Origin of the sequence: Solidesulfovibrio sp. DCME (assembly GCF_049995385.1) — a bacterium.
Taxonomy (GTDB): Bacteria; Desulfobacterota; Desulfovibrionia; order Desulfovibrionales; family Desulfovibrionaceae; genus Solidesulfovibrio.
In genome coordinates this window covers 1,262,159-1,317,308 of the sequence record NZ_CP188261.1, presented here as the reverse complement: position 1 = coordinate 1,317,308, position 55,150 = coordinate 1,262,159, and the positions used below count along the sequence as shown (strand labels likewise).

Sequence of the window (55,150 nt, the reverse complement as noted above, 5' to 3'; positions counted from 1 at the left end):
TGCCTACCCGTCCAACTGCTGGATGGCGTCCAGGCGCCAGTTGTCGCCGGGCGTGTCGTCGCGGCGCACGAAATGCCAGACCTCGCGGACCTGTTCCGGCTGGCCGGCCTTGGGGTCCTCGCGCAGCAGCGTATCGAAGTAGGCCGAGGCGATGGTCACGCCGCCTTGCTTGCGCACTTCCAGCAGCTTGGCGTCCACGAGCAGCACGTCGGTGGGCGTGGGCGTGGGGTCCTCGGCCGCCTGCCTGCGCACGTCGGTCATGAAGGCCGGGGTGGAAAAGGCCTCGATGTCCTTGAGGTCCCGGGCGCTCCAGGAGCGTTGCAGCCGGGTGTAGAGGGTCTTGGCCCCGGCCAGGAACTCGTCGGCGTCAAAGCCCGGGGGAACCCGGGACCCGGACGATGCCTGGGGCGCGGCCTCCAGGTTGGACCAGCCGCTTGCCGCCGCCTCGCGCAGGGGCGGCACCTCGCGCACCGGCTCGGCCGTGTAGGTCCGGGCCGTGCCCGGTCCGGACTGGGTGGCCGCGCGTCGGGCGCTTAAGAAACGGAACAGCAGGAACAGCCCGCCGCCGATGAGCAGGATATCGAGCAGGCTCGGGCCGCCCCAGCCGCCGCCGTGGCCGCCGCCGAAAAGCATCGAACCGACCAGCCCGCCCACCAGCAGCCCGCCGAGCATGCCGCCGATGCCCGGCCGGGAGAACATGCCGCCGCCGGGGTTGGCCGCGCCCATGGGGTTCGTCGGCCGCGACGCCTGGCCGGCCCCGAAGGACCCCGACGGCGCGCCCATGTCCGGGCGGGTGGTGGTGGAAAAGGACTGGCGGTTGCCGATGGAACCGCCGCCGCCCAGGCGCTTGGCCCAGGCGTCATGCAGGGACAAGGTGAGAAGTACGAAAACAGCCATCAGTAAACCGGTGGCCTTGCGCACGAGCGTCCTCCTTGGGAGCCGATCCGGCGAGCGGGAGCCCGGCCGGGGAAACCGGAAGCCTTGTTACGCCACAATGTCGCGCGGCCCCATGCACGGCCGAGACGGACGTTCCGCCGGCCCGGACTGGCCGCGCGGCAGCGTTCCCCATGGAACGTTCCGCACACAACAGGCTCCGGTAACTGTAAACTATCAGCACGAAAGGGGGAGGCGTCAAGGAAAACCGGCCTACATGGAACATTGTTTAGGCGTGAGCGGCACGGCAAAGGCGGACACGAAAGGCCGGGCCGCAAAGGCCGTCGTGGCCCGGGCCAGCACGGCCATGGGGCGGCCGTGGCGGCCGTGGCGGGCGATGACGGTGTCCTGGCCGATCTCCAGCACCAGGGGGGTGATCTCCCGGTCGCCGTCGCCGCAGATGCTGTCGCGCACGGCCGGGGCCAGTTCCAGGCGCGTCCCGTCCGCAAGCCGGGCGGCAAGGCTCGTGCGCACCGTGGCGATGCGCGTCACTTCGCCGGCCGGCGAAAAGCCCAGGGAATTCTCGTCGCCGCTGATACCCACGGCGTCGGGGTCGAAGGCCCAGATGGGGCCGAGGGGCGTGGGCGTCTCCAGGGGGCGGGCCGGCTCCACCGAACGCAAGGCGCCACCGGGATGGAAGCTTACGCCCAGGCGCACCGGCGCGTTGCCGGCCGGCGTCCTGACCGTCACCTCCTCGCCCGGCCACAAGGTCAGGCTGCGCAGCGCACCGCCGGCATCGAAGGCTATGGCCACGAATTTGGCCGCAATCGGACCGAGGGGCGTCTCCAGGCGCAGCACCTCGGCCAGGTTCGCCTCGTCGGCCTCGGTCCAATAGCCCGAGAGCTTGCCGTTTAAGGGAAACACCCGGGCCACCGCCCCGTTGTCGTGGAAGGTCACCAGTTCCGCCGGCAAGGGGCCGACGGGCGTTTCCACCACGGTGCGCGATTCCAGCGGCAGGGAGCGCACCTGGCCGTTTTCGTGAAAGGTCAGGGGCGGCTGGTGCATGCGCCGGCTGTCGTCGATGCTGTACTGGGGCACCAGGCGGCCGATGGAAGTCTCCAGGGCGGCCGGGCCGGCCAGGGACAGGGCCCGCACGCCGCCGTCCGGATGGCGGTCCGGCCGGCCGGCCACGGGCAGGGGGCCATAGGCAGTGGTCACGGTATCCATGGACCGGGATTAGCAAAAATCGGGCCAACGGCCAACAGCCCGGCATCATGGCGTATCCCGAAAAGGCTCGCCAGGGTTTCTACAAAACTGTCCCCCGGCCCGACAAAAACGTGATCCGTCAGGCCGCTCGGCGCGTCACACGGCCGTAACCCGTCCCTCCCATACTGGACCCGTCTTCCCCTCCAAAACCGCGAGGCGCCATGCTGACCTTCGCCCATTCCACCTATTTTCACGACCTGCTGGCCGGCTTTTCGGCCGGCGTGGTCATTGCCAACAGCAAGGGGCGGGTCTACGCCTCCAACCCGGCCGCCGCGGCATTGCTAGGCGAAACGCCCGAGCACCTGGCCGCCCCGGCCACGGCCCGGGCCATCGTCGGGCGCACCGACGCGCCCCGGCGCCTGGCCCGGTTTTTGGCCGCGCCCATCAAGCACGGCCGCAAGCCCGAGCCCCTGACCTGCCTCTACCGCCACCCCGACGGCCGGGACCGGCACCTGCGCCTGTCGGCCTCGCTGCTTCTGGAAAACGAGAAAATTTTCGGCATCCTCTTCGAGATCGACGACATGACGGAGATCTTCGACCTGCACGCCCGGGAACGGGCCATGCTGCTCGGCATCCAGGCCGCCCAGCACGAGCGCATCGAGGGCCTGGGGCGCTTTTCCCTGGCCGTGGCCCATCAGATCCGCAACCCGCTCATGGTCATCGGCGGCTTTACCGGCCGGCTGTTGCGCCGCCATCCCGAGGGCGATCCCGACGCGGCCGCCCTGTCCATGATCCTCGACGGCGCCAGGCGGCTGGAAGACGTGGTGCGGGCCGTGTCGCGCTACGCCACCCGGCGCGCCCCCGCGCCGATCATGGCCGACCCGGCCGACCTGGCCATTCGGGCCATGGCGGCGGCCCGCACGCGCACGGGGCTGGCCGCGCCCCTGGTCCTGGACGCGGACACGGGCCTTGTCCGGCTGGACGCGCCCCTGCTCGAGGAGTTGCTCACGGAACTGCTCGCCAACGCCCTGGAGGCCGTGGCCGGCCGGCCGTCGCCTGGCGTCATTACCGTGCGCTGGCGCCGCCGGGACCCGGGCCTGTGCCTGGAGGTGACGGACCAGGGGCCGGGGTTGCCCGAGGACATCCGGCCCTTTGCCTTCGATCCGTTTTTCACCACCAAGGCGGTGGGGGTGGGCATGGGGCTGCCCATCGCCCGGAGAAACGCCGAGGAACTCGGCGGCGACCTGGAACTGTCGTCCGGCCCGGACGGCGGCTGCCTGGCCGTGGTGCGCCTTGGCGGCCGGTGACGCGCCCTTGAAGAGGATACGGGGCACTTCAAGGGCAACACCTGAGAATGATTAATTATTCTTCAAAAAATACTCGCGTATTTTTAAAGGGGCACCGCACTAGGCTTCCAGGAACGGCACCTCGAAGCGGCTGGCGGCCAGATGCGGCCGGCCCATGTCTTCGAGCATGGACTTGCAGTGCACGCACAGGGTGGCGGTGGGCTGGGCGCGCAGCCTGGCCAGGCCGATCTCCTCGCCGCATTCCTGGCAGATGCCGTACTCGCCGTCCTTGACCCGGCCCAGGGCCTCGTGGATCTCCGCGATGAGCTGGCGGTCCCGTTCGCGCATGATGATGCCCAGGTGGCGGTCGGACTCGGCCGTGGCCCGGTCCGTGACATCGGCGAAACTGGCCACTTCCTGCGACATGACGTCCATGGCGTCGCGGGTCTGGCCGAGGAGGGTTTCGAGCATGTCGCGCAATACCTGGTGGAAGCGATCCACTTCAAGCTGTCCCATGGCGTGTCTCCACTTGGCGAAGGGTTGACGGGAACCCGGCCCGGGGCTTTCCCGGGAACCGAACGTTACCCCTTTGCCTCATGGATTCGAAGCGACGATGACGGGAAGGTGGAGAGTGGGTGACGACGCCCGGGGAGCGCCGGTCGGGGGCGGCCCGGTTGGCCTGCTCGCCTGGCCGACGGGTGACGCGGCGCGGGCGGGGCTGGAGACGCGGCCCGGTTGGCCGCAACACCTGGCCCAACGGGTGACACGGCGGGGTGTGCGGGGGGACGCGACGCGGGTGCGTCAGGGGACGCGGCCCAGGCCCGTCGGTTTCGCCCCCCGGCAAAATCTGCCTGCCCGGCTTTGGTAGCGGCCAGACATTTCAAGCTGTTACGGACAGCGTCTTGTGGCAGCCTTCTTGCTCTCCTTGCAGGCGAGCCCTCCTCCCCTGCCGGGAAGAGGCCGAACTTGCCGCCCGGAGGCGCGTATGGCCACGAGTATAAGCACGGATAGCGTCGTCAATTGGGCCTACCAGTACAGCCTGGCCTGCGCCAAGCTTTCGTCCGCCGAAAGCGCGGCCAGTTCCTCGGCCACGCGCAGCGAGGATATCGCCGCGGCCAAGGCCAGCTTCAACGCCACCATGAAGAGCCTGGTGCCCACGGAAGTCCAGGACAGCGTCCAATTCCAGTACATGGACGCCCTGACGGCCTACAATACCGAGATGGCCGCCGCCGACACCCAGGCCGAGCGCCAGGCGGCCATGACCAATCTGTATTCGACGCTCGAGGGGATCACCATGCCCACGGCCACCGCCTCGACGCTCGATTCCCTGGCCAGCAATGCCGCGGCCCAGATCTCAGCGGCCATCGCCAGCAACAGCGCCATGGTGTCCAACGCGTCGAGCGCCTGGCTTTCGGCCGTGACCAGCGGCGCCAACAGCTTAAACAGCGCCGCCACAAGCCTTTATACGCAGCTCGGCCTCGATACTGCGACCATGCCGACCATCACCACCAAGGCGTCCTCGGCCTTCGCCGCCGCCTCGGGCTCGGCCGCAGCCGGCGGCACGACCGGCTCCATCCTCAACGCGGCGCTCATCGGCTACCTGGTGGCCGAACAGGCCGCCACGGCCACGGACAGCGGATGAGCCGTGGCGGAACCGGACGGTTCCGCGGCCCGCGGTAAAAAAAATCCAGGGGCCGGGCTGGCAGGCGGCGCGGCCCTATTCGCCGGGCTCGCCGGCTTCGGGGCCGGTGCCCAGGTCGTCGGTGACGGCCTTGCGCTTGACGGCGATGACCGCCTCCAGGCGGCTTAAGCGGTCGATGGCCCGGTAGAGGTGGCTGGAGTTGCGCACTTCCACGCGGAAAAGGAGCTGGCTTGTGCCGTCCACGTTGGAGTGGATGGCGCCGGAGTCGATGTTGACCCCCTCCTCGGCCAGGACGTGGGAGATCTTGCCGAGCACGCCCTTCTGGTTCTTGGCCAGGATGGAAAGGCCGGCCGGATAGGGCTGTTCCTTTTCGCCCTCCCAGTTGACCTGAATGAGGCGCTCGGATTCGAGGTTGGGGATGTTGGGGCAGTCGTGGGTGTGCACCACCACGCCCCGGCCCCGGGAAATGTAGCCGACGATGGGATCGCCGGGCACGGGGTTGCAGCACTGGGCCAGGCGCACCAGCACGTTGTCCACGCCCTGGATGCGCACGCCCTCCCCGCCCTTGCCCTTGGGCATGGTGGCCACGCCCTCGGCCGGCGAGGGGGCGGCCTCCACCTTGAGGTGGGTTTCGGCCTCCTCGCCCTCCTTTTTGGGCACAAGCCGGCCGATGATCTTTTTGGGCGTGATGCGCGAATAGCCCACGGCCGAGAGCACATCCTCCACGCCGGCCAGGGACAACTCCCGGGCCACGCCCAGCATGGTGCCGTCCTTGATGGCCTTTTGGATGTTGACCCCGTCCTTGCGGCCCTGCTTTTCGAGCATCTCCCGCCCGAGCAGGATGGAACGGGCCCGCTCCTCGGTGCGGATGAAATGCTTGATGCGGGTGCGGGCCTTGGCCGTCTTGACGAACTTGAGCCAGTCCCGGTTGGGATGGCGGTTCTTGTCGGTGATGATCTCGACGGTGTCGCCGTTTTTGAGCGGCGTTTCCAGCGGCACCAGCCGGCCGTTGACCTTCGCCCCGGCGCAGTGCTCGCCGATGTGGGTGTGGATGAGGAAGGCCAGGTCCACGGCCGTGGCCCCCTCGGGCAGCTCCTTGACCTCGCCCTTGGGCGTGAAGACGTAGACCTCGTCCTGGAACAGGTCGAAACGCAGGTTGGCCACGAATTCGCGCGAGTCCTTGAGTTCCCGCTGCCAGTCCATGATCTGTCGCAGCCAGGAAAAGCGCTCCACGTCTTTCGGGTTGAACTTGCCCTTCTCGCGCTCCTTGTACTTCCAGTGGGCGGCCACGCCCTCCTCGGCCAGCCGGTTCATCTCCACGGTGCGGATCTGGATCTCGATGCGCTCGCCGTCCGGGCCCACCACCGTCGTGTGCAGGCTCTGGTACATGTTGGCCTTGGGCATCGAGATGTAGTCCTTGAAACGCCCGGGCACGGGCTTCCAGATGGAATGCACCAGCCCCAAGGCCGAGTAGCACTCGCGGATGGTCTCGACGATGACCCGGAAGGCCACCAGGTCGTGGACCTGGTCGATGGTCAGCCCCTGGACGCGCATCTTGTTGAACACGCTCCACAGGTGCTTGCGCCGGCCGAAAATGCGGGCCCGGATGCTGTTTTCGCCGAGCATCTCCTTGATCTGGCTGATGACCCGGTCGATGTAGGCCTCGTCCAGGGTGTGGTGGCGGTCCACCCCGGCCTTGATCTGGCTGTAGACGTCGGGTTTCAAGTACTTGAAGCTCAGGTCCTCGAGCTCGGTCTTGATGCGGTGCAGGCCCAGGCGGTTGGCCAGGGGCGCGTAGATGTCCATGGTCTCCTGGGCGATGACCGGCTGCTTGTGGGGCTTTTGGTATTCCAGGGTGCGCATGTTGTGCAGGCGGTCGGCCAGCTTGACCAGGACCACGCGGATGTCGTTGGCCATGGCCAGGATCATCTTGCGGATGTTCTCGGCCTGGGCCTCTTCCTTGGATTCGAAGGGGATGAGGCTGATCTTGGTCACGCCGTCGACGATGTCGGCCACCTCGTCGCCGAAAAGCTCCTCGACCTCGTCCACCGTGGCCTTGGTGTCCTCCACGGTGTCGTGCAAAAGCCCCGAGGCGATGCTGGCCGCGTCCAGGCGCATGTCGGCCAGGATGCCGGCCACCTCCAGGGGGTGGGACAGATAGGGCTCGCCGGACAGGCGCACCTGCCCGGCATGGGCCGTGGCGGAAAAGACGTAGGCCTTGGTTAAAAGCGCCTGTTCCTGATCGGTCAGGTAGACGGCGGTCTTGTCCAGGATTTCGTTGATGCGGATCATGGCCGACCCGGCCTCTTCACCGGGGGGGTTGTGCGTGGGCGCGCGTTGGCCGCCTTGTACGGGGGAGGGGCGGGCCTATTTTTCCAGCCGGAATTTCTGCCTGTCCCGGGGCACCCACCACTTGGTGAAGTTGTAGCTGATGCCGGCCGGGGCCACGGCCACGTCCTGGAATCGCGCCGACAGGATGGGCAGGGCGTACGGCGCGTAGAGGAACAGGTAGGGCTGCTCCTGGTGCAAGATCTCCTGGAAGGCGTCGTAGATCTTCTTGCGCGCGGCCTGGTCCACGGTATGGCGGCCCCGGTTAAGCAGGGCGTCGGCCGCGGCGTTTTGAAAGCCCACGAAATTGAGCCCCCCGGGCACGGCCCGGCTGGAATGCCAGACATCGAAGACATCCGGGTCCTGGGTGATGTTCCAGCCGAGAATCAGCGCGTCGAAATTGCCCTTGTCCACGAATTCCTTGATGAAAGACGCCCACTCCACGGTGCGGATCTCGGCCCGCACGCCAATGGCCGCCAGCTGGCTCTGGATGATGGTGGCGGTTTTGACCCGCTGCTCGTTGCCCTGGTTGGTCAGGATGGTGAAGGCGAAGGGCCGGCCCGAGGCGTCCTCGAGGACGCCGTCGCCGTTGCGGTCCTCCCAGCCGGCCTCGGCCAGGAGCTTTTTGGCCAGGGCCGGGTCGTAGGCGTAATCCTTGATGGCCTCGTCGTACATCCAGGTGCCGGGCTTGTAGGGGCCGATGGTGGGCAGCCCCAGGCCCAAAAGCGCCCCCTTGATCACGTCCTCCTTGTTGACGGCGTGGGCAAAGGCCTGACGCACCCGGACGTCCCGGAAAAAGGGGCTTTTGAGGTTGTAGCCGAGGTAGGTGTAGGCAAACGACAGGTACTTGAACTTCTGCCAGTCGGCCGCCCAGGCCGGGCCGTTTGTCTGGTAGAGGTACTGTTGCGGGGTGAGCCCCATCATGTCGATGCCGCCGGCCTTAAGCTCCAAAAACATGGTCGATTGGTCCGGGATGATGCGGTAGACGACCTGGTCGATGTAGGCCCGGCCCTCGAAGTAGTCGGGGTTGACGTCGAGCACGAGCTTGCGGCCGGGCTCCCAGGACGTCAGCGTATACGGCCCGGCGCCCACGGGCTCCCGGGCGTACCTGGTGTTCATGAGGTCCTGGCCCGCAAGCAGGTGCTTGGGCAGGATGGCCCCGGCCCAGGTCACCAGCGACCGGGCGAAGGGCTCGGCGTAGCGCACCTCGAAGGAATACTTCCCCGTGACGGTGAAACTCGCGACGGCCTTGTAGTCCTCGGCGTAGGCCGTGGGCGTTTTCGGGTCGATCATGAGCTTGTAGGTGAATTCCACGTCCTCGGCCGTCAGTTCCACCCCGTCGGTCCAGCGGATGCCGGGCCGCAGCCAGAACTTGAGGAGCTTGCCGTCGTCGGCCACCTCGTAGCGCTCGGCGGCGAAGCATTCGAGCTGGATGTCCTTGTCGTAGCGCAGCGGCGAGACGTAGAGCAGGTCGGCCACCTCGTGGGAGGCGCTGTCCGAGGAAAGCGGCGGAATGAGGTTGCTCGGCTCGCCGATGACGGCCATGACGATGCGCCCGCCGGGCACGGGCTGGCCAGGCGTCGCCGAGGGGCCGGCCGGCGCGGCGTTTACGGCCGCTTCGGGCCGGTTTTGCGCCTCCCCCGCCGGCTTCGGCGGGCCTTCGCAGCCCGACAAGGCCAAAACACACGCCACCATCCCGAAAATCACCGCGCGCCAAGCCAGCATAGTTCCCCTTTTCGCTTGCCTCATCCGCCCGATTCGACATATTGAAGCGGATGCGCAAGGTTCCCTGCCCTTGTGGATATACGGGGAGCGCGTAAATTAAAAGCCCTTTCTCCCGCGCCCCGGCCTCGGGGCGCGATGTTCGGGAGAAGGGCGGCTCGGCAATATTTCCGTTCCAAAACGGTCCGAAATCCGCTATGGGGGCTTGATAGCCCATCCCGCCCCGCGCCCGCTTTGTGGCGGACGTGTGGCATACGCTGCGTGCTGGAAGGAGTTTGTGGCCCATGGCCTCCGGAAACGAAGAAACGAAAATCAAATCGCTGCTCTCGGAGTTCGTCCGGGAGACGATTCCCGAATACATCCTGGACGGCTCCCACGCCATCGTGGCCGCCGGCGGCATCCAGAAATTGTCCGTCAACAAGCACGACCATTTCTGGGACGCCGAGGGCCAGGTCCAGGGTGACGATTTCCAGGTGTATTCCTCGGAGCTTTCCGTCAACCTCAAGGAAGGCACCATCAATTATTTCTGCAACTGCCCGGATTCCTTTTCGGGCATCTGCCGCCACGTCGGAGCCACGGCGCTCAAGTGCATCCGGACCCTGGACGAGGCCCAGGGCGGCGCCTCCGACAGCCCGGCCGCGCCGCGCGGCGAATGGCGCCAGACCTTCCGCACCTATTTCTCTTCCGAGCCCGAGCCCGAACCCGGCCGCCACTACCTCATATTCCGCTTCCACCCCGAGCCCGGGCGGTTGCAGGTGGCCTTTTTCCGGGCGCGCCAGAACAAGTCCGGCATCTCCCAGGTCCATTCGGAAATCACCCTGGAGCAGATCATCAAGAACCCGGACTGGTCGGAGCTTTCGCCCACCTTGCCGGTGGTGGCCGAGATGCTCTCCCACCACCTGGACTACGCCGGCCACCGGGTGGAGCTGCCGCCGGGCTTTCTGGCCTGGTTTTTCTGGGCCGTCGGCAAGGAATACTACCTCTACTGGCGCGACAGCGAACAGCCTGTGCGCATCGAGTCCAAGACCATGCGCCTGCAGCTGGCGCCGAAACTGTCCGAGGAGGGCCTGTCCTTCGACATTCTGCTCGGCAGCCCGGGCAAGTCGCCCTTTTCCATCCTCGGCCAGGAGGTCTATTTCTACGGCCAGATGCCCATCTGGGTCTGCTGGAAAAACGCCTTCTACCCGGTCCAGACGGGCCTGCCGCCCCAGCTCGTCTCGGACATCGTGCAGAACCCGCCGTTTATCCCCACCGCCGACGTTTCGGAGTTCCTGGACCGGGTCTGGACCCACCTGCCCATGGCCGACCTCTACGGCCAGGAGGAATTCCTGGTCAAAATGCAGCCCTTCTTCGTGCCGGCCACCTACGACCCGAAAATCTTCCTGGACGAGGAAGGCAGCCTGCTGACGCTGCAGATCCAGAACATCTACCAGACCGAGCACGGCGAGATCACGGTCACCGGGCCAAACCCCGACCTCATGACCGCCTCCTACCTCTACGAGGGCAAGTCCTACCTCATCGCCCGGGACTGCAACCACGAGCAGACGCTGATCAACATGCTCACGGACATGCGCTTCCAGGCCCGCAACAACGCCAACTGGTTCCTGGAGACCGAGGAGGCCATCGTCTTCCTCCTCGACGCCTATCCCAAGCTGGTGGAGAAGTACCGGGTCTACGGCGAGAAGAACCTGACCCGCTACAAGGTGCGCCTGTCCACGCCCGTCATCGTGGCCGAGGTGGAGTCCAAGGAAGAGGAGAAGTGGTTCAACCTCGACCTGCAGGTCCAGTACGACGACCAGAAGGTGCCCATCGAGAAGATCTGGAAGGCCTGGACCCAGGGCAAGCGCTACGTGCAGTTAAAAGACGGCTCCTACACCAGCCTGCCGGAATCGTGGCTGGAGAAGCTGTCGCACAAGCTGCGGGCGCTGGGCTACGACACGGACAAGCCGCCCCAGACGAAATTCAAGCAGTTCGAGGCGCCGGTCCTGGACAAGATCCTGGAGGACCTGCCCGAGGCCCGCACGGATTCCTTCTGGAACACGCTGCGCCAGAAGATCCACAGCTTTCGCGAGATCGTGCAGCTGCGCCCGCCCAAGGGGCTGCACGCCAACCTGCGCCCGTACCAGGTCCAGGGCCTGTCCTACCTCAACTTCCTGCGGGAATACGGCTTCGGCGGCATCCTGGCCGACGAGATGGGCCTGGGCAAGACGGTGCAGACCCTGTCTTTCATCCAGCATAATGTGGAGCGCGGCGCCAAGGGGCCAAACCTCATCATCGTGCCCACCTCGGTGCTGCCCAACTGGGAGCGCGAGGCCGAGAAATTCGTCCCGGAGCTCAAGCAGCTGATCATCTACGGCGCGCGCCGCGAGAACATGTTCAAGCGCATCGGCGAGTCCGACCTGGTCATCACCACCTATGCCCTGCTGCGCCGCGACCTCGACGAACTGCTCAAGTTCGAGTTCGCGGCCATCATCCTCGACGAAGCACAGAACATCAAAAACCCCAATACCATCACCGCCCGCTCGGTGCGGCGCTTAAACGGCAAGACGCGCCTTTGCCTGTCCGGTACGCCCATCGAGAACAACCTGTTCGAACTGTGGTCGCTGTTCGAATTCCTCATGCCGGGTTTCCTCGGCGGCCAGAACTCCTTCCAGCGCGGCATCGTCAAGCCCATCAAGGACGGCGACGAGGAGACCCTCGAATACCTGCGCGGCCGGGTGCGGCCCTTCATCCTGCGCCGCACCAAGTCCGAGGTGGCCAAGGACCTGCCGCCCAAGGTGGAGAACATCTACTACTGCAACCTCCTCGACGAGCAGCTCGACCTCTACGCCGCCCTGGCCAAGAAGCTCAAGGAACAGGTGCTGGCCACGGTGGACGAAAAGGGCCTGGCCAAGTCGCAGATGTCGATCCTCGACGCCCTGCTCAAACTGCGCCAGATCTGCTGCCACCCCAGGCTCCTCAAGCTCGACCTGCCCGGCGTCAACACCAACCTGCCCTCGGGCAAGTTCGACGCCTTCAAGGACCTCATCACCGACTGCATCGAGGAAGGCCACAAGGTGCTGGTCTTCTCGCAGTTCGTGCAGATGCTCCACATCATCCGCTCCTGGATGACCATCAGCCAGATGCCCTTCGCCTACCTCGACGGCTCCAGCAAGGACCGCTTCGACCAGGTGGACCGCTTCAACGACGACACGGAAATCAAGGTCTTCCTCATTTCGCTCAAGGCCGGCGGCACGGGGCTCAACCTCACCAGCGCCGACTACGTCATCCACTACGACCCCTGGTGGAACCCGGCCGTGGAAAACCAGGCCACGGACCGCACCCACCGCATCGGCCAGCAGCGGCAGGTCTTCTCCTACAAGATGATCTGCCAGAATACGGTCGAGGAAAAGATCCTCAAGCTCCAGGAACAGAAAAAGGATGTGGCCGAGGCCATCATCCCCGGTCAGGACGCCTTCAAGTCGCTCACGCGCACCGACCTGGAGTCGCTTTTCGAGGTCTAGCCGCCGGCCGGCCGCGCACGCGCCAGGGCGAAGCCTCCCACAGGGATAATCGAAGCCTGGCGCCCGCACCGACCGAAAACCGGCCGTTTCGCCCCCCCCGGTCCCCGCCCCGCGGGGGCCTTGGCGGCCTGGCCATGCCCACCTCCGCCCCTACACCCAGTCCCCGCCCGCGCGGGGACTTTTTTTGCCCCAGCCAGCCCCGGTTGGGCCGCGACAGCCACCGCGCGGATGCAATCGGCCCCGGCTTCGATTATGGCGGGCAATATTGCCCGGCCTCTCCCGTCTTATCCCGTAAGGCCAGGCCCGGCGAAGCCAGGCAGGGCGTTCGGTCCGGCCGGACGGACGCGGCCAGGGAAAGCGCCGGGGCCGATACAAAGAGAGGCGTGATGAAAACGATTGCCGCAACCCACCGCAAGCCGGCCAGGCCATGAGCGGGAATACCTCCCGCCTGGCCGAGGCCGTGGCCCGCGAACGGGCCCGGTTCGCCGACTTCGTGCGGCGCCGCCTGCGGCGCATCTCGGCCATGGACGTGGAAGACATCGTCGCCGACGTGACCTACGGCCTGCTGCGCCGGGCCAATGTCTCCGGCGAGGTGGAAAACCTCCTGGCCTATGCCTACCGGGCCCTGGAAAACCGGATCATCGACTTTCGGCGTGGGACCCGGGACACCGTCGCCTTGGACGAGGCCGAACAACAAGGCGCCACGGCCGGCTTTCTCCAATCCCCAAGCCCCACGCCCGAAAGCGACGTGGCCCGGCTGGAGCTTCGGGAGCGCCTGCTGTGGGCGCTGGGGAGCCTGTCCGCCGCGGAACGGGCCGTATGGATCGCCACGGAGATCGAGGGCAGAAGCTTTCGCGAACTGGCCGAGGACTGGGAGGAACCCCTCGGCACGCTGCTGTCCCGCAAAAGCCGGGCCACGGCCCGGCTGCGCCAACTGCTCAAGGACCACAACCCGCTCTAACCAAAGGAGCCGTCATGCACCTGTCGCCCCGAAACGGAAACCGGAGCGGCCGATCCCGCGCCGCCCTGCTGACGATTCATATACTCGGCGGCCTGCTGTTGGCCGCAACCCTGGCCCTGGCCTTCGGCTTCGTGGTCCTGTGGCTGTGGAACGGGCTTATGCCGCAACTGTTCGGCCTGCCGCCGGTTGGCTACTGGCAAGCCGTCGGCCTGCTCCTGCTCGGGCGTATCCTCACCGGCGGCTTTGGCCACGGTCACGGCAAGCCCACCAAGGGCGGCCCGGCCTGGAAGGAATACGACGCCTGGTGGCGCGAGGTGGGCGAAGCGTCCTTTGCCCGGCACCGGACCCGCGAGGCCGGCCCGGCCGACGAAAAATAACCCGGCGGCACGGGGCGGCCGGCAATAAACCGGCCGCCAGTCCGTCTCACCTCGGGTAGGGCCGTGCATCGAACGGCCAAGGAGGACCCTGAATATGGTTTCGCAACACGTCCTGGAGGCCTTCCAGTCCATGTGGGGGCCGTTTCCCGAACCGGTGATGCTCCTGCACAAAAGCCGGGAGATCCTGGCCGTCAACGAGGCCGGCCGCGCCGCCGGCATCCCGGTCGGGGCCAAATGCTCGAGCCTCAATCCTGAAAACACCACCGACGGCCATTGCCGCCAATGCCAGGCCCTCAAGGCCCTGCGCGCGGGTGAGCCGATCACGACGTCGTCGGTGACCGGCGCGCGCCGCCTGAAAGGCTACTGGCTGCCGCTAAAGGATGTGGACGACGTCTACATCCACTTCGGCGTCAGCATCGGCGAAGAAATCGACGCCGCCCTGGCCGCGGCCAAAACCGCCTGAAGCAGCCCTTGCGCCGCGGCCGGGAACGGTTTCCCGGCCGCGGCCCGGCGCGGCAAACCCGGCAGGCGCCTGCCCCGGGGCAGGCCGCGTCCCCGACGCGACGGTGCGCCCCGTCCCCTCCCAAAAAAAATCTCCAGGCCGCGCACCCCGTTCGCCCCTGCGGCCGGACTTTGACCCGGCCCGGCCCGCCGGCCCCCTTGCGCGGTTGCCGCGCCTCGCGCATAAGGCCGCGATGGACATTCGCGAAGACATGGAACTGGAGTTGGCCGTCGATCGGCTGGCATATGGCGGCAAGGGCGTGGCCCGGGTGGAAGGGCTGGTGGTGTTCGTTTCCGGGGGCCTGCCCGGGGCCACGGTGCGGGCGAAAGTGACGAAGTGCAAAAAGGGCTTTGCCGAGGCCGTGGCCGTGGAGACGCTCTCCCCGGCGCCCGAGGCCGTCGCGCCGCCCTGCCCGCATTTCGGCGTCTGCGGCGGCTGCCTGTGGCAGGACTTGGGCTATGCGGCCCAGCTTTTCTGGAAACGCGAGCAGGTCGTGGAGACGCTTGCCCGCCTGGGCGGCCTGACGGGCCTGGAGGTCGCCCCGACCGTGGCCTCGCCGCGCCAATACGCCTACCGCAACAAGATGGAATTCGCCTTTGCCGGCCGGCTGCACCTGGGGCTGCACGAACGCCTTCGCCCGGGCCGGGTGCTCGACATCGGGGCCTGCTTGCTCATGGAGCCCTGGGCCGGCGAGGTGCTGGGCTTTGTGCGCGACACCTGCCGGGAAACCGGCCTGGCCGCCTACGATGGCCGCACGAACAAGGGCGTGTGGCGCCATCTGGTGCTGCGGGCAAGCGAGCAAACGGGCGAACGGCTGGCCCACATCATCACCGGCCCGGCCCGTGGCGCCGGCGACGCCGCCCACCGCCTGGGCGAGGCGCTCCTGGCCCGGTTCCCCTTCCTCACCGGCTTCGTCCATTCGGTGCGCCGGGTGCCCACGGCCGTGGCCCAGGGCGAACGCCAGGTGCTGGCCCTTGGCGCGGACCACATCGAGGAACGTTTCGGCGCGGCCCGGCTGCATGTTTCGGCCGATGCCTTCGCCCAGACCAATACGCAAGCGGCCACGGCCCTTTATGAGGTCGTGGCCCAGGCGGCCGGATCGGATGCCACCGGCGCGGCCGTGGACTGCTACTGCGGCTGCGGCGGCATCGCGCTGCACCTGGCCCCCCGTTTCGAGACGGTCTACGGCCTGGAGGCGGACAAGCGGGCGGTGGCCGACGCGGTCCGCTCCGCCGCATTGTCGGGCATCGGCAATGCGGTGTTCAAGGCCCAGGACGCAGCCAAGGGGCTGTCGGAGCTGTCGGAGGTTTCGCCGTCGGTGGTGGTGCTCGACCCGCCGCGCGCCGGGGCGACGCCGGAGATGCTGGCGGCCGTGCTCGCCGCCGGGCCGAAAAAGGTGGTCTACGTTTCCTGCAACCCGGCCACCCTGGCCCGGGACCTCAAGGCGCTCGGCGATCTCTACGCCGTTTCGCGCGTGACCCCGGTGGACCAGTTCCCGCACACGGCCCACATCGAGGCCGTGGCGGAACTGGCGTTGCGCTAACAGCGAAACCAGGCCAGCCAGGCCTCCCAGTCGGCCACGCGTTTGGCAAAAGCGGCGTAGCCGGCGGCCTCGGGATGGTAGCCGTCGCCGGCCGCCACCAGGCTGTCCAGATAGGCGGCCTCGCGGGAAAGCGGCCGGCACATCTCCAGGTAGGCCACGCCCATGTCGTCGCAGGTACGGGAAAAAACGTCGGAAAGCTCCTCGATGCGCGTGCGGTGGGCATCGTCGAGGACCGGCGCCGGCCCCACCACCAGCATCGGGCACAGCTTGGAGACATGCGTCACGATGGCGAACAGGTTGTCCACGGACTCGGACAACTCCACCTTGCGCCGGCCGTTTTCCACCTTGGCGTCGTTGATCCCAAACGACAGCACCGCCCGGGCCTCGTCGCGCGGCAGCAGGCGCGGCGGCAGCTCGCGGGCCAGGCGCCCCTTGATGTGCCGGCTGGTCTCCGAACGCACGCCCAGGTTGTAGGCGGTCAGCTCCTGGCCGGCCAGGGACGAGGCCGCGCACAACCGGCCCACCCAGCCCAGGTACTGGGGATCCCCCACGCCAACGGTCAACGAATCGCCGACAAAGACCACGCGCATGGCCGACTCCATATGCCGCGCCCCGATACCGGCCGGGCCGGGTCAGGGACATGCGGCGCAACAGCGTTTTCAGGAAGACGCGATCAGTTCCACTCGTCGTAAGGGGGGTTGGCCTTGCCGGTCATGCGCTCGATGTCGATGCGCACCACGGCCGTCACCGGCACCACCTCGGGCCGAAACCCCTCCACCGGGCCGCCGTGGCGGCGCATGATGATGCGCAGGGCCTCGATTTTTTCGGCCTCGTCCTCGACGAGCACGGCCGTGCCGAAACCGATGATCGACTTGTAGTAGGTGGTGTAGTCGCAGGGCCGCTCGCCGGTGACGATCTCCACGTCGCTGTCGAGCTCGAAGCACACGCGCGGGTTGTCGCGCAGGATTTCCATCTTCTTGCCCTTGCGCGACGAATGAAAAAAGATGCGCCCGGCCGCGTAGCCCATGTTGACCGGCACCACATAGGGCCACTGGCCGTCGTACAGCCCGATCCGGCAGACCCGCGCCCGCATGAGCAGTTCATCCAATACGGCCTTGTCCTTGATTTCCCGCTCTTTCTTGCGCATCGCCACTCCCCCCTCGCCTGTTTGGTACGTCCTACAATCCCCCTCTCGGGGAGGTCCAGGCGGGGGTCACCCCCGCCTGGCCGCCGGAGGCATCTTCCTTCTTCCCCTTCGTGCGCCCGCTGCTAGGCCGTCAGCGCGTCGCACAGACGCCCCATGAGCGCCTGGATGTCCTTGAAGGCTTCGCGGCCGGCGTGCATCTGCTTGGGATGGTGCACGGTCGGCCCGGGCTGGGCCACGTCGGCGGCGCAGTGCTTGATGAGGTTTTGCATGCCGATGGGCTGGGTCTCCAGGTGGAATTGCAGGCCGACGACCTTGTGGCCGTAGACGAAGGCCTGGTTGGCGCAGGCGGCCGAACTGGCGGCATGCACCGCGCCGGGCGGCAGGGAAAAGGTGTCGCCGTGCCAGTGGAAGGCGTAGTAGGACTGGGGGAAGCCGGCGAAAACCGGCTCGGCCAGGCCCTCGGGCGTCATGTCCACCTTGAACCAGCCGATTTCCGGCACCGGATTTCGCGTCACCGAGCCGCCGAGCACCACGGAGAGGAGCTGGGCGCCGAGGCAAATGCCGAGGACCGGCTTGCCGGCGCCAACGGCCGCCTCGATGGCCTTTTTCTCGCCGGCCAGCCACGGATGGTCCTTTTCGTCGTACACGCCCATGGGGCCGCCCATGACCACGAGCATGTCGTAGTCGGACACGGGCGGCGGCGTCTCGTCGGCGAAAAAGCTCGTGGTGCCGATGGCATACCCCTTGGCCGCGGCCCAGGGCTTGATGGAGCCCACATCCTCGAAGGGGACGTGGTAGAAGGCGTGCAGGCGCATGCAGAAGACCCTCCCGATGCTGGCGGTGATGACGGGACGCGACATGCGCGTCGGCCACGGTTGTCGGTTCCGGGCAGGCGCTTGTCAAGGCCGAACCGGCCGCGCGAGACCCTTTCCCAGCTTCCGGGTTTGGCATATACGGGCATCATGTCGCCTGATGCTCGCGCCGACAATCCCACCTGATTAAGGAGGAAATGCCATGCCCACTCCCCCGTGGCATGCCCAGACCCTGGCCCTGCACGCCGGCCATGCGCCGGATGCCGACACCCTGTCCCGGGCCGTGCCCATCCACCAGACCACGAGCTTTCTGTTCCGCGACCCGGAACACGCCGCCAACCTGTTTGCCCTCAAGGAAGCCGGCTACATCTACACGCGCCTGGGCAACCCGACCACGGACGTGCTGGAGAAGCGGCTGGCCGCCCTACACGGGGCCTCGGCCTGCGTGGCCACCGCCTCGGGCATGGCCGCCATCTTCTACGCCGTGGCCGCCATCACCAAGGCCGGCCAGAACATCGTCACGGGCAGCAACCTCTACGGCGGCACCCACACCCTTTTCGCCCACACCCTGGCCCGCTTCGGCATCGAGGTCCGGTTCGTGGACTCGTCCGACCCGGCCAATTTCGCCCGGGCCATCGACGCCGACACCCGGCTCGTTTACACCGAATCCATCGGCAACCCGCGCTGCAACGTGGATGACCTGCCGGCCATCGCCAAGGTCGCCCACGAGGCCGGCCTGCCGTTTATCCTGGACAACACCGTGGCCGCGCCGCCGATATTGAACCCCTTCGACGTGGGCGCGGACATCGCCGTGTATTCGCTGACCAAGATCATCGGCGGCCACGGCACCTGCATCGGCGGGGCCATCGTCGAGGCCGGCGGCTTCGACTGGTCGGCCGGCGGCAAGTTCCCGGAGATCACCGCCCCGGACCCGACCTACCACGGGGCCAATTTCTGGGAGATGCTGTGCACGCTGGAAGGCACGCCCTGCTCGGCTTTTTGCACGAAGATCCGCACCGGGCTCATGCGCGACATCGGGGCCACGCCCGCGCCCCTCAACAGCTTCCTGGTCATCCAGGGCCTGGAGACGCTGCCGCTTCGGGCCAAGGCCCACTGCGCCAACGCCCAGCGGGTGGCGGAGTTCCTGGAGGCCCATCCCAAGGTGGCCTGGGTCAACTACGCCGGCCTGCCCAGCCACAAGGACCATGCCCGGGCCAAGGCGCTTTTCCCCATCGGCCCCGGGGCGGTCTTCGGCTTTGGGCTGACGGGGGGCATCGAGGCCGGCAAGGCCTTCATCAAGTCGGTGAAGCTGTGTTCGCACCTGGCCAACATCCTGGACGCCAAGACGCTGGTCATCCACCCGGCCTCGACCACGCATTCGCAGCTCACGCCCGAGGAACTGGCGGAGGCCGGCGTGCCGGCCGACATGGTGCGCATCTCGGTCGGCATCGAGGATATCGAGGACATCATCGCGGATTTGGAGCAGGCGCTGGCGCAGGCCTGAGGCCGGACGGCGAACGCAAGGGGGGAAGCGGCCGGATGCGCCGCTTCCCTGTCCAACCGGGCGCATCAGCACGGCAGCGCGTCAACGAGTCAGCGGGTCAGCGGGCCAGCGGGTCAGGGTGCCTCTTCCAGCAGCCGGCGCAGGAGCAGGCGCTGCATGTCCCGCCGGCCATGGGCGATGACATGGACGTAAACGGTCGCGTCCCTGAGCTGGTAGATGAGCCGATAGACTCCGATCCGAATTTCGAGGAATTCCCGCAGGCCCAGAGCGCGCAGCTCCGGCGGGACATGGCCCCGGGCTGGCTGGCGGGCCAGGGAGGCGAGCCTGTCTTCGATGGCGCCAAGCACCTGCTCCGCCGCTTCCGGGCCGTCGCGCCAAAGGAGAGAGGTGTCGATCTCCTCCAGGTCCCGAACGGCTGCCGCGGTGAGCAAGACGTCCACGGTCGCCGTCAGCCCGCTCGCTTGCCGCGGATGGCCGCCATGGCCTCGCCGGCCGCAACCACCTTGCCGGCTTCGACCTGCCGTTGCCCCAAGGCCAGGATTTTCAACAGGGCCAATGTCTCTTGCGTCTGCTCATAGGAGTCGACATCCTGCAAGACGGCTTTGGCCTCGCCGTTTTGGGTGATCACGAGCGGCTCGGCGCCTTCGCCGAGTTCGCGCACGATTTCGGCGGCGTGGGCTTTCAGATAGCTGATGGGTTTGACGCGCTGGGACAGCTTCATGGCCTCCTCCTGCTGCGGTCGGACCAGATATAGTCCGTAAAAAGACCGCAGGCAACCGCCTCCCGGACAGCCGGTTCGAACGGAAAGACCGAAAACGCCCTCGGCGCGCCGGCAGGAGCGCAGGCGCGTCGCCCTACGGCCCGTCCTGGGACCGCTCGGAGGGGCGCATGTCGGGGCTGGTGTAGAAGAACTCGATGCGGCGGTTGCGGGCCTTGTTCTCGGCCGAGGTCGGCGGCACCAGCGGCTGGCTGTCGGCCAGGCCCACGGCCCGCAGGCGCGTGGTCGCAATGCCCGCCTTCTCGGCCAGATACCGCGTGGCCGCCGCCGCCCGGGCGGCCGAAAGCTCCCACTTGGACGGGTACAACCCGCCCTTCTCGTCGTCGTCGGCATGGCCGCGAACGGTCAGGTTGATCTTGAAATCGCGCAGGATCTTGGCCACGCCGTCGAGCATCTTGACGGCCGTCGGCGTCAGCTCGGCCGAGCCCGGCTTGAACATGACCGCATTGTTGACCTGCATCATCACGCCCGAGGAATCGTTGCTCACCCCGGAATTGCTTTTCACCGTCATGTCCGAGGTGATGAGCTCTTTTATAAGCAGCGCGATCTCGTACTTGAGCTTGTTTTCCTGGGACAGCTTGAACTCGGGGCTGCCCTTGATGGCGTCGGGGCTGATAAACGTCGGCACCTTCTCCAGGTTTTGCACCTTCTCCTTGGACGGCACGTTCTTGTCCTGGAACACCAGGGAGAGTTCCTGCTTGCGCTGGGGCTTGAGCGACACGACCAGCCACAGCAGCAGGAAAAAGGCCATCATGGCCGTGACGAAGTCGGCGTAGGCCACCTTCCAGGAGCCGCCGTGATGGCCGCCGTGCCCCTCGTCGGACTCGCGGTAGATGACGACCGTTTTGCCGTGATCGCTATTTTTTGCCACGCAGCGCCCCTTCCATGTCCTCCATGGTCGGCCGCACGTCGTCGGGGATGGCCCGCCGGCCCATCTCCACGGACAGCATGGGCGAAAATCCCGAGTTGAACGCCGCCAGCACCTCCTTGACCACGTGCAGCATGTGCTGCTGGGCCTTGGCCTGGTGCTCCAGGTTGGTGGCCATGGGGCCGACGAACCCGTAGCTGAGGAGAATGCCCAGGAAGGTGCCGACCAGGGCCGCGCCGATACTGTGGCCGAGCACTTCCGGCGGCTCGTTGATCTTGCCCATGGTCAGCACGATGCCGAGCACGGCGGCCACGATGCCAAGGCCGGGCAGGGAGTCGGCCACCTTGGTCACGGACGTGGGCGCGAGCATGGCGTGGTGGTGCATGGTGGCGATGTCCGTGCGCATGAGGTCGTCGTAGCGGTGGGCGTCGATGCCTTCGGAGAGCAGGGCCTTGATGTTGTCGCAGATGAAATAGGCCAGTTGCTTGTTCTTGGCGATGGCGGGATAGCGGTTGATGGTGGAGGACTGCTCGGGCTTGGACACGTGGGGTTCCAGGGCCACGATGCCGTCGCGCCGGGCGATGTTGATGAGTTCGAAAAGCAGCGTCAGCAGGTCCTGGTAATCCGAGGCCGTGGGCTCCTTGCCCGTGAACACGTGCATGGCGTGCTTGATGGTGCCGATGGCGATGGATTTCGGCGCGGAGATGAAAAAAGAACCCAGGGCCGCGCCGCCGATGATGAGCAGCTCGATGGGTTGGAACAGCACGCCCATGTGCCCGCCTTCGAGGAGAAACCCCCCGAAAACACAGCCCAGGACCACCACGATGCCAATGATGACGAACATGACCCACCATGCGGGCGCACGCGCGGGCCGCCCAGGATGACCGGAAGGGGGTTTGCCGCCCCCTTCCGGGCTATGTCAACGACACGCGCCCATGGCGCCAAGCGCTACCTGTAAAAAAAACCGGGCCGCCGGGCAAGGGGCGGACGCGAACCGCTTATTTCGCCCCGTGGCACTTCTTGTATTTCTTGCCGCTGCCGCAGGGGCAGGGATCGTTGCGGCCGACCTTGGGCTCGGCCCGGCGCTTGGGCTCCTTTTTGGCCTCCTCCGCGGAGGCGCCGGAATAGCGCAGGTTGGCCGAATCGTCCTTGTGCTGGAACTCCTGCTCCCTGACCTCGTTGCGGATGCGCACCCGGCAAAGCGACCGGATGGCCGCGTCGCGCATGCTGTCGATGAGCTGCTGGAAAAGCTCGAAGCCCTCGCGCTTGTACTCCTGCTTGGGGTCCTTCTGGCCGTAGCCGCGAAGCCCGATGCCGTCGCGCAGGTGGTCCATGGACAGCAGGTGTTCCTTCCAGTGCCGATCCAGGCTGTCGAGCAGGAAATAGCGGGCGATCTCCCGGTAATGGTCGCCGGCCGCCTCGGCCAGGGACTGCTGGCGGGTGAGCACCGCCTCCAGCACGGCATCCCGTTCCGCGGCGTCGCCCTTGACCAGTTCGGCCTTGACGTCGAGCAGGTCCTCGAGCTGGGCGGCGGCCACCTCCAACGCCTCGGCGTCGGGCTCGCCCTTGTGGGCCTCCAGGGGGGCGAAAACCTCGCCCACGATCTCCTGCAGGTACTGGGCGACAAAGGCCTCGGGCTCGGCCGTTTCCATGAGTTCGCGGCGGCGCGAGTAGATGACCTCGCGCTGCTGGTTCATGACGTTGTCGTATTCGAGCAGTTGCTTGCGGATTTCGAAGTTGTGGGCCTCCACCCGCTTCTGGGCGTTCTCGATGGCCCGCGAGACCATGCGGTTCTCGATGGGTTCGCCGTCCTCCATGCCGAGCTTGTCCATGAGGCCCTTGAGGCGGTCCGAACCGAAAAGCCGCATGAGGTCGTCGTCCAGGGCCAGGTAGAAGCGCGAGGAGCCCGGGTCGCCCTGGCGGCCGGAGCGGCCGCGCAACTGGTTGTCGATGCGCCGGGATTCGTGGCGCTCGGTGCCGAGGATGTGCAGGCCGCCGAGGTCGGTCACCCCGGGGCCGAGCACGATGTCCGTGCCGCGGCCGGCCATGTTGGTGGCGATGGTCACCCGGCCGGCGTGGCCGGCCTGGGCCACGATCTCGGCTTCCTTCTCGTGGTTCTTGGCGTTGAGGACGTCGTGGGGCACGCCGGTCTTTTTGAGCATGCCCGAGAGCAGCTCGGATTTTTCGATGGACACCGTGCCGACCAGCACCGGCTGGCCGCGCTGGTGCAGCTCCTTGACGTCGGCGGCGATGGCCTCGAACTTCTCCCGCTGGGTCTTGTAGACGAGGTCCGGGAAGTCCTTGCGGATCATGGGCTTGTGCGTCGGGATGGACAGGACTTCCAGGTCGTAGATCTCGCGGAACTCCACGGCCTCGGTGTCGGCCGTACCGGTCATGCCGGCGAGTTTTTTGTACATGCGGAAATAGTTCTGGAAGGTGATGGTGGCCAGGGTCTGGTTTTCCGCCTCGACCTGGACGTGCTCCTTGGCTTCCAGGGCCTGGTGCAGGCCGTCGGAGTAGCGCCGGCCGGGCATGAGGCGGCCGGTGAACTCGTCGACGATGATGACCTGGTCGTCCTTGACCACGTAGTCCACGTCGCGCTGGAAGATGTGGTGGGCCTTTAAAGCCTGGAGCACGTGGTGCTGGAAGGTGATGTTGGCGGCGTCGTAGAGGTTGTCGATTTTTAAGACCTGCTCCATGCGGGCCACGCCCTCTTCGGAGAGCAGGACGGTGCGGGCCTTCTCGTCCACGGTGAAGTCGATTTCCCTGCGCAGCATGGGAATGAAGGCGTCGATGCGGGCATAGAGGGCCGAGGAGTCCTCGGCCTGGCCGGAGATGATCAGCGGCGTTCTGGCTTCGTCGATGAGGATGGAGTCGACTTCGTCGACGATGGAGAAGTTGAGTTCGCGCTGGACGAGCTGTTCCTTGTAGAACTTCATGTTGTCGCGCAGGTAGTCGAAGCCGAACTCGTTGTTGGTGCCGTAGGTGATGTCCGCGCCGTAGGCGGCCTGGCGCTCGGCGTCGTCGAGGCCGTGGACGATGGTGCCCACGGAAAGCCCCAGGAAGTTGTAGAGCTTGCCCATCCAGGCGGCGTCGCGCTTGGCCAGGTAGTCGTTGACGGTAATGAGGTGCACGCCCTTGCCGGACAGGGCGTTTAGGACGATGGGCAGGGTGGCGACCAGGGTCTTGCCCTCGCCGGTCTTCATCTCGGCGATCTTGCCGCGGTGGAGCGTCACGCCGCCGATGAGCTGCACGTCGAAGTGGCGCATGCCAAGCGAGCGCACCGAGCCTTCGCGCACCAGGGCGAAGGCCTCGGGCAGGATGTCGTCCAGGGAGCGGCCGCCGGCCGCCTCCTGGCGCAGTTCGGCCACGCGGGCGCGCATGGCGTCGTCGGACAGGGCCTTGACCTGCGGTTCGAAGGCGTTGATGGCCTCGACAATGGGGCGCAGGCTTTTGAGGTAGCGTTCGTTTCGCGACCCGACGATCTTTCGGGCAATGGCCTTGAGCATGGGTGGACTCCTTTCTATGCGGGGGGGCGCGGTCAAGCGGTTGCGGCCCGCGGCTTCGCGGGCGGTCGCCCTCCATGGGATGCGTGGAAATCGGCGGCGCGGCGGCTTGCCTGCCGTGGCCGGGGGGCAATGGCCTCGTGTCGCGTCCTGGCAAAGGCTATAGGCTAATAGGGAAACGACACCATAACTAAATAATTTCGCTTAAAAAAATATCACCGCGTCATTCAAGGGGCGCACCCCTAGCCCAGCAGTTCCAGCCAGTGGCCCACGGTGATGTCCCCGGGAGCGGCGGCCCGCAACTGGGTGACGCAGCCGGCGCAGCCCGTGACGATCTGCTCGCCCGGGCGCGGGGCGTAGACGGCCAGGGCCTGGGCCGCCACCTTTTCGGACAATTCCGGCGACGTGAGCTTGGTCAGCCCCCCGAAGCCGCAACACGGCGTTTCGTCCTCGCGAAAGACCAGCCGGTCGCCCATGATCCGGCGCAAAAAGGCCAGGTCCTGGTTGCCGCCGGCGCCGTGGCAGGGCCGGTGGTAGCGCACGGACGGCGGCGCGGCCGGGTGCGTGCGAAACGTCGTCTCCCCCATGAGCTCGGCCAGGGAGACCAAATTTTCCCGCCAAAGGGGCAGCTCGTCCATGGTCAGGCCCAGGTCCTTGCGGGCGTAGGCCCGCAGCCCGCAGCGGCAGGTGGCGCAAAAAACGACCATGAGCGGCCGTCCGGCTTTGCGCCAGGCCTCGATATTTTGTTGCTGCATGGCGGCCTGGGCGTCGGGCGCGCCGGCATGGCCCAGGGTGCAGCCGCAGCAGGTGAACCCCGGGTCGGGCGCCACCTCGAGGCCGAGGCCGGCCAGCAGCCGCCTGGCGGCCTCCTTCCAGCGCGGGTTGGCGTACTCGGCCACGCAGCCGGCGAAAATCACGGCCTTTTTCCCGGCATGGCGCCGGTCGAAGGTCTCGGGCGTCAGCCACGGCTCGGGCGCCCGGCCCGAACCCATGGCCTCGATGGCGGCCTTGGCCCGGGAAACGGCCTCGATGGGGATGCCCCCGGGCAACAGTTTCGTGAGCGTCTGGGCCAGCGGCCACATGAGCCCGGCTCGCTCCACCCACAGCTTCCAGAGAAAGCCGGCGAACCCCGGATGGGCGGCCCGCAGCTCGGCCACGAGATCGGGGCCGCACAGGCCCAGCGGACAGGCGTTTTCGCACTTGCCGCAGGACAGGCAGACCGTGGCCAGGAGGTCGGCGGCTTTTTGGGACAGGTCGGCCCGGCCCTCAGCCACGGCCCGGGCCAGGAAGAACTTGGCGCGCGGCGAGAGCTCCTCGCGGCCGGTGGCGGTGAAAAGCGGGCAGGCCGGCAGGCAGCGGCCGCACAGGATGCACTCGGGCCGGCGGCCCTGGCCGTGCAGGCAATGGACGGGGGAAAGTTCCGTGGACACGTCTAGTACGCCTTTTGCGGGTTCATGATGCCGTCGGGGTCGAAGGCGGCCTTGACGCGGCGCATGAGTTCGCGCTCCTCGGGCGACAGTTGGCGGTCGAGGAAGGGCAGCTTGGACAGCCCCACGCCGTGTTCGCCGGAAAGGGTGCCGCGCAGCTTCAGGCACGTCTCGAGGATGCGCTCCCGGGCGGCCTGGGCGCGGCTGCGCTCGTCGGCGCTCGCCGCGTCGTGCATGATGTTGACGTGGAGGTTGCCGTCGCCGATGTGGCCGAAAAGCAGGATGCGCACGCGCTCGTCCTCGCCGATGGCCGCGATGGCGGCGGCGGCCTGGCGCAAGGCCCCGCGCGGCACGGTCACGTCGTCGCTGATCTTGTCCGGCGCGGCCTTGAACGAGGCCGGGTTCAAAAGCCGGCGCAGCTCCCACAAGGCCTCCTCGGCCTCGGGTGCGACGGCGCACTCGCGCCAGACCGGGCCGGCCTTGGCCGTGACGGCCTCGAGCAGGGCGATGTCGGCGGCCACGGCCTCGGGCGAGCCGTCCAGGCGCACGAACAGGGCCGCGCCGGCCTCGCGCGGCCAGGGCACGGCGTTGATGGCGGCCACGGCGTCCATGGCCGCCTTGGCCATGAGTTCCAGGGCCACGGGCAGGATGCCGGCCCGAAAGACATCCCCGGCGGCGGCCAGGGCGGCGTCGACGCTCGGATAGGCCAGGGCCAGGGTGGCCGTGGCCGCCGGCTTGGGCAGGAGCTTGAGGGTCAGTTTGGTGAAGACCCCGAGCGTGCCCTCGGAACCGACGAGAAGGCGGGTGAGGTCGAGGCCGACCACGTTCTTGTGGGTGCGCCCGCCGGCCCGGATGACGCTGCCGCCGGGCAGCACGGCCTCGATGCCGAGGATGTGGTCGCGGGTGACGCCGTACTTGACGGCCCGCATGCCGCCGGCGCAGGTGGCGGCGTTGCCGCCCACGGTGGAAAATTTCACGCTGGCCGGGTCCGGGGCGTAGAAAAGCCCCTGCTTGGCCAGGGCGGCCTGGAGGTCGCCGGTGACCACCCCGGGTTCGACCACGGCCACGAAATCGTCGGGGTCGATTTCGAGGATACGGTGCATGCGGGCCGTTGAAACCACGATGCCGCCGGTGACGGGCACGCAGTCGCCCACGGTGTTGGTGGCCCGGCCGCGCGGCAGGACGGGCAGGCGCCGGGGCTGGGCGAAGGCCAGCAGTTCGCGGACCTGCTCGAGGCTCTCCGGGCGCACCACGGCCCCGGCCGGGGCGAAGCGGCGCGAGGCGTCGGTGCCGTAGACGAAGGTTTCCTCTGGGGAAAACACGGCGGCGTCGCCGGGGAAAAGGCCTTCCAGGAAGCGCCGGTCGGCGGCGGTGAGCGGGGATGGGGGCGTCATGGCGTCAGTCGGCCTCGGCGGTCCAGGTCATGGAATCGACCTGTCCCTTGGCGTCGAAGGTAAACGACAGTTCGTTGTAGCCGCTGGCGTCGGAGTAGCGCCAGGCGTCATCCTCGACCTCCTCGGGCTGGCCGAGAATGGCGGCCAGGCGCTCCCGGGGCAGGCCCAGGCAGACCTTGCGGGCGAAGCAGGTGGCGCCGGCGGTGACGCGGATCTGGTGGAAGAACTGCCGGGCGCCGCCGTCCATGCTGTAAAGCGACACGGTCATGCCGTCGTAGGTCAGGGTGACGATCTCGTAGGGCGCGTCGTCGTGGGGACTGGAAAAGGGCACGGCCTGGCGTTCGCGGGGGGCGCCGAGGACCCGGGTGACATCGGCCTCGGTGGGGCCGAAAAGGGCCGCCGTCTCGTCCAGGAAGGCGTCCACGCGCTCGTCGGCCTCGGTGGCCCGGGCGGTACCGGGCGCTGCGGCCAAGGCCACGGCCAGGCCGAGCACAAGCGCCAGCATCCATCGCAGTGCAGCCATCAAACGACTCCTCGTCCCGCGGCCAAACCGGGAACCTCGCGCGCCGATCCGGGGACGGTCAATGCCTGGCCAGTTCCCGGGCCGCGTCGCGGGCGAGGTCCCGGTCCTTGAGGTCGTCGCGGCGGTCGAAGACCTTCTTGCCCCGGGCCAGGGCGATTTCCACCTTGGCCCGACCGTTTTTGAAAAACACCCGCACCGGCACCACGGTCAGCCCCTTTTGCTCCACCTTGGCCCGCAACAGCCTGATCTCGGCGGCGTGCAGCAACAGTTTTCGCGGCCGTTCGGGCTCGTGGCCGGCATAGCCGGCGTTTTCATACGGCGCGATATGCACGCCCGTCAAAAAGGCCTCGTCGCCCGTGATGCGCACGTAGCCGTCCTTGAAGCTGATGCGCCCGGCCCGAAGGGATTTGACCTCGGAGCCCATGAGCACCATCCCGGCCTCGTACTTTTCCAGGAACTCGTAGAGGTGACGGGCTTTTTTATTCTGTGCGACGAGCTTTTCGCCCGATTCCTTGGCTGCCATGTCGTCCTTTCACGCCAGGGCCCATCGTGGCCCGCCGGTTGCGCCCGCTGCAAACCGCCCGCCCCCGGCCGCCCGCATACGGGCACCGGCCCCGCCGGTCAATGGGTCGGGGTTTCCTCGCGGTCGAGCAGGGAGGAATAAAACATCAGCTCGTCGGGGAACTGCCGGAAGATGGTCTCCTGGACCAGGGCGTTGGTCCGGCTGACCGACGGGCTTTCGAGGACCAATTTAAGCAGTTTTTTGCAATCGTCCATGGTGGCCTGGCGGATGATGCGCTTTATTCCCGGGATGGCCTGGGGGGTGAGGCTGATGCAATCGATTTGCATGCCCATGAGGATGGGCACGCAGAAGGGGTCGGAGGCCATCTCGCCGCACAGGCTCACCTCGATGCCGGCCTGGTGGGCGGCGTCGACCACGTGCTTGATGCTGCGCACTACCGCCGGGTGCAGGGGCTGGTACATGTGGGAAACGTAGCGGTTGGTCCGGTCGATGCCCAGCGAATACTGGATGAGGTCGTTGGTGCCGATGCTGAAAAAATCCACTTCCCGGGCCAGCACCTCGGCGATCATCACGGCCGAGGGCAGCTCCATCATGATGCCGATGGGCATGTCGGCCTCGAAGCGCTGGCCTTCCTGGCGCAGCTCGGCCTTGGCCTCGGACAGCAGGGCCTTGGCCTGGCGGATCTCGCGCAGGCCCGAGATCATGGGGAACATGACCGAGATGTTGCCGGCCAGCGACGCCCGCAGCATGGCCCGCAACTGGGTCTTGAAGATGTCGCGGTGGCGCATGCACAGCCGGATGGCCCGAAGCCCCAGCGCCGGGTTGCGCTCGTCGAGGGCCCCCAGCGTCGAGACGAACTTGTCCGCGCCGGCGTCCAGGGTGCGCAGCGTCACGCGCCGCGGCGACATGATGGAGGCCAGGTCGAGGTATTCCTCGTACAGCTCGTCCTCGGTGGGGAGTTTTTGCCGGTTCATGTAGGAATATTCGGTGCGGTACAGCCCCACGCCCTCGCCGCCGTTGTTGACCACGGTGGGCACTTCCTCGAGCAGCTCGATGTTGGCCTTGACCTTGACCCGGTAGCCGTCGATGGTTTCGCCCGGCAGGTGGCAGCCGCGCATGATGCCGGCCTGGTAGGCCTCGAACTGGTACTTGAGGTCGGACAGGCGCTCGAGTTCCTCGTCGGAGGGCGACAGCACCACCACGCCGCGCAGCCCGTCCACCACCACCAGGTCGCCGTCGCGCACCGCCTCTTCCAGTTCCGTCAGGCCGACCACGGCCGGAATGCCCAAGGTGCGGGCCAGGATGCCGGTATGGGAGGTCTTGCCGCCCTGGACCGTGACCAGGGCCATGATCTTGTCGGTTTGCAAGGTGGCGGTGTCGGCCGGGGAGACGTCGTGGGCCATGAGCACCACCCGGTTCTCGATGGCCCGGATCTCGGCGGACTGGCCGGCGAGCCGGGCCTGGACGCGGCCGGCCACGGTGCGCACGTCCTGGATGCGGTCGCGGAAATAGGGGTCGTCCAGGGCGGAAAAGGCCTTCTCCAGGTCGTCCACGGCCTTGTCCAGGGCCCATTCGGCGTTGATGCGCAGGGACTGGATGTACTTGCGGGCCACGCCGGCCAGCTTGGGGTCTTTGAGAATCATCAGGTGGGAATCGAGGATCAGGGCGTGTTCCTTGAGTTCGGCCGGGATGCGGTCGCGCACCTGCTCGATTTCCAGCCGGAACTGTTCCAGGGCCTTGTCCAGGCGCGCGACCTCGGCCCCGGTCAGGGACTCGGCCAGGGTCTGGCGCGGCAGGGGGCCGACGCCGGAACGGTTGAGGAAAAAGGCCCGCCCGATGGAAATGCCGGCCGAGACCGGTATGCCTCTAAGGGTTCGCATGTCCGGATCGATCCTTGGCGCGCGCCGATGACGCGACCGCGCCTGGTGGCGTCCTCGAAACGCCGCGTCCCGCCTGGCCCGGCCCCAAGGCCGGTGCGGGACATTGCCCGGCCAAAACGCGGCCCCGTGCCCGCCGCGGCGCGGCGGCGCGGGCCACGCCCCTGGCCGGTCAGCGGAACCGGTTGCGGATCAGCGAGCCCAGATGCGTCAGGGCATCCCTGGCCTCCGGCCCCGAGGCCCGCAATTCCAGTTCGCTGCCCTGGCCGGCGGCCAGGGTCAGGATATCGAGGATGCTTTTGGCGTCCACGACCTCCCCGCCCAGGGCCAGGGAGATGTCGCAGCCGAATTTCTGGGCTTCCTGAGCCAGCCTGGCCGCCGGCCGGGCGTGCAGGCCCTGGTCGTTTAGGACCCGCACCCGAAGCGCCAGGCCGTCCTCGCCGACCGCCAGGCCCTCCAGGGCCGCCTCGTCCGCGTCGTTCGTCTCGTTGCTCATTGTCCACCGCGTCGGCGGAGGTTGGCCCGGCCGCTTGGCCGGGCAAAACGCCGGCCCGCTTAGGCCGGCCACATGGAACGCGCCACCACCCAGCCGGCGGCCAGGGCCAGCAGCGCGATCTCCCGGGACACCGACGGCCGCGTCGCGGCCCAGGCCGCCAAAACCGCCACCAGCACCAAGTCGGCCAGGATCGGCCCCTCGCTACGGGGCTTGATCGCGATCCAAAAAATCGTCAGCAGCGCCGCGTTGGCCAGCTTGACCTTGCGGCCGAGGTTGACCAGGTCCCAGCGCTTGAGCCGCCGCAGCACGGAAAACCCCTCCCGGTAACCGGCCCGGAAGGTCACGGCCTTGAACACCTGGGCCCCCAGGAAAAGCCCCCCGGCCAAGCCGATCAAGGCCTCGTACCGGCCCGCCGCCAGCAGGCAGGCGGCCGACAGTCCCCACAGGCCCATGATGCTGGCGGAAAAAAACGTATCGCCGATGGCGGACAGGGTGAATGCCGTCGTGGTCTTGACGTTGTCAAGCACTTCCGCCGGCACGATTCCCCGGGCGATCTTGGCCTCCAGGGACAAAAAAAGGCCCACCAACAGGGGCGTCCAGAAAAAATGGGTGTTGTACAGGTCCAGGTAGCGGGCGAAGACCCTGTCCCGGGCCGCCGGGTCGGGATAGAGCACCACCAGCCCGGGCTCCATGGCGAAGGCCAAGCCCACGTGCTGCAGCCCCCGGGTGTTGTAGGCGGCGCCGACCAGATAGCAACGCAAAAAACAGGACACCAGGGTCCCGACGCCAAGCTCTTCGCGAGTTTCCCCCAAGGACGCACCGCCTTCCGCGCGCGCCGGATTTCTGCCCGCCGGCCGCGCCCCTTACGCGTTCAGGGTACGGATAAACGATTGTCGGGGTCGCGGTCAAACGTATCGCCGGCCGTCGCCGCCAGAAACCGGCCAAAGGGCGTGCCGGCGAGCCGACCCCGCCAGGGTTCGCCCCGCAGCCGTTGCAAGTCCGCCGCCGTGTCGCAGTCGGGCAGCCGGGGCAACAGCCCCACCCGCCGGCCGCATCGCCGCAACCGCCCCAAGGTGCGGGCGAAAACCTCCGGCCCGCTCCAGGCCATGTCCGTGAACACCTCCGGGCAAAAGCCCGCCCGGGTGAAGCCGATGGCATAGTAGCCCCCGTCCAGGGCCGGGCCAAGCACCGCGTCGCGGCGCGAAAGCAGGCCAGCCGCCCCGGCCAGCAAGCTCCCGTCCAGCAGCGGCAGGTCGGCCCCGACCAACAGCGCCGCCCCGGCGCCACCCGCCAAAACCCCGGCCAGGGCGGCGGCCATGCGCGCGCCGAGGTCCCCCGGCGCCTGGGGCACGAGGGCCAGCCCCGGCCCGCACAGTTCCCGCAGGCTCGCCCCGGCCCCGGCCGGCGCGTGGGCCACCAGCGTGGGCAGGCCCGAGGCGGCGGCAGCGGCCAGGACATTGGCCAGCATGGCCCGGTAGGCGGCCAGGGCGAAATCGTCGCCGGCCACAGCGGCCAGGCGCGTCTTGACCAGCCCGCGCAGCGGCGCCTTGGCCAAAACGATCAGGGTGACCGGGCCGCCGGCCGCCGTCGCCTTCCCGCCCCCGGCCGCCACAAGCTTCCCGCCGCCGGCAGCCGCTGTCATCCCGCCGCCGGCAGCCTCAGTCATGCCGCCCCCGGCAGCCTCAGTCATGCCGCCCCCGGCCGCCACAGGCTTCCCGCCGTCGGCTGCCGTGGCCTTTCCGCCTTTGGCCGCTTCAGTCATCCCGCCCCCGGCCGGCCCGGGACAGGGGCGGATAGTGGCGGGCCAGGCGCCCCGGCGAAACGCCCAGGCCGTAGAGCGCCAGCAGGCAGAGGTTGCGGGCCGTGGCCCGATAGACCCCCTCGGCCTCGTACCGCCTGGCCGAAGTGACGACCCGGCCGGGCAGGATGGCCACCCGGCCGCCGGCCCGCCGCACCCGGCGCACCAGGGCCACGTCCTCCATGAGGGGAATGTCGGGAAAGCCGCCCAGGGCGCAAAACACCTCGCGGCGCAAGAAAAAGGCCTGGTCGCCGTAGGGCAGGGAAAAAAGCCTGGAGCGCAGGCTGGCCCCGGCCGCCACCAGCCGCAGCCAGGGATGGCCCGAGCGGATGGCCAGGGAAAAGGCGCCCAGGGCCGCGCCGCCGTCCAGCGCCGCCGCGGCGGCCTCAAAAGCTCCGGCCGGCAGCCGGGTGTCGGCATGGAGGAACAGGAGGATTTCCCCCCCGGCCGCCGCCGCGCCGGCATTTTGCTGGCTGGCCCGGCCGGCGGGGGCCACGAGCCCCGTCACGCCCGGGCGTGAAAGCGCGCCAAGGGTCGCCCCGGCCGGGTCGCCGTCCACCACCACGATCTCCACATCCTGGCCGTAGCCCACCACCCGGGCGTGATCGACCACGGCGTCGATGCCCGCCTCCTCGGAAAGAACGGGAATCACGACGGAAAAGCGGGGGCGCAGGCAACGCGGCATGTCCATGACGGCCTCGACGGGCATGGCCCGGTTGCCGTTGCAATAGATTTTTTTCGCCAAAACCGCTATGCTGGCGCCTCATGCATATCTTGTGTAACTATCTCTCGCGCCGACGCGTCGCCAATCCGACGCAAGGGGGCGTAACGATCCATGCTTGAAGCCGAATACGCGACCATGTTCGCGGCCGAGGAGGGCCACTGGTGGTACCGGGGCCTGCACGACCAGGCCCGCCGCGCCGTCGGGCTGTGCCGCGAGGCCGCCAAGGGGCCGCTTCGCGTCCTCGATGCCGGCTGCGGCACGGGCAAGGTCCTGGACACGCTGGCCCGCGACGGCGACGTCAAGGCCTTCGGCCTGGACCTTTCGGCCACGGCCCTCGACCTGGCCCGCCGGCGCGGCCCCCTGGCCCTGACCCGGGCCTCGGCCGCCGCCCTGCCCTTCGCCGACGCCTCCTTCGACGCGGTGCTGTCCCTGGACGTGCTGGCCAACCTGCCGCCGCGCCTTTTGCCCACGGCCCTGGCCGACTGCCGCCGGGTGCTGGTCCCGGGGGGGCGGCTTATCTGCAACATCGTCGCCTTCCAGGCCCTTTACAGCGAACACGACCGGGCCGTGGGCGTGGTGCGCCGCTACACCCGGGGCCAGCTCGCCCGGCTGCTGGCCGGGGCGGGCTTTGTCACCGAGCGGCTGACCTACGCCAACACGCTGCTTTTCCCGGCCGCCGCCCTGGTGCGCCTGGCCCGCCGGCGCCCGCGCCCCGGCCAGGCGCCCCGCTCGGACCTCGCCCCGCCGCCGGCGGCCGTCAACACGGTGCTTGCCGCCGTGCGCCGGCTGGAGAACATCCTGACCGTGGACTTGGGCATTCCCCTGCCCGTGGGCCTTTCCATTTTCGCCGTGGCCCGAAATCCCCCCCAACGCAAAACGGGGCGCGCCCCCCGATGAGTGCACGCATGTCGCCTTCGCTTTCCATCGTCATTCCCGTCTACAACGCCCAAGCCTCCATCGGGCGCCTGGTGGAAACGCTGCTGGCCTCGCCGCCAACGGCCCAAACCGACGTGGTGCTGGTCAACGACGGCAGCCGCGACGGCAGCCACGCCGTCTGCGTCGCCCTGTGCCAGCGTTTCCCGGGCCGGGTCACCTACCTGCGCCTGGCCCGCAATTTCGGCGAGCACAACGCCGTCATGGCGGGCCTGGCCCACTGCCGCGGCGATTACGCCATCACCATGGACGACGACTTCCAAAACCCGCCCGAGGAGGTGGCCCGGCTGCTCGATGCCGCCATTTCCGGCGGCTACGACGTGGTCTACGCCTCGTTTCGGGAAAAGCGCCACGGCCGGCTGCGCAACTGGGGCAGCCGGTTCAACGACCGGGTGGCCACCTTCCTTTTGGGCAAGCCGCCCCAGCTCTACCTGTCGACGTTTCGCTGCCTCAGCCGGTTCCTCATCGACGAGGTCACCCGCTACACCGGCCCGGGCCCCTACGTGGACGGATTGGTCCTGCGCTCCACGGACAACATCGGCCAGGTGGCGGTGGAGCACCGCGACCGCCAGGCCGGCCAGTCGGGCTACACGCTGTGGAAGCTCATGCGCCTGTGGCTGACCATGTTCGTCAACTTCTCCATCGCCCCCTTGCGCTTCGCCGCCCTGCTCGGGCTTGGCATCGGCGGCTTCGGCCTGGTCATGGCCGTCTGGAGCCTGCTCGAGAAGCTCTTCGGCGTGGACGTGCCGGCCGGCTGGACCACGCTGTACATCACGGGCATCATCTTTTCCGGCATCCAGCTCGTCATGCTGGGCCTGCTTGGCGAATACGTCGGCCGCAGCCTCATGGAGGCCAACCGCTCGCCCCAGTACGTGGTGCGCGAAACCCACGGCGGCCCCGACCGGCCGCACGGGGAGCCCGGGGCATGAAGCCGAGGCTTGGCGCCGTGCGCCCCGTGGGCATCCCCACCGTGCGCGACCCCCGCGGCTGCCTGTCCGTCATCGAGGGCGGCCGGCACATCCCCTTCCAGGTGGCCCGGGTCTTCTACATGCACGGCATGACCGCCGACCGGGGCGGCCACGCCCACCCCGACACCGAGCAGCTGGTCATCGCCGCGGCCGGCTCGTTGCGCCTGGACCTGACCGACGGCCTGGAAAATGCCTCCCATGTCCTTGATGACCCGGCGCGCGGCCTTTATATTCCGCCCATGGTCTTCATCGACATCCGCGACTTAAGCCCGGGCGCCGTCTGCCTGGTCCTGGCCAGCACCCACTACGAACCGGGCCGGGTCATCCGCACGCTTGCCGCCTACCTGGAGGCCGCCGCCGCCCCATGAGCACGCCCGCCGTCCGCTTGGCCTTTTCCCGATCCTGCCGGGCGCTTTCGGGCGTTTTCCCCGACATGGAGGCCGTGCTGGCCTGGTTTGCGGCCAAGGACCGCCGGGACCGCTTTACCGTGCGCCGCGTGCCGCTTTGCGCCCTGAGCCAGTGGGCCTACCTCCCCGGCCCCCTGCGCCTGGGCCACTGCTCGGGAAAGTTCTTCACCATCGAGGGCATTGGCGTGGAAAGCTCCTGCGGCCCGGTGCGCTCCTGGGACCAGCCCATCATCAACCAGCCCGAGATCGGCATCCTGGGGCTTCTGGCCCGGGAAATCGACGGGGTGCTCCATTTCCTCATGCAGGCCAAGATGGAGCCCGGCAACGTCAACATCCTCCAGCTCTCGCCCACGGTCCAGGCCACGCGCAGCAACTACTCCCGGGTCCACGGCGGCCACGCCCCCCGCTACCTGGAATATTTCACCGAACCCGGGCTGGCCACCGTGCTGCTCGACCAGCTCCAGCCCGAACAGGGCGCCCGCTTCCTTTTCAAGCGCAACCGCAACATGGTGGTGGCCGTGGACCACGAGGTGCCCGTCCACGAGGACTTCTGCTGGCTGACGCTCGGCCAGATCAAGGCCCTTTTGACCCGCGACAACATCGTCAACATGGACGCCCGCACCGTGGTCTCGCTCATCCCCATGGCCGACCCCGACGAGCCGCCGGATTACGGCCAGCTCGACGGCGTCGGCGGCTTTCGCCGCGACGCCTACCTCTCCTACTGCCGTTCGGACCGGGAACGTCATTCCATGGACGCCATCATGACCTGGCTGACCGTTGGCAAGGCCCGCCACGCCATGCGCCTGACCCCCCTGCCCCTCGATGGCCTGCGCGGCTGGAAGGTCACCGACGAGGCCATCTTCCACGAATCCGGGCTCTATTTTTCCGTCATCGGCGTGGACGTGGCCGCCTGCACCCGCGAGGCCACCCGCTGGTCCCAGCCGCTGCTGCACCACCACGGCGAGGGCCTGGTCGGCTTTTTGTGCCAGAGCCATGGCGGCGTGCTCCATTTCCTGGCCCGGGGCACCCTCGAACCCGGCAACCGCGACGGCGTGCTCATCGGCCCCACGGTGGCCTGCTCCGAGGTGGCCGCCCGGGCCAGCCGCTTTTGCGCCCCGCGCTTTTTGGAGCGCTTCCTCGACCCGGCCGGGCTGACCGTGCGCTACGACGCCGTCCAGTCCGAGGAGGGCGGCCGCTTCCACCACTTCCGCAACCGCTACATGATCGTCGAACTGCCGCCGGGGCTGCCCCTCGACACGCCGGAACACTACCTCTGGCTGACCCTCGGCCAGCTGTGGCGCATGGCCCGCCACGGCCACGTCAACATCGAGGCCAGAAACCTGCTGGCCTGCCTGGGGGCCGAGGAAAGCCCGCTATGAAACTGCTCGTGTGCGGCGGTTCGGACATTTTTTTCCGGCGCGTGCTGCCGGCCCTGCCGGGCCTGGGGGTCGCGGCCGTGGAAGTCGCCTCGCGCTCCGGCCGGCGCGCCCCGGCCGAGGCGCCCGTTGCCCTGACCTACGCCGAGGACGCCCTGGCCGCCCTAAAAACAAGCCCGGCCGATGCCGTCTACGTCAGCACCGAAAACAGCCGCCACGCCGCCCTGGCCCTGGCCGCCCTGGAAAGCGGCCGCCACGTCGTCGTGGACAAGCCGGCCTTCCTCGATTTCCCCACGGCCGAACGGGCGGCGGAACTGGCCGCGAAAAAGGGCCTGGTGCTGGCCGAGGCCACGGTCTGGGCCGACCATCCCCGCGTGGCCGCCATCCGGGACGCCTTCGCCGCGGCGGGAAGTGCGCCCACCCGCCTGTCCGTGGTCTTCTCCTTCCCGCCCCTGCCGGCGGGCAATTTCCGCCATGACCCGAGCTGCGGCGGCGGGGCGCTCCCCGACCTCGGGCCCTATGCCGTCAGCCCCGCCCGGGTCTTTTTCGGCGCCGCGCCCGAAGCCGCCACCTGCCGCATCCTCGCGCGCGGCGAGGCCGTGGAGACGGCCTTTTGCTGCCTGCTCGCCTTCCCCGGCGGCAGAAGCCTCGCCGCCACCTGCGGCTTCGACACCGGCTACGCCAACCGCCTGGAGGTCCTCGGGCCGGGGCTGGCCGCGGCCATGGACCGGGCCTTCACCCCGCCGCCCGGGGCCGCCCTGCCCCTGTCCCTCAATTCCCCGGCCGGGGCGCGCACCGAAACCCTCCCCCCGGCCGACGCCTTCGCCGCCTTTTTCGGCCGGGCCTTCGCCGCCATGGACAAGGGGAAGGCGGACGCGGACGGGCTGCGGGAGGATCTGTTGGCCGACGCCAGGGCGTTGGCGATGGTGCGCAAGAGTGCCTCCGGCGGCCAGGAGGGGATGATCCCCTCCTGGACCTCCCCGATGGGGGGCGAGGCCCCCGGAAGGACCATTTGATTTGCGCCACGCAAGGAAAGGAAAACAATAATGCCGGTCAATGTTTGGGGATATTTGAAGGAATACGAGGCCGAGCGCGAGGAGATCCTGGCCGCCGTCACCGACGTGCTGGGCTCGGGCAAGCTGATCCTGGGGCCGCACGTGGCCGCCTTCGAGGCGGAATTTTCCGCCTACTGCGGCGTCGCCACGGGCGTGGGCTGCGACAACGGCACAAGCGCCGTCATGCTGGCCCTACTCGCCTGCGGCCTGGCCCCCGGCGACGAGGTCGTCACCGTCTCCAACACCGCCGTGCCCACGGTTGCGGCCATCGTCAGCGCCGGCGGGGTGCCCCGCTTCGTGGACATCGACCCGGCCACGTACCTGATGGACACGGCCAGGCTCGAACCGGCCATAACGCCGCGCACCCGGGCCGTGGTGGCCGTGCATCTTTTCGGCCAGTGCGTGGCCATGGAGGCGGTGTGGGACGTGGCCCAACGCCACGGCCTCGCCGTCATCGAGGACTGCGCCCAGGCCCACGGCGCCACGCGCCACGGCCAGGTGGCCGGTTCGATGTCCGACGCCGCCGCCTTTTCCTTCTACCCGACGAAGATCCTCGGCACCTACGGCGACGGCGGCATGGTGCTCACCGACAGCGACGACGTGGCAGCCAAGCTCAGGCGCCTGCGCTTCTACGGCATGGAAAAGACCTATTACGCCCTGGAACACGGCTACAATGCGCGCCTGGACGAAGTCCACGCCGCCATCCTGCGCGGCAAGCTCAAGCACCTGCCGGCCTACATCGCCCGCCGCCAGGCCCTGGCCGCCCGCTACGACGCCGCCCTGGCCGACACGCCGCTCACCCTGCCGGCCACGGCCCCGGGCAACAGCCACGCCTACTACCTCTACGTCGCCAGGCACCCGAAGCGCGACGCCATCCTGGCCGGACTCAAGGAACGCGGGGTCCACTGCAACGTGAGCTACCCCTGGCCCATCCACACCATGACGGGCTACGGCCATCTGGGCTACAAGGAGGGCGACCTGCCCGAAACCGAACGGGCGGCCGGGGAGATCTTCTCCCTGCCCATGTACCCGTCGCTGACCGACGCCGAGCAGGACACGGCCATCGCCGCCCTTGGCGACACCCTGGCCGCCCTCGGGGAATAAGGCCGCAAGGAGCTTTCCATGGAATTCACCGCCCTGGCCCTGGCCGTCATGGCCGCCTTCACCGGCGCGGCCTTTTACATCAACTTCGTCGAGCACCCGGCCCGGCGCGACTTCCTGGACGGCGACATGCTGACCCAGTGGCAGCGCAGCTACCCCAGGGCGCTCAAGATGCAGGCGAGCCTGGCCATGGCCGGTTTTTTCTTCGGCCTGCTGGCCCTTTTCTGGTCCGGCGGCGCGCTCAACCTCACGGGCGCGCTTTTTTCCATCGCCAACTGGGTCGTGACCTACAAATGGATCATGCCCATAAACAAGGCGCTCATGACCACCGCGCCCGAGGCGGCCGACGCCGGCACGCGGGCACTGCTCGAAAAATGGAACATGCTCCACGGCCTGCGCACGGGCCTGGGATTTCTGGCCGTGGCCTGCTTCTTCGCCGCCCTCCATTAGAGGGAAACCCGCGGCCATGGCTCCCGGGGACGGCGAATTCAAAAGCATCTGCCGCGTCTGCCACGGCGGCTGCGCCGCCCGGGTGACCGTCGACGACGGCCGGGTCGTCAAGGTGCGGCCCTGGCCGGGCTCGCCCTTTAACCGCGGCCGCATGTGCGTCAAGGGCCTGGCCACGCCCCAGGCCATGTACCACCCCGACCGCCTGACCCATCCCCTGCGGCGCGTCGGGCCGCGCGGCGCGGGCAGGTTCGCCCGCGTCTCCTGGGACGAGGCCCTTTCCGACATCGCCGCCCGCCTGGACGCCTTCCGCCGGGAAACCGGCCCGGAGTCCGTGGCCCTGGGCCAGGGCACCGGCCGGCACCACTACTTCCACGTCATCCGCTTCGCCAACACCTTCGGCACGCCCAACTGGTACGAGCCCGGCCTGGCCAACTGCTTCATCCCGCGCATCACCGTCTCCAACCTGACCTACGGCGGCTTCGTCACCGGCGACTACTGCGGGGAGACGCCCCCGCGCACGATCCTTTTCTGGGGCCACAACCCCCTGGTGTCCGGCCCGGACGGCAAGCTGGCCTTTCCGGTGCGCGACGCCCTGGCCAAGGGGGCCTACGGCATCGCCGTGGACCCGAGGCGCAGCGAAACGGCCAAGCACTGCGGCCTGTGGCTGCCCATCCGCCCCGGCACCGACGCGGCCCTGGCCCTGGCCATGATCCGGGCCATCATCGAAGAGGGCTGGTACGACCGGGAATTCGTGGAAGCGCATACCACCGGTTTCGAGGAGCTGCGCGGGCGCGTCGCGCAGGCCACACCGGCCTGGGCCGAGGCCATCACCGGCGTGCCGGCCGCCTCCCTGCTCGAAGCGGCGAGGCGCTACGCCCTGGACCGCCCGTCCATCCTCGACTGGGGCGTGTCGCTGGAGCAAAACCCCAACAGCCTGCAAACCGTGCGGGCCGTGGCGATCCTGCGGGGCCTGACCGGCAACCTCGATGTGCCGGGCGGGGACGTCTTCGGCAGCGAGCTCGTGGCCGCCTATCCCGTGCTGCGCCAGGCCCTGCCGCCCGAAGCCTGGGCCAAGCGCATTGGCGCCGACCGCTTCAAGCTGCTGGGGGGCTTGCGGGCCTTTATGCCCTCGGCCCACATCCCCGGGCTTTTTTCGGCCATGCGCACGGGCGACCCCTACCGGGTGCGGGCGCTGCTGCTTTTCGGCAACAACCCCCTGGCCACGGTGGCCAACAGCCGGGGCGTGCTGGAGTCCCTGCGGGCCCTGGACCTGCTGGTCGTGGCCGACCACTTCCCGACCCCCACGGCCGCCCTGGCCGATTACGTCCTGCCCGCGGCCTACTGGCCGGAGATCGACCAGATCATCGAATTGCCGTTCGTGGCCCCCCGGGCCGTTTTTGCCCACCGCAAGCTGGCAACCGTCGGGGAATGCCGCCAAAACGAGCTGATTTTAAACGACCTGGCCCGGCGCCTGGGCCTGCCCGGGGCAAACGAGAGCCTGACGGACATCCTGGACCAGCGCCTGGCCCCCATCGGGCTGACGTTCGACGAACTGGCCGAGCGTTTCATGGTCATGGCCGAGCCACGCTACCGGTGCTACACGGAAAAGGGCTTTCGCACCCCCAGCCGCAAGGTGGAATTGTCCTGCAAGGCCCTGGCCCGGCTGGGCTACGACCCGTTGCCGTCCTATGCCGAGCCGCCGGAAAGCCCGGTTTCCGCCCCGGACCTGGCCCGGGACTTTCCGCTGGTGTTGACCACGGGCGCCCGGCGGCCGGAATTTTTCCACAGCGACGGCCGGCAAATCGAACGCCTGCGCGCCCGCCGCCCCGATCCCCTGGCCGAGCTCGGCCCCGAAACGGCCGCCCGCTTCGCCATCGCCGACGGCGACTGGATCATGGTCAAAAGCCCGCGCGGGGAAATCCGCCTGCGGGCCCGGGTGACGCGGGACATCCGGGAAGGCGTGGTCAGCATCGACCACGGCTGGTGGTTCCCCGAACGCGGGGGGACCGACCACGGGGTTTTCGCCTCCAACGCCAACGTGCTGACGAACGATGGCCCGCCCTATGACCCGGCCTTCGGTTCCTACCAGTTACGCGGGCTGTTGTGCGCCGTGGCCCGGATCGAACCGGTCGCCGGGGGCGTTGCGCCGGCGCACCCGCCCGGGGACGCGGCCTGACGGCGGCGGGAATCGCCCCGTGCGCGCAGAGGCGATGGAATGGCAGGAGTGCCCCGCGGCGCCCCCAAATGACACGGCCGCCCGCGGGAAGTCCCCGGGGCGGCCGTGCGGCGTTCGGCTACGGTCCGATGTAGAGGGGCGGCAGGTAGACCCGGATGCCCGGCGCCTGGGGGGCGGGGCGGCAGTAGCCGGCGGCCCAGACGGTCCCCGGCGGGCAAGGGCGCGGATAATACGCCGGCGGCGGTGGCGGCGGATAGTAGCCCGGCGGCGGCGGATAATACGGCATGGGCATGCAGCCGCGCGGCCCGTCCCAGAAATAGCCCGGCGGACAGGGCGGGCGCGCCTCGGCATCCCGCGCCGCGACCGCCATACCGACCATGAAGCCGGCCAGCAGCAACAGGCAAAGCAGTTTGTTCATAAAACCTCTCCTGGTTGGGGAGACGCGTTTTCGGGGAAACGCAATCCCACGGTTATCCTTCTGGCACACTCCCGCCCCATTGGCAACAACCCGCCTCAGGACGGCCCCCCGCCCAGGCTGATCTGGCGGATGATGGCCGCCAGGCGCTCCAGTTGGGCCTCGACGTTCTCGCGGTTCTTGGCCCCCCCCATGCGCACGTACACGGCCAGCGCCTCCACGGCCTGGCGCTGGACCTCGTAGAAGCCGATGAGCAGGGCCAGGTCTTTTTTCTCCTGCTCGGCCAGGCGCCCCATGAGCCGGTCCTTGAAGGCGGCCAGCACCCAATCGGCGTAGCGGGCCTGGTCGGCCAGGGCCCGTTCGGCGTTCTCGCGCGACACAAGGCGCTTCTCGTAGCGGGCATAGAGCCCCTCCAGGGCTTCGTGGCCCAGCACCAGCCCCTGCCCGGCCAGCATGCCGATGGTCTGCAAGAAGACGTCCCGCGACGGGTCGCGAGCCGGTTCGGCCGCCGTGGCGGCCAGGGCCCAGGACAGAAAAAGCCCGCACAACATACAGGCCAGCCGTTTCACCGTGACCTCCGGGATTGGTTTTTTACGTCCTATACCGCCATGGCCGGCAAAGGAAAAGCGGCCACGACCGCAACCGCCCCCGCTGCAACGGCCCTGTGCGGCCCCCGGCCCGGTGTCGCGCCCAGGCATGCCCGCCCCACGCTTGCGGCGGCATTTTTGGTGGTCGTCTTCCCACGGATCGGATAGGGTCCTGAACAATACGATCCGGCACCACAGGAGGAAACCATGGTCCGTTTCATTCGCATCATCAGCCTGGCCTTCGTGGCCCTGACGATGTGCTGCGGCACATCGTCGGCCGCGACAACGCCCTACGACATCTACGAAGGCAGCAACCTGCGCAAGATCGTGGAGCGCGGCACGCTGGTCGTCGGCATGGAACTCAAGTTCTGGCCCTTCGAGTACGTGGACGAACAGGGCAAGCCCGTCGGCTTCGACGTGGAGATCGCCCAGACCCTGGCCGACAGGCTGGGGGTCAAGCTGGAAATCAAGGACATGGAGTGGACCGGGCTCATCCCGGCCCTGTCCGCCGGCAAGATCGACCTGATCATTTCCGGCATCACCGGCACGCTGGAGCGGGCCAAATCCATCTCGTTTACCTCGCCGTATTTCACCACCGGCCTGTGCGCGCTTTTAAGCACCAAGAAGGCGGCCGGCGTCACGGACGTGGCGGCGCTGGACGCCCCGGGCCGGGTCTTGGCGGTCAAGACCGGGACCACGGCCGACCTGGTGGCCACCAAACGCTTCCCCAAGGCCACCATCAACCGCTACAAGGAAGAGACGTCCTGCGTCCAGGAAGTGGCGGCCGGCCGGGCCGACGCCTTTTTCTACGACCAGCTCTCCATCGCCAAGCACCAGAAGCAGAATCCCGAGACCACCAAGGCGCTTCTGGCGCCCTTCACCTACGAACCCTACTGCATCGCCCTGCCCAAGGGGGATTTCGACTGGTGGCAGTGGCTGGAGATGTATCTGGCCACCATCAAGGCCGATGGCACACTCGAGGCCCTCCGAGCCAAGTATTTCAAGGACATCCTCGGCAAGTAGCCGAAGAAACGCCCGAAAACTCCGCATCCGCCGGCCGGCTGGGCAACCCGGCAGCCGGCGGTTGGCCCGCGCATGGGGGAAAAAGCCATGACCCGTTTCGCATCCCGCGTCCTGTGCTGCCTGCTGCTGGCGGCATTTTGCCTGGCCACCACGGCCCGGGCCGAAAACCGTCAGGTGTTCGCCCATCTGTTCACCGTACCCACGGACCTGCCTGGGGGCGGGGACGACTCCACGAAGCTGCCGGGCTTCGAAAGCTGGCTCGTCCAATCCTGCGGCGGCTACACGAAACTCGGCCCCGGCAATGGCGGCTGGAAGAACGAACAGGGCCAGGTGGAGGTCCAGGGCAACGTGGTCTACCTGGTCACGGCCCCCCGGGACGTTTCCAAGGATCTGGCCGCCAGGCTGACGTCGGTTTTCGGCGAGCGCCAGCCCTATATCCTGGTCTTTCCGGCGGATCAGTTCCTCAAATGAGGCGGAGGCCTTCGCGCCTGGCCGTGCGGCTTTTCCTGCTTGCGGCCGTGGCCGGTTTGTTATGGGTCGTGCTGTCGCGCATCCGCTACCATTGGGATTTCGGCGCGGTCTGGGCCTACCGGGACATCTTCCTGGCCGGTTTCGGCATGACGGTGGTTGTTTCCCTGGGGGCCATCGCGCTGGGGCTGCTGCTGGGGTTGGCCTCGGGCTTGGCCTCGGTTTCGGACAGCGTCTGGCTCACCGAAATCGCCGCGCTCTATGTCGGGGCGTTTCGCGGCACCCCGCTTCTGGTGCAGATCCTGATCTTCTATTTCTGCGTGGGCGTGGTCATCCACCTGGACAGCCCGTACCTGATCGGCACGGCGGCCCTGGGCTTTTTCTCCGGGGCCTACATCTCGGAAATGGTGCGGGCCGGGGTCGAGTCCGTGGACAAGGGGCAATGGGAGACGGCGCTGTCCTCGGGGCTTTCCCGCCGCCAGACGCTTTTCTACGTGATCTTCCCCCAGGCCCTGCGCCGCATCGTGCCGCCGATCACCGGCCAGTTCGTTTCCTGCATCAAGGATTCATCGCTGCTGTCGGTCATCAGCGTCCGGGAACTGACCAAGGCGGCCGAGGTGGTCAACGCCACCACCTACCGGACCTTCGAGGCCTATCTGCCCCTGGCCGTGCTCTATCTGCTCCTCACTTGGCCCCTTTCCCACTTGACCGGCCGGCTGGAAAAAGGAATACGGAACGGGAACGCCATGATACCGCGATAGCTTTTCACAAGGAGTGCCCCATGAGCGCCGAGATCAAGGTCTACGCCCTGTCCACCTGCCTGCACTGCAAGCATGCCAAGGAATTCCTGGAAGAACACAAAATCCCCTACGATTGCGTCCACGTGGATTACCTCTACGGCGAGGAGCGCAACGTGATCATGGATGTCTTGCGCAAGCTCAACCCGGCCATTTCGTTTCCCACCATCGTCATCGGCAACAAGGTGATCGTGGGATTTCGCCGCGAAGAGATCGAACAGGCCCTCGACGCCTGCGAAAAGAAATGAACGCCCAAGGCCTCTACGACACGTTGCGGCCCATCCAGGAGGCCAAGGGGAACTTCTTCAACCCCGACATGGCCATGACCCTGGACCTTCTGGGCAACCTGCTGGTCAATAAGGACCGCTACGGCTACATGGCCTGCCCCTGCCGGCTGGCCTCGGGCACGTTCGAACTGGACCGGGACGTGATCTGCCCTTGCCAGTACCGCGACGCCGATGTCGCCGAGTTCGGTGCCTGTTTTTGCGGCCTGTACGTCTCCAAGGCCGTGCGCGACGGTGAAATGCCACTGCCCGTGGTGCCGGAACGCCGCCCCATCGAGAAGACGCTGGCCGCCCTGGGTTAGCGACGGGCCTTTCCACAGGCGAGACTATCCGAAGCGGTCCGCCCGGCGGCGGCCCGGGGATTTGGTGACGCGCCGTGCCCCTGGTCGGGTCCCGCCTGCCGGTCGCGGCCGGCCGGGGCGCAGCCATCGGCGAGCCGCGGCCCGGCAACTGCCGCAGTCCTCGCCAGGAATCGCGTGCGGCACAGCACGCGGGACCGGTGGCGCCGCCTCGGCCGGCGGCCTGGCCCCGGCCCGCAACCGGCGACGGCCTTGCCTCGCCCACCCGGTCAACAACGCCCGTGTTCGTGGAGCCTCGACCGATGGACGCCCTCAGCTACGCCACCACGGCCCTTGCCCTGGTGAGTCTGGCCGGCCTGACCGTGACCCTGCGCCTGTTGCGCACCAGGCCCCGGCAGCGCCAGGCCGATCCCTTTCTCGAACGCCTCGTGGAGACCATGCCCGATCCGATCTATGTCAAGGACGCGGACGGGCGGTTCATGCTGGTCAACGCCGCCTTCTGCACCCTGGCCGGCCGGGCGCGCCAGGACATCCTGGGCCGGGAGGCCGCCGCGGTCTTCCCGGGGCGCCACGGCGCGGCATCGCTTAAAAACGACGCCATGACCATGGCCTGCGGCTTCGAGGACGTGGCCGAGGAGACGGCCTACGACGCCGACGACAACAAGCACACCTTCATGACCCGCAAGGCCCTCTATGTCGACGACGCCGGCAAACACCACGTGGTCGGCGTCATCCGCGACATCACCCGCCGCAAGCAGGCGGAACGGGCCCTGGCCCGAAGCGAAAGCCGCTACCGCCGCATCGTGGAAACCGCCAACGAGGGCATCTGGAGCGTGGACGCCCGCTGGCGAACCACCTACGCCAATGCCGTGATGGCCATGATGCTCGGCACGACCCCGGCCGAGATGACGGACCGGCCGGTCGGCGACTTCCTGTTCGCCGAGGATGCCCCGCTGCACCAGGCCATGCTGCGCCGGGAAGCGCTGCCCCCGGGCGGCGGCCTCTACGAACGGCGGCTGCGGCGCCTGGACGGCGAGGAGATCTGGACGCTGATCGCCGTGAGCAGCGAATACGACGCCTCGGGCAACCTCGTCGGCTCGGTGGGCATGTTCACCAACATCACCGAACGCAAGCGGGCCGAACAAACCCTGCGCCAGTCCGAAACGCGCCTGGCCGCGGCCAAGGAGGCCGCCGAAACCGCCAGCAAGGCCAAAAGCGAATTCCTGGCCAACATGAGCCACGAGATCCGCACGCCCTTAAACGGCCTGCTCGGCATGCTCCAGCTCCTCGAAGACACGCCCCTCGACGCGGAACAACGCGATTTCGTGGTCACGGCCCTGGATTCCGGCCGGCGGTTGACCCGGCTGCTGACCGACATCCTCGACCTCGCCCGCGTCGAATCCGGCAAGCTTGCCCTGGCCCCGTCCCCCTTTTCCCCCCGCGCCGTCCTGGCCGCCGTGCAAAGCGTCTTCAGCGTCGCCCTGGACCAGCGCGGCCTGACCCTGTCCATCGCCGTCCACTCCGGTGTGCCCCAACGGCTGTTCGGCGACGAGGGACGCATCCGCCAGATCCTGCTCAACCTCGTGGGCAATGCCGTGAAATTCACCGAATCCGGCTCCATCCGCCTCGAGGCTGCCTGCTCCCCCGAACCCGGTCCAAACCTGACCCGCCTGGTCCTTTGCGTCAGCGACACCGGCATCGGCATCCCCCAGGAGAAGCTCGGTTCGGTCTTCGACAGCTTCACCCAGGTCGACGCCTCCAATACCCGCCCCCACCAGGGAGCCGGCCTCGGCCTGTCCATCGTGAACGGACTGGTGCGGCTCATGGGCGGCACCATCCGAATCGACAGCGAACCCGGCGTGGGGACCTGCATCCTGTGCTCCCTGCCCCTGGCCAAGGTCGACCCCGAACCGGAGCGGGAAACACCCGGCCCGTCCCAGGCCCAAACCCCCAACCTGCGCCTGCTGCTCGTGGAGGACGAACGCATCAACCGCCTGACCGTGGGCACGCTCCTGCGCAAGCAGGGACACAGCATCGTCGAGGCCGCCTCCGGGCCGGACGCCCTGGACATCTTCGCCCGGGAACCCTTCGACGCCGTGCTGCTCGATATCCAGATGCCCGGCATGGACGGCCTGGAAACCCTGGCCCTGCTGCGCGACGAAACCATCCACGGCCACAAGGCGTGCACGCCCGTCGTCGCCCTGACCGCCCACGCCATGGCCGGCGACCGCGAACGCTTCCTGGCCGCCGGCATGGACGCCTATCTGGCCAAACCCGTGGAAGCCTCGGCCCTGGCCGCCGTGCTCGGCCGCCTCGCCCGGCGCGCCGGGAAAGGCGACGACGGGCGAGGCAGTGGAGCAGGAAATGGCGGTGATGGCGGTGGTACGGGCGCGGGCGAGGGGTGATGGGGATTTAAGGCCAAGCGCAAGGGCGGTCGAAGAGCAGACTGGGGCGCTGCCCCAGGCCCCGCCGGGGGGGATGATCCCCCCCGGACCCCCTCGACGGGGCGGGCGGGGGAATGGACGGCAACGTCGGGCGGCGGGGCGTCGGTCGTTGTGGTCGCGGAAATGGGCCTGCCGACACTGGCCGCATAGCCGGCCAGCACGGCAGGCCCATTTCCGCGACCACGGGCGCCAGCGGCGAAGCGCCGCATGTGAAGAATAAAATCCTCGCTTGCCTTTGAAACGCCGCATATCAGAATATAATCTTTTGACTCGCGCCGATCTCTGGCGTCGTGATCCATCCTTGGCGAAACGCCGTATGGAAACAATAGGAACCGTTGACTGCCTTTGAAGAGGCTTCCAAAGCAAAAAAATCCACCCCCCTCGGCCCGCAGGGCCGACGGCTGGGCGAGGCCGCAATTGGGCCTTTCGAGCCAGGAGCGCAGCGACGGCATCGAAAGGCCCAATTGCGGCCTCGCATCTTCGCGCCGCGCACGACCATCACCCCGGTGACCGCAGCCACTCCCGCCCGCCACAGCCGACCGGGGGGCTCGGGGGGCGTGACGCCCCCCGATGGGGTTCGGGGCAACGCCCCGATGGGGTCGGGGGCAACGCCCCGGTGGGGTCGGGGGCGACGCCCCGGTGGGGTCGGGGGCGACGCCCCCGTGGGGCGGGGGTGAAGCCCCAGCGATTCCTACTGGCTGACGATGAGGTGCATGATATCGGCGGGCGAGCGGTTGTTTTCCAGGGCCAGCTCGGTGAAGGTCATGTCGCCGAACGCGGTGATGTGGTGCCGGGCCAGGCGTTGCACGGCCGCGGACAGCGGGATGTCGTATTCGCGGCAGAAGGTCTGGAGCATCATTTTTTCCAGACCCGGCGGTGGCGTGGTGGGCAGGTTGGCGGCAGGCGGCATCGGCGCCTGGGGCGCGGCCGGGGCCGGCTGCCCTATGGCGGCCGGGGCCGGCTGGCCCGTGGCGACCGGGGGCGTTGCCGTGGGCGTGCCTGGCTGGGCTGGGGCGTAGCCGGGCTGGGCCGGGGCATAGCCCGGTTGGGCCGGGGCATAGCCGGGCTGGGTGGGCGGCGCGGACTGGGCCGGGACGGCGGCCAGGGGCGGCTGCGCCAGGGGGGCCGGCTGGGCCGGCGCGGCATGGGCGGGAGTTTGGGGCGCGGCGGGTTGTTGCTGGGGCGTGGCCGCAGCGCCTTGCGACGTGGCGGCCGGGGCCTGTGCCTGGGGCGTGGCCGGTTCGACGGTCACGGCGGCCGGGGCCGACTCCACCACGACCGGGGTCATGGGCTTGTCGCCGCGCAGGGCCTCGTAGACGGTGATGGGCAGGGCGTTGTTGGCCTTGGCCACTTCGGTCAGCGTCCAGGCCGGCTGGGCCTTGAGCCCGGCGGCCTGCAGGCGGCCCAGCACCGCGGCCTGGTCCAGGCCGTATTCCTCGCAGATATCCGACAGCCGGCGCCGGCCGAGGCCGGGCGGCGGGTCCTTGGGCAGTCCGGCCGGCGAACCGCCGGAGGGCTCCTGGACCATCTTGAGGGCTTCGAAGACGCCGCCCGGGGCCACGCCGTTTTGGCGGGCGATGTCGGCCAGGGTCAGCGAGGCGCTTTCGGCCTTGATGTTTTTGAGCCGCAACAGCGCCAGGGCCTTGTCGCCGTCCATGCCCATGCGCCGGGCCAGGTCTTCCAGGCTGGAGCGCTCGGCCAGGGCATAGGGCGGCTCGCCGTAGGTGTCCACAGCCCGTTCCTTGAGGTAGTGCGAGACGGCCACGATCTGGCGCACGGGCGGCAGGTCGGCCAGGGCCCATACGAAAACGGCCAGGGTCAGGATGGCGCCCGCGAAAAAGGGGCGCGTGAAGATGACCACCGCGCCGTCGTCGTCGCGCAGATGGTCGAGCAACCCGTCCCAGTTGCAGGCCAGATGGATCAGGCCGGCCACCAGTAAAAGCAGGCCCATGCCCAGGTGGGCGCCCTGCCAGTGGGCCAGGGACAAGCCCAGGAACGTCCAATTGGACCACGACGCCACCCGGTCCGGCGGGGCGATAAAAACGACCAGGGCGGTGAGCATCGTCAGGAACAGGGAAAAAAAGAGGACCAACGAGACGATTTTTTTCAGCATCCGTGCACTCCATCCCCGGCTGCGGCGCCGGGCATGTCGGGTTGCCCGCCCTCTAGCACGCCTTGTCCGCTTTGCCCATCCCCGCCGGATGTCCCGGCCGCCGCCGGCTGTTGACGACGGGAAGCAAAGGCGCTACCTCCCGGCCCCAAGGCCCCGGGGCACCGTCGCCCAGGCCGAAGGAGCGAGACGATGCGAGAGCAGATCGAAGCCGCGCTGGGCAAGGTTCGCCCGGCCCTGCAAGCCGATGGCGGCGATGTGGAACTGGTCGAGGTGACCGACGGCGGCATCGCCCGGGTGCGTTTGACCGGCGCCTGCAAGGGCTGCCCCATGTCGCAGATGACGCTGAAAAACGGCATTGAACGCATCCTCAAGCAGGAAGTGCCGGGCCTTAAGGCCGTGGAAGCGGTCTAGCCCGGCCGCGACCGTCCCATGCCGGGCGCGCGCCGCTGCCGCCTGCCCGGCCAACCCGCGTCATTTCGGGAGTTCCGATAGGGGCTCCCTTTTTGCACTTCGGAGCCCAATCCATGAGCACCATCGTCACCCGCTTCGCCCCGAGCCCCACGGGCTACCTGCATATCGGCGGCGCCCGCACGGCCATCTTCAACTGGCTTTTGGCCCGTCATTTCGGCGGCAAGTTCCTGCTGCGCATCGAGGACACGGACTTGCAGCGCTCCAACGCCGACATGACCCAGTCGATCCTCGACGCCATGGAGTGGCTGGGCCTTGGCCACGACGGCGAAATCACCTACCAGAGCCGGCGCTTCGACCTCTATAACGAACACATCGACAAGCTTTTGGCCTGCGGCCATGCCTACTGGTGCTCCTGCTCGCCCGAGGAGGTGGAGGCCATGCGCGAGGAGGCCCGGGCCAAGGGGCTCAAGCCCAAGTATTCCGGCCGCTGCCGCGAGGCCGGGCTCGGCCCGGGGCCGGGCCGGGTGGTACGGCTCAAGGCACCGGTGACCGGGGCCACGGTGGTCGACGACATGGTCAAGGGCTCGGTCTCCTTCGATAACGCCGAACTCGACGACATGGTGCTGCGCCGGGCCGACGGCTCGCCCACCTACAACATGGCCGTGGTGGTCGACGACGCCACCATGGGCGTGACGCACATCATCCGGGGCGACGACCACTTAAACAACACGCCGCGCCAGATCCTCATCTACAAGGCCCTGGGGTTTTCCCTGCCCCGCTTCGGCCACGTGCCCATGATCCTCGGCCCGGACAAAAAGAAGCTGTCCAAGCGCCACGGGGCCACGGCGGTCATGGAATACGAGACCGAGGGCTTTCTGCCCGAGGCCATGCTCAACGGCCTGGTGCGCCTGGGCTGGGCCTGCGGCGACCAGGAGATTTTCTCGCGCGAGGAGCTGGTGGGGCTTTTCACCGCCGACAACCTGGGCAGTTCGGCGGCGGTCTTCGACAAGGCCAAGCTGTTGTGGCTCAACGCCCACTACATCAAGGAGAGCCCGGCCTCGCGGCTGGCGGTGCTGGTCAACGCCTTCCTGGAACGCCAGGGCTATCCGTCCCAGGACCTGGAATATCTGGGCCACATCGTGCCGCTGTTGCAGCCCCGGGCCCAGACCATTGCCGAGATGGCCGAAAAGGCCGCATGTTTCGTCACGCGCACCGACGATTTGGCCTATGACATGGCCGCGGTGAAGAAGTTTTTCACCGACGACGTGCGCGGCCACCTCACGGCCGTGCGGGAGCTGCTCGAGGGCCTGGCCGCCTTCGACCAGCCGTCCATCGAGCAGGCGGTGCACGCCTACATCGAGGGACAGGGCGTGAAGTTCAAGCTGCTGGCCCAGCCCATCCGGGTGGCCATCACCGGCGGCACGGCCAGCCCGGGGCTGTTCGAAACCATGGAAGTCATGGGCAAGCGCCGGGTGCTGGCCCGCATCGATCGGGCCCTGGCCCTGTAGGCGACGCCCGCCCTTCCGCCCACGCCCCCGGGCGCGGCCCAACGGCCGCCGCCGGGGGCGTTCGTTTTTTCGCCCATTCCTCCAATGGACCGGCTTGTGGCGGCCCGGGCCATGGCCTTGGGAGCGGCGCCAGCAAAGGCGACGTGTCCCTGGCCCGCTGCCCGGTACGAATGCCCCGGCGCGCTCAACGCCGGTCGGCAATGAGCGACTTGGCCCGGTCAAGCTGATTGGGCGTCAGGTCAGAGGGCACATGCTGCCGGCCAAGGGCGACCACCACCATATGACGGGCGCAAAGGGCGTTGTCGCCCCGGCACAGCCGCTTTTTCAAGGAATTGGCGGCGGCGGGCATGTTTTGCATCTTGTCGTTGAAAAACATGCAACCGGCAAGACATTCGCAATCGGCCATGCGATCCTCCCCTGCCGCATTGTCGACCGTGCGGCAATGAAATGGAAACGGCTTCCATCCTAGCACACCCAGGCGCCAATACAACACCCCATGATAACCATTTCCCACTCTACCCTGGCCATTGCGTGCACCGGCGCCCAACCGCCCCCATCCCCCTTTCGCTTTTGATTCCCCAGGTGCTATCCTGCGCCCGAAGCGGCGCCCAAGTCCCGCTCCTGGAGTAGCCATGACCGCCATCGTGCTGGAACTCGGGGCCGTACTGGCCCTCATCTGCGTCAACGGTTTTTTCGCCATGGCCGAAATGGCCCTGGTGGCCTCGCGCAAAGCCCGGCTGCAGACCCTGGCCGCGACCGGCAACGCCCGGGCGAAACTGTGCCTGAAGCTTCGGGAAACGCCCGAGGCGTTTCTCTCGGCCGTACAGATCGGCATCACCCTGGCCGGCGTGCTGGCCAGCGCCTACGGCGGCGCCACCCTGGCCGCCGAACTGGCCGAATACCTCCATACCGTCCCGCTTTTGGCCCCCTACGCCCATGCCCTGTCCCTGGCCGGCGTGGTCGTGCCCATCGCCGTGGCCACCTTGGTGCTCGGCGAACTGGTGCCCAAGCGCCTGGGCCTGGCCCGGCCCGAACGGCTGGCCATGGCCGCCGCGCCGGTCATGCGGGCGCTGATGCTGGCCAGCCGACCGGCGGTCTGGGCCTTGGGGCTGGCCACCCAAGGCTTGCTGCGCCTTTGCGGCCTCGGCCAGGACGGCGAGGCGGCCGTGACCGAGGAGGACATCCGGGGCATGCTGCGCGAGGGCGCCAAGCACGGTGCCATCGAACACGCCGAGCGCGACATCATGGAGCGGCTGTTGCGCGTGACCGACCGGCCGCTGGGCGTCATCATGACCCACCGCTCGCGCATCGACCGCCTGGACGTCGAGGATGACGACGAGACCATCGCCCGCCGGATCCTGGACAGCCCCCACACCCGCTTTCCGGTGGTGCGCGGCGATTTCGACGAGGTCCTGGGCATCGTGCGGGCCAAGGACGTGCTGGCCGACCGGCTGCGCACCGGCCGGGTCAACCTCAAGGCGCACCTGGCGCCGCCGGTCTTTATGCCCGAGACCATGCGGGGGCTGGGCATCCTGTCCCGGTTTCGCCAGTCGCCGCGCGTGCATCTGGCCCTGGTCGTGGACGAGTACGGGGACGTGGTGGGCATGGTCACGGCGGCGGACGTGTTCGAGGACCTGGTGGGCGATTTGCCGGGGCTGGCCGGTTTCGACGAGCCCTCGGTGGTGCGGCGGGAGGACGGCTCGTTTTTCATCGACGCGGCCACGCCCATGGACGAGGTGGCGGCGGCCCTGGCCCTGCCCCGGCCCTGGCCGGCGGAATTCGCCGGCGCGACCCTGGCCGGGTTCCTGCTCGGCCGGCTGGGGCGCATCCCGGCCATCGGCGACAAGATGACCGCCCACGGCGCGACCTTCGAGATCGCGGACATGGACGGCCGGCGCATCGACCGGGTGCTCGTGGCCGCCGATGGCGGCGCCGTGCCCGGCCGGGTGACCTCGGCGTAAAGGGCGGCCGGCGCGAGCCCCGGCATCGGCCGCACCCGCCTACCGGTATCGGCCGCTCCCGCCTACCGGTATCGGCCGCACCCGCCGCCGGCAGGCCGCCTCCCGCTCCCGGGTGCGGTGCGGCCTGCCGGGGAGGGTGCCCCCAGGCTCGGCTTGCCCCCACGCCGCCTTTCCCGGGGGTGCCGCGCCCGCGGCCGTCTGCCTATCCCTGGATGAGCTGCAGGGCCATCCGGGGCAGGCTGTTGGCTTGCGAAAGCATGGCCACGGCGGACTGGGTCAGGATCTGGTTGCGCACGAAGGAAGTCATCTCCGTGGCCACGTCGGTGTCGGAAATCTGCGATTCGGCCGCCTGGAGGTTCTCGGCCTGTATCTGGAGGTTGGAGACGGTGTTTTCCAAGCGGTTTTGCAGGGCGCCCAGGTTGGCCCGGATCTTGTCCTTGGAAACGATGGCCGTTTTCACGGTGTCCAGGGCTTTCTGGGCCAGTTCCTGGGTGGAGATGGAGGAGCCGCCTCGCTGGCTGAGGTTCTCGCTTCCGAGATAGTTGCCGGAATTGTCCGCCCACCAGACCCACTGATTGCCGCTGTTGTCTTTTGCAAAGGAATAATAAATACTACCATCTCCGTACGTATTTTCTGATTGTGTTTGGTCAAAATCCGTATACAGGAAGGAAGGCACTCCATGAGAAAGCGCAAGGTCAGCCGCCAATGTCCTTGATGAATTGAAACGTAAATTGTTCTGGGCTACATATTGCGCTTCCGTCATCGACCCGCCGCCAAACCCCAATGCGCTCGCTGTACACGTCCCAATCTGGACGTAATAGTAGTCCTCGGCGCTGTTGTTGCCCGCGCCGAAATGGACCTTGAGCTTTCCCGTGGCATTGAGGCCGGCCCCGGAATGGGTCGACGACGACAGGTTGCCGTTGAGCAGGTAGATGCCGTTGAAATCCGTGGCGTTGGCGATGCGGGTGATCTCGCTGGCCATGGCCTGGTATTCGGAATCGATGATGACGCGCTGATCCGAGGTGTAGGTGCCCGTGGCCGCCTGCTCGGCCAG

The 55,150-nt window shown here is 68.1% G+C and carries 52 protein-coding genes (1 of these 52 only partly in view); 25 read left to right on the top strand and 27 right to left on the bottom strand.

The window, feature by feature from the left end:
* Nucleotides 1–3 precede the first annotated feature (3 nt).
* Entirely contained in the window at nucleotides 4–921 is a 918-nt protein-coding gene (locus tag ACP59X_RS05655; protein WP_428566022.1) for a Tim44 domain-containing protein, read from the bottom strand.
* Between the two features lie 225 nt (nucleotides 922–1,146).
* The gene (locus ACP59X_RS05650) at nucleotides 1,147–2,100 is read right to left on the bottom strand and encodes a hypothetical protein (RefSeq protein WP_428566019.1); all 954 of its coding nucleotides are present in this window, start codon (nucleotides 2,098–2,100) and stop codon (nucleotides 1,147–1,149) included.
* Nucleotides 2,101–2,300: 200 nt separating this feature from the next.
* Between ACP59X_RS05650 and ACP59X_RS05645 the strand changes: the two genes are divergently transcribed.
* Nucleotides 2,301–3,386 (top strand): ATP-binding protein, encoded by a 1,086-nt coding sequence (locus tag ACP59X_RS05645; RefSeq protein ID WP_428566016.1) that lies wholly within the window; start codon nucleotides 2,301–2,303, stop codon nucleotides 3,384–3,386.
* A gap of 99 nt (nucleotides 3,387–3,485) precedes the next feature.
* Here ACP59X_RS05645 and ACP59X_RS05640 read toward each other — a convergent pair whose 3' ends face one another.
* Nucleotides 3,486–3,881 (bottom strand): TraR/DksA C4-type zinc finger protein, encoded by a 396-nt coding sequence (locus ACP59X_RS05640; protein WP_428566013.1) that lies wholly within the window; start codon nucleotides 3,879–3,881, stop codon nucleotides 3,486–3,488.
* Between the two features lie 469 nt (nucleotides 3,882–4,350).
* On the opposite strand from ACP59X_RS05640, the gene ACP59X_RS05635 reads away from it, so the two are divergent.
* Complete coding sequence (locus tag ACP59X_RS05635) at nucleotides 4,351–5,007, top strand: hypothetical protein (protein WP_428566008.1); 657 nt, start codon at nucleotides 4,351–4,353, stop codon at nucleotides 5,005–5,007.
* Between the two features lie 75 nt (nucleotides 5,008–5,082).
* Here ACP59X_RS05635 and ACP59X_RS05630 read toward each other — a convergent pair whose 3' ends face one another.
* Nucleotides 5,083–7,299 carry a RelA/SpoT family protein gene (locus tag ACP59X_RS05630; protein WP_428566005.1) on the bottom strand — a complete coding sequence of 739 codons (2,217 nt, stop codon included), beginning with the start codon at nucleotides 7,297–7,299 and terminating at the stop codon, nucleotides 5,083–5,085.
* Nucleotides 7,300–7,374: 75 nt separating this feature from the next.
* On the bottom strand, nucleotides 7,375–9,060 hold the full coding sequence (locus ACP59X_RS05625; protein WP_428566000.1) for a peptide-binding protein: 1,686 nt from the start codon (nucleotides 9,058–9,060) through the stop codon (nucleotides 7,375–7,377).
* A gap of 281 nt (nucleotides 9,061–9,341) precedes the next feature.
* Here ACP59X_RS05625 and ACP59X_RS05620 point away from each other — a divergent pair, with 281 nt between their 5' ends.
* From ACP59X_RS05620 to rlmD, 5 genes are all read left to right on the top strand, one after another.
* The gene (locus ACP59X_RS05620; RefSeq protein ID WP_428565997.1) at nucleotides 9,342–12,560 is read left to right on the top strand and encodes an SNF2-related protein; all 3,219 of its coding nucleotides are present in this window, start codon (nucleotides 9,342–9,344) and stop codon (nucleotides 12,558–12,560) included.
* A gap of 427 nt (nucleotides 12,561–12,987) precedes the next feature.
* Nucleotides 12,988–13,521 carry an RNA polymerase sigma factor gene (locus tag ACP59X_RS05615; RefSeq protein ID WP_428565994.1) on the top strand — a complete coding sequence of 178 codons (534 nt, stop codon included), beginning with the start codon at nucleotides 12,988–12,990 and terminating at the stop codon, nucleotides 13,519–13,521.
* A 14-nt stretch (nucleotides 13,522–13,535) separates the two neighbouring features.
* Nucleotides 13,536–13,898, top strand: a complete 363-nt coding sequence (locus ACP59X_RS05610; RefSeq protein ID WP_428565989.1) for a hypothetical protein — start codon at nucleotides 13,536–13,538, stop codon at nucleotides 13,896–13,898.
* Nucleotides 13,899–13,992: 94 nt separating this feature from the next.
* The gene (locus tag ACP59X_RS05605; protein ID WP_428565986.1) at nucleotides 13,993–14,361 is read left to right on the top strand and encodes a hypothetical protein; all 369 of its coding nucleotides are present in this window, start codon (nucleotides 13,993–13,995) and stop codon (nucleotides 14,359–14,361) included.
* A 232-nt stretch (nucleotides 14,362–14,593) separates the two neighbouring features.
* Nucleotides 14,594–15,943 carry a 23S rRNA (uracil(1939)-C(5))-methyltransferase RlmD gene (gene rlmD, locus ACP59X_RS05600; RefSeq protein ID WP_428565983.1) on the top strand — a complete coding sequence of 450 codons (1,350 nt, stop codon included), beginning with the start codon at nucleotides 14,594–14,596 and terminating at the stop codon, nucleotides 15,941–15,943.
* Here rlmD and ACP59X_RS05595 read toward each other — a convergent pair.
* The 3 genes from ACP59X_RS05595 to ACP59X_RS05585 form a co-directional block, all read right to left on the bottom strand.
* Nucleotides 15,940–16,533 carry a GDSL-type esterase/lipase family protein gene (locus tag ACP59X_RS05595; RefSeq protein ID WP_428565979.1) on the bottom strand — a complete coding sequence of 198 codons (594 nt, stop codon included), beginning with the start codon at nucleotides 16,531–16,533 and terminating at the stop codon, nucleotides 15,940–15,942. The two genes, rlmD and ACP59X_RS05595, sit on opposite strands and share 4 nt — an antisense overlap.
* Before the next feature lie 83 nt (nucleotides 16,534–16,616).
* Entirely contained in the window at nucleotides 16,617–17,090 is a 474-nt protein-coding gene (locus ACP59X_RS05590; RefSeq protein ID WP_428565974.1) for a pyridoxamine 5'-phosphate oxidase family protein, read from the bottom strand.
* Nucleotides 17,091–17,212: 122 nt separating this feature from the next.
* Nucleotides 17,213–17,950 carry a type 1 glutamine amidotransferase gene (locus ACP59X_RS05585; RefSeq protein ID WP_428565971.1) on the bottom strand — a complete coding sequence of 246 codons (738 nt, stop codon included), beginning with the start codon at nucleotides 17,948–17,950 and terminating at the stop codon, nucleotides 17,213–17,215.
* Between the two features lie 154 nt (nucleotides 17,951–18,104).
* On the opposite strand from ACP59X_RS05585, the gene ACP59X_RS05580 reads away from it, so the two are divergent.
* Complete coding sequence (locus ACP59X_RS05580) at nucleotides 18,105–19,406, top strand: O-acetylhomoserine aminocarboxypropyltransferase/cysteine synthase family protein (RefSeq protein WP_428565968.1); 1,302 nt, start codon at nucleotides 18,105–18,107, stop codon at nucleotides 19,404–19,406.
* Between the two features lie 113 nt (nucleotides 19,407–19,519).
* Here ACP59X_RS05580 and ACP59X_RS05575 read toward each other — a convergent pair whose 3' ends face one another.
* The 14 genes from ACP59X_RS05575 to ACP59X_RS05510 all read right to left on the bottom strand — a co-directional run bounded on the left by ACP59X_RS05575 (nucleotide 19,520) and on the right by ACP59X_RS05510 (nucleotide 33,305).
* Nucleotides 19,520–19,846: a type II toxin-antitoxin system RelE/ParE family toxin gene (locus ACP59X_RS05575; RefSeq protein ID WP_428565963.1), complete on the bottom strand. Its 327-nt coding sequence runs from the start codon at nucleotides 19,844–19,846 to the stop codon at nucleotides 19,520–19,522.
* A gap of 8 nt (nucleotides 19,847–19,854) precedes the next feature.
* Nucleotides 19,855–20,127: a type II toxin-antitoxin system Phd/YefM family antitoxin gene (locus ACP59X_RS05570; RefSeq protein ID WP_428565958.1), complete on the bottom strand. Its 273-nt coding sequence runs from the start codon at nucleotides 20,125–20,127 to the stop codon at nucleotides 19,855–19,857.
* Nucleotides 20,128–20,260: 133 nt separating this feature from the next.
* The gene (locus tag ACP59X_RS05565) at nucleotides 20,261–21,055 is read right to left on the bottom strand and encodes an OmpA/MotB family protein (protein ID WP_428565954.1); all 795 of its coding nucleotides are present in this window, start codon (nucleotides 21,053–21,055) and stop codon (nucleotides 20,261–20,263) included.
* Entirely contained in the window at nucleotides 21,042–21,896 is an 855-nt protein-coding gene (gene motA, locus ACP59X_RS05560) for a flagellar motor stator protein MotA (protein ID WP_428565951.1), read from the bottom strand. Before motA ends, ACP59X_RS05565 begins: the two co-directional genes overlap by 14 nt.
* 154 nt (nucleotides 21,897–22,050) lie before the next feature.
* Nucleotides 22,051–24,561: a preprotein translocase subunit SecA gene (secA, locus tag ACP59X_RS05555; protein ID WP_428565948.1), complete on the bottom strand. Its 2,511-nt coding sequence runs from the start codon at nucleotides 24,559–24,561 to the stop codon at nucleotides 22,051–22,053.
* A 239-nt stretch (nucleotides 24,562–24,800) separates the two neighbouring features.
* Nucleotides 24,801–25,988 (bottom strand): (Fe-S)-binding protein, encoded by a 1,188-nt coding sequence (locus ACP59X_RS05550; RefSeq protein WP_428565944.1) that lies wholly within the window; start codon nucleotides 25,986–25,988, stop codon nucleotides 24,801–24,803.
* Nucleotides 25,989–25,990: 2 nt separating this feature from the next.
* Nucleotides 25,991–27,379 (bottom strand): FAD-binding oxidoreductase, encoded by a 1,389-nt coding sequence (locus ACP59X_RS05545; RefSeq protein WP_428565941.1) that lies wholly within the window; start codon nucleotides 27,377–27,379, stop codon nucleotides 25,991–25,993.
* A gap of 4 nt (nucleotides 27,380–27,383) precedes the next feature.
* Complete coding sequence (locus ACP59X_RS05540; RefSeq protein WP_428565938.1) at nucleotides 27,384–27,902, bottom strand: hypothetical protein; 519 nt, start codon at nucleotides 27,900–27,902, stop codon at nucleotides 27,384–27,386.
* Between the two features lie 58 nt (nucleotides 27,903–27,960).
* Nucleotides 27,961–28,425 (bottom strand): SsrA-binding protein SmpB, encoded by a 465-nt coding sequence (gene smpB, locus ACP59X_RS05535; RefSeq protein ID WP_428565934.1) that lies wholly within the window; start codon nucleotides 28,423–28,425, stop codon nucleotides 27,961–27,963.
* 98 nt (nucleotides 28,426–28,523) lie between these two features.
* Nucleotides 28,524–30,305 carry a phosphoenolpyruvate--protein phosphotransferase gene (gene ptsP, locus ACP59X_RS05530; RefSeq protein ID WP_428565931.1) on the bottom strand — a complete coding sequence of 594 codons (1,782 nt, stop codon included), beginning with the start codon at nucleotides 30,303–30,305 and terminating at the stop codon, nucleotides 28,524–28,526.
* A 169-nt stretch (nucleotides 30,306–30,474) separates the two neighbouring features.
* A complete protein-coding gene (locus ACP59X_RS05525) occupies nucleotides 30,475–30,798 on the bottom strand; it encodes an HPr family phosphocarrier protein (protein ID WP_428565928.1) in 324 nt (107 codons plus the stop codon).
* A gap of 59 nt (nucleotides 30,799–30,857) precedes the next feature.
* Nucleotides 30,858–31,610: a PTS system mannose/fructose/sorbose family transporter subunit IID gene (locus ACP59X_RS05520; protein ID WP_428565925.1), complete on the bottom strand. Its 753-nt coding sequence runs from the start codon at nucleotides 31,608–31,610 to the stop codon at nucleotides 30,858–30,860.
* Between the two features lie 59 nt (nucleotides 31,611–31,669).
* Nucleotides 31,670–32,440, bottom strand: a complete 771-nt coding sequence (locus tag ACP59X_RS05515) for a TIGR04282 family arsenosugar biosynthesis glycosyltransferase (RefSeq protein ID WP_428565922.1) — start codon at nucleotides 32,438–32,440, stop codon at nucleotides 31,670–31,672.
* Nucleotides 32,441–32,552: 112 nt separating this feature from the next.
* A complete protein-coding gene (locus ACP59X_RS05510) occupies nucleotides 32,553–33,305 on the bottom strand; it encodes a TIGR04283 family arsenosugar biosynthesis glycosyltransferase (protein WP_428565919.1) in 753 nt (250 codons plus the stop codon).
* Between the two features lie 126 nt (nucleotides 33,306–33,431).
* On the opposite strand from ACP59X_RS05510, the gene ACP59X_RS05505 reads away from it, so the two are divergent.
* From ACP59X_RS05505 to ACP59X_RS05470, 8 genes are read left to right on the top strand one after another with little or no spacing between them, the layout of a single operon-like run.
* Entirely contained in the window at nucleotides 33,432–34,217 is a 786-nt protein-coding gene (locus tag ACP59X_RS05505) for a class I SAM-dependent methyltransferase (protein WP_428565916.1), read from the top strand.
* A gap of 8 nt (nucleotides 34,218–34,225) precedes the next feature.
* On the top strand, nucleotides 34,226–35,182 hold the full coding sequence (locus ACP59X_RS05500) for a glycosyltransferase family 2 protein (protein WP_428565913.1): 957 nt from the start codon (nucleotides 34,226–34,228) through the stop codon (nucleotides 35,180–35,182).
* Nucleotides 35,179–35,589: a sugar 3,4-ketoisomerase gene (locus ACP59X_RS05495; protein WP_428565909.1), complete on the top strand. Its 411-nt coding sequence runs from the start codon at nucleotides 35,179–35,181 to the stop codon at nucleotides 35,587–35,589. The genes ACP59X_RS05500 and ACP59X_RS05495 overlap by 4 nt, the downstream gene beginning before the upstream one ends.
* On the top strand, nucleotides 35,586–37,007 hold the full coding sequence (locus ACP59X_RS05490; protein WP_428565906.1) for an NDP-hexose 2,3-dehydratase family protein: 1,422 nt from the start codon (nucleotides 35,586–35,588) through the stop codon (nucleotides 37,005–37,007). The genes ACP59X_RS05495 and ACP59X_RS05490 overlap by 4 nt, the downstream gene beginning before the upstream one ends.
* Nucleotides 37,004–38,020, top strand: a complete 1,017-nt coding sequence (locus ACP59X_RS05485; protein ID WP_428565904.1) for a Gfo/Idh/MocA family protein — start codon at nucleotides 37,004–37,006, stop codon at nucleotides 38,018–38,020. The genes ACP59X_RS05490 and ACP59X_RS05485 overlap by 4 nt, the downstream gene beginning before the upstream one ends.
* A gap of 30 nt (nucleotides 38,021–38,050) precedes the next feature.
* Nucleotides 38,051–39,163 carry a DegT/DnrJ/EryC1/StrS family aminotransferase gene (locus ACP59X_RS05480; RefSeq protein WP_428565900.1) on the top strand — a complete coding sequence of 371 codons (1,113 nt, stop codon included), beginning with the start codon at nucleotides 38,051–38,053 and terminating at the stop codon, nucleotides 39,161–39,163.
* An 18-nt stretch (nucleotides 39,164–39,181) separates the two neighbouring features.
* On the top strand, nucleotides 39,182–39,610 hold the full coding sequence (locus tag ACP59X_RS05475) for an anthrone oxygenase family protein (RefSeq protein WP_428565898.1): 429 nt from the start codon (nucleotides 39,182–39,184) through the stop codon (nucleotides 39,608–39,610).
* Nucleotides 39,611–39,626: 16 nt separating this feature from the next.
* A complete protein-coding gene (locus ACP59X_RS05470) occupies nucleotides 39,627–41,786 on the top strand; it encodes a molybdopterin-containing oxidoreductase family protein (protein ID WP_428565896.1) in 2,160 nt (719 codons plus the stop codon).
* A gap of 118 nt (nucleotides 41,787–41,904) precedes the next feature.
* Here ACP59X_RS05470 and ACP59X_RS05465 read toward each other — a convergent pair whose 3' ends face one another.
* Both ACP59X_RS05465 and ACP59X_RS05460 read right to left on the bottom strand, forming a co-directional pair.
* A complete protein-coding gene (locus tag ACP59X_RS05465) occupies nucleotides 41,905–42,204 on the bottom strand; it encodes a hypothetical protein (protein WP_428565894.1) in 300 nt (99 codons plus the stop codon).
* 95 nt (nucleotides 42,205–42,299) lie between these two features.
* Nucleotides 42,300–42,770 (bottom strand): hypothetical protein, encoded by a 471-nt coding sequence (locus ACP59X_RS05460; protein ID WP_428565891.1) that lies wholly within the window; start codon nucleotides 42,768–42,770, stop codon nucleotides 42,300–42,302.
* Nucleotides 42,771–42,995: 225 nt separating this feature from the next.
* On the opposite strand from ACP59X_RS05460, the gene ACP59X_RS05455 reads away from it, so the two are divergent.
* The 6 genes from ACP59X_RS05455 (at nucleotide 42,996) to ACP59X_RS05430 (ending at nucleotide 48,064) form a co-directional block, all read left to right on the top strand.
* Nucleotides 42,996–43,811 carry a transporter substrate-binding domain-containing protein gene (locus tag ACP59X_RS05455; RefSeq protein WP_428565889.1) on the top strand — a complete coding sequence of 272 codons (816 nt, stop codon included), beginning with the start codon at nucleotides 42,996–42,998 and terminating at the stop codon, nucleotides 43,809–43,811.
* 87 nt (nucleotides 43,812–43,898) lie between these two features.
* Nucleotides 43,899–44,282, top strand: coding sequence for a hypothetical protein (locus ACP59X_RS05450; RefSeq protein ID WP_428565887.1), 384 nt, complete (start codon nucleotides 43,899–43,901; stop codon nucleotides 44,280–44,282).
* Nucleotides 44,279–45,040 carry an amino acid ABC transporter permease gene (locus tag ACP59X_RS05445; RefSeq protein WP_428565885.1) on the top strand — a complete coding sequence of 254 codons (762 nt, stop codon included), beginning with the start codon at nucleotides 44,279–44,281 and terminating at the stop codon, nucleotides 45,038–45,040. The genes ACP59X_RS05450 and ACP59X_RS05445 overlap by 4 nt, the downstream gene beginning before the upstream one ends.
* Nucleotides 45,041–45,060: 20 nt before the next feature.
* Nucleotides 45,061–45,324: a glutaredoxin family protein gene (locus ACP59X_RS05440; RefSeq protein WP_428565881.1), complete on the top strand. Its 264-nt coding sequence runs from the start codon at nucleotides 45,061–45,063 to the stop codon at nucleotides 45,322–45,324.
* A complete protein-coding gene (locus ACP59X_RS05435; protein WP_428565878.1) occupies nucleotides 45,321–45,662 on the top strand; it encodes a ferredoxin-thioredoxin reductase catalytic domain-containing protein in 342 nt (113 codons plus the stop codon). The genes ACP59X_RS05440 and ACP59X_RS05435 overlap by 4 nt, the downstream gene beginning before the upstream one ends.
* Before the next feature lie 299 nt (nucleotides 45,663–45,961).
* Nucleotides 45,962–48,064, top strand: a complete 2,103-nt coding sequence (locus tag ACP59X_RS05430) for a PAS domain S-box protein (protein WP_428565876.1) — start codon at nucleotides 45,962–45,964, stop codon at nucleotides 48,062–48,064.
* 730 nt (nucleotides 48,065–48,794) lie between these two features.
* Here ACP59X_RS05430 and ACP59X_RS05425 read toward each other — a convergent pair.
* A complete protein-coding gene (locus tag ACP59X_RS05425) occupies nucleotides 48,795–50,216 on the bottom strand; it encodes a DUF4405 domain-containing protein (protein ID WP_428565874.1) in 1,422 nt (473 codons plus the stop codon).
* Nucleotides 50,217–50,405: 189 nt separating this feature from the next.
* On the opposite strand from ACP59X_RS05425, the gene ACP59X_RS05420 reads away from it, so the two are divergent.
* Nucleotides 50,406–50,627 (top strand): NifU family protein, encoded by a 222-nt coding sequence (locus tag ACP59X_RS05420; protein ID WP_428565872.1) that lies wholly within the window; start codon nucleotides 50,406–50,408, stop codon nucleotides 50,625–50,627.
* A 113-nt stretch (nucleotides 50,628–50,740) separates the two neighbouring features.
* Entirely contained in the window at nucleotides 50,741–52,135 is a 1,395-nt protein-coding gene (gltX, locus tag ACP59X_RS05415; RefSeq protein ID WP_428565870.1) for a glutamate--tRNA ligase, read from the top strand.
* Nucleotides 52,136–52,319: 184 nt separating this feature from the next.
* Here the strand turns inward: gltX and ACP59X_RS05410 are convergent, their stop codons facing one another.
* A complete protein-coding gene (locus ACP59X_RS05410; protein WP_428565867.1) occupies nucleotides 52,320–52,541 on the bottom strand; it encodes a hypothetical protein in 222 nt (73 codons plus the stop codon).
* Between the two features lie 226 nt (nucleotides 52,542–52,767).
* On the opposite strand from ACP59X_RS05410, the gene ACP59X_RS05405 reads away from it, so the two are divergent.
* Nucleotides 52,768–54,096: a hemolysin family protein gene (locus tag ACP59X_RS05405; protein WP_428565865.1), complete on the top strand. Its 1,329-nt coding sequence runs from the start codon at nucleotides 52,768–52,770 to the stop codon at nucleotides 54,094–54,096.
* A gap of 202 nt (nucleotides 54,097–54,298) precedes the next feature.
* Here ACP59X_RS05405 and ACP59X_RS05400 read toward each other — a convergent pair whose 3' ends face one another.
* A protein-coding gene (locus ACP59X_RS05400) for a flagellin N-terminal helical domain-containing protein (RefSeq protein ID WP_428565863.1) crosses the window boundary here: on the bottom strand, nucleotides 54,299–55,150 show its 3' portion. The gene runs 282 nt beyond the window's last position; the window shows 852 of its 1,134 coding nt (coding positions 283–1,134); the start codon falls outside the window, past its right edge — the gene reads right to left on this strand; it ends in the stop codon at nucleotides 54,299–54,301.

What these genes read in the sequence shown, in the direction of transcription:
- ACP59X_RS05405 (WP_428565865.1), top strand. Translation starts at nt 52,768, where the DNA reads ATGACCGCCATCGTGCTGGAACTCGGGGCCGTACTGGCCCTCATCTGC.
- ACP59X_RS05540 (WP_428565938.1), bottom strand. Translation starts at nt 27,902, where the DNA reads ATGGCTGCACTGCGATGGATGCTGGCGCTTGTGCTCGGCCTGGCCGTG.
- ACP59X_RS05650 (WP_428566019.1), bottom strand. Translation starts at nt 2,100, where the DNA reads ATGGATACCGTGACCACTGCCTATGGCCCCCTGCCCGTGGCCGGCCGG.
- ACP59X_RS05505 (WP_428565916.1), top strand. Translation starts at nt 33,432, where the DNA reads ATGCTTGAAGCCGAATACGCGACCATGTTCGCGGCCGAGGAGGGCCAC.
- ACP59X_RS05595 (WP_428565979.1), bottom strand. Translation starts at nt 16,533, where the DNA reads ATGCGCGTGGTCTTTGTCGGCGATTCGTTGACCGTTGGCGTGGGGGAT.
- smpB (WP_428565934.1), bottom strand. Translation starts at nt 28,425, where the DNA reads ATGGCAGCCAAGGAATCGGGCGAAAAGCTCGTCGCACAGAATAAAAAA.
- ACP59X_RS05585 (WP_428565971.1), bottom strand. Translation starts at nt 17,950, where the DNA reads ATGTCGCGTCCCGTCATCACCGCCAGCATCGGGAGGGTCTTCTGCATG.
- ACP59X_RS05465 (WP_428565894.1), bottom strand. Translation starts at nt 42,204, where the DNA reads ATGAACAAACTGCTTTGCCTGTTGCTGCTGGCCGGCTTCATGGTCGGT.
- ACP59X_RS05435 (WP_428565878.1), top strand. Translation starts at nt 45,321, where the DNA reads ATGAACGCCCAAGGCCTCTACGACACGTTGCGGCCCATCCAGGAGGCC.
- ptsP (WP_428565931.1), bottom strand. Translation starts at nt 30,305, where the DNA reads ATGCGAACCCTTAGAGGCATACCGGTCTCGGCCGGCATTTCCATCGGG.
- ACP59X_RS05515 (WP_428565922.1), bottom strand. Translation starts at nt 32,440, where the DNA reads ATGACAGCGGCTGCCGGCGGCGGGAAGCTTGTGGCGGCCGGGGGCGGG.
- ACP59X_RS05615 (WP_428565994.1), top strand. Translation starts at nt 12,988, where the DNA reads ATGAGCGGGAATACCTCCCGCCTGGCCGAGGCCGTGGCCCGCGAACGG.
- ACP59X_RS05590 (WP_428565974.1), bottom strand. Translation starts at nt 17,090, where the DNA reads ATGCGCAAGAAAGAGCGGGAAATCAAGGACAAGGCCGTATTGGATGAA.
- rlmD (WP_428565983.1), top strand. Translation starts at nt 14,594, where the DNA reads ATGGACATTCGCGAAGACATGGAACTGGAGTTGGCCGTCGATCGGCTG.
- ACP59X_RS05625 (WP_428566000.1), bottom strand. Translation starts at nt 9,060, where the DNA reads ATGCTGGCTTGGCGCGCGGTGATTTTCGGGATGGTGGCGTGTGTTTTG.
- motA (WP_428565951.1), bottom strand. Translation starts at nt 21,896, where the DNA reads ATGTTCGTCATCATTGGCATCGTGGTGGTCCTGGGCTGTGTTTTCGGG.
- ACP59X_RS05630 (WP_428566005.1), bottom strand. Translation starts at nt 7,299, where the DNA reads ATGATCCGCATCAACGAAATCCTGGACAAGACCGCCGTCTACCTGACC.
- ACP59X_RS05580 (WP_428565968.1), top strand. Translation starts at nt 18,105, where the DNA reads ATGCCCACTCCCCCGTGGCATGCCCAGACCCTGGCCCTGCACGCCGGC.
- ACP59X_RS05545 (WP_428565941.1), bottom strand. Translation starts at nt 27,379, where the DNA reads ATGACGCCCCCATCCCCGCTCACCGCCGCCGACCGGCGCTTCCTGGAA.
- ACP59X_RS05480 (WP_428565900.1), top strand. Translation starts at nt 38,051, where the DNA reads ATGCCGGTCAATGTTTGGGGATATTTGAAGGAATACGAGGCCGAGCGC.
- ACP59X_RS05500 (WP_428565913.1), top strand. Translation starts at nt 34,226, where the DNA reads ATGTCGCCTTCGCTTTCCATCGTCATTCCCGTCTACAACGCCCAAGCC.
- ACP59X_RS05620 (WP_428565997.1), top strand. Translation starts at nt 9,342, where the DNA reads ATGGCCTCCGGAAACGAAGAAACGAAAATCAAATCGCTGCTCTCGGAG.
- ACP59X_RS05440 (WP_428565881.1), top strand. Translation starts at nt 45,061, where the DNA reads ATGAGCGCCGAGATCAAGGTCTACGCCCTGTCCACCTGCCTGCACTGC.
- ACP59X_RS05605 (WP_428565986.1), top strand. Translation starts at nt 13,993, where the DNA reads ATGGTTTCGCAACACGTCCTGGAGGCCTTCCAGTCCATGTGGGGGCCG.
- ACP59X_RS05425 (WP_428565874.1), bottom strand. Translation starts at nt 50,216, where the DNA reads ATGCTGAAAAAAATCGTCTCGTTGGTCCTCTTTTTTTCCCTGTTCCTG.
- ACP59X_RS05610 (WP_428565989.1), top strand. Translation starts at nt 13,536, where the DNA reads ATGCACCTGTCGCCCCGAAACGGAAACCGGAGCGGCCGATCCCGCGCC.
- ACP59X_RS05510 (WP_428565919.1), bottom strand. Translation starts at nt 33,305, where the DNA reads ATGCCCGTCGAGGCCGTCATGGACATGCCGCGTTGCCTGCGCCCCCGC.
- secA (WP_428565948.1), bottom strand. Translation starts at nt 24,561, where the DNA reads ATGCTCAAGGCCATTGCCCGAAAGATCGTCGGGTCGCGAAACGAACGC.
- ACP59X_RS05455 (WP_428565889.1), top strand. Translation starts at nt 42,996, where the DNA reads ATGGTCCGTTTCATTCGCATCATCAGCCTGGCCTTCGTGGCCCTGACG.
- ACP59X_RS05470 (WP_428565896.1), top strand. Translation starts at nt 39,627, where the DNA reads ATGGCTCCCGGGGACGGCGAATTCAAAAGCATCTGCCGCGTCTGCCAC.
- gltX (WP_428565870.1), top strand. Translation starts at nt 50,741, where the DNA reads ATGAGCACCATCGTCACCCGCTTCGCCCCGAGCCCCACGGGCTACCTG.
- ACP59X_RS05450 (WP_428565887.1), top strand. Translation starts at nt 43,899, where the DNA reads ATGACCCGTTTCGCATCCCGCGTCCTGTGCTGCCTGCTGCTGGCGGCA.
- ACP59X_RS05490 (WP_428565906.1), top strand. Translation starts at nt 35,586, where the DNA reads ATGAGCACGCCCGCCGTCCGCTTGGCCTTTTCCCGATCCTGCCGGGCG.
- ACP59X_RS05570 (WP_428565958.1), bottom strand. Translation starts at nt 20,127, where the DNA reads ATGAAGCTGTCCCAGCGCGTCAAACCCATCAGCTATCTGAAAGCCCAC.
- ACP59X_RS05640 (WP_428566013.1), bottom strand. Translation starts at nt 3,881, where the DNA reads ATGGGACAGCTTGAAGTGGATCGCTTCCACCAGGTATTGCGCGACATG.
- ACP59X_RS05645 (WP_428566016.1), top strand. Translation starts at nt 2,301, where the DNA reads ATGCTGACCTTCGCCCATTCCACCTATTTTCACGACCTGCTGGCCGGC.
- ACP59X_RS05485 (WP_428565904.1), top strand. Translation starts at nt 37,004, where the DNA reads ATGAAACTGCTCGTGTGCGGCGGTTCGGACATTTTTTTCCGGCGCGTG.
- ACP59X_RS05475 (WP_428565898.1), top strand. Translation starts at nt 39,182, where the DNA reads ATGGAATTCACCGCCCTGGCCCTGGCCGTCATGGCCGCCTTCACCGGC.
- ACP59X_RS05420 (WP_428565872.1), top strand. Translation starts at nt 50,406, where the DNA reads ATGCGAGAGCAGATCGAAGCCGCGCTGGGCAAGGTTCGCCCGGCCCTG.
- ACP59X_RS05635 (WP_428566008.1), top strand. Translation starts at nt 4,351, where the DNA reads ATGGCCACGAGTATAAGCACGGATAGCGTCGTCAATTGGGCCTACCAG.
- ACP59X_RS05410 (WP_428565867.1), bottom strand. Translation starts at nt 52,541, where the DNA reads ATGGCCGATTGCGAATGTCTTGCCGGTTGCATGTTTTTCAACGACAAG.
- ACP59X_RS05525 (WP_428565928.1), bottom strand. Translation starts at nt 30,798, where the DNA reads ATGAGCAACGAGACGAACGACGCGGACGAGGCGGCCCTGGAGGGCCTG.
- ACP59X_RS05495 (WP_428565909.1), top strand. Translation starts at nt 35,179, where the DNA reads ATGAAGCCGAGGCTTGGCGCCGTGCGCCCCGTGGGCATCCCCACCGTG.
- ACP59X_RS05430 (WP_428565876.1), top strand. Translation starts at nt 45,962, where the DNA reads ATGGACGCCCTCAGCTACGCCACCACGGCCCTTGCCCTGGTGAGTCTG.
- ACP59X_RS05445 (WP_428565885.1), top strand. Translation starts at nt 44,279, where the DNA reads ATGAGGCGGAGGCCTTCGCGCCTGGCCGTGCGGCTTTTCCTGCTTGCG.